Raw genomic sequence first — 56,340 nt, forward strand, 5'->3', positions numbered from 1 at the left:
CGCTATTGCAGCTTCAGTTCACCGTCGAAGCTGACGCGCAGGTCCAGCGCGGGCACCTCCAGCGTCATGGTGGCCGGCAGGGCCTCGCTGCCGGCCACCTTCCCCTGCTCGATCGCGCGGGCCACCGCCTGCTCGATCTCGCGCTGGGAGCTCACGCCGACCATCTTGAGGAACTTGCGGATGCTCATGTTGAGGGCTTCGTCGTCCATGCTGGCCTCCTGCCGTAGTAGCAGCCTGCATCCTAGCGGGCCGGCGAGCATCGCCGCAATTCCACGAAGCGGCCGGTACGGCCCGCTACGGCTTCGGGATCGACTCCATCCACAGCTGCAGGCGCTCCTGCAGCGCCTGCCCGGCCATGCCGCGCAGGACGCAGGCGCCGTCCAGGTGGAGCATCGCGCGCGTGATGTGCCGCGCCCATTCGGGCGAAGCGGTGAGCTCGCCCAGGCGGGCCGGCTCGCCGCGGATCAGGAAACAGCCGTTGAACGTGCCGCCATGCGGCTCGAGCAGGACTGCGTCGAAGGACTCGATCCGCTTGTCCTTCTGCAGCGCGGCGAGGAACTCGGAGAACTCCTGGAAATGCTGCCCGCTGAGCATTTCGCGGCCCGGCAGCGAGCGATTCCAGCCAAACACCAGCACGTTGGGACCCATGGCGATTCCTTTCCGGTGAGTGCATCAGGGATCGCCATTGGAGTGCGCCGGGGCGCCTGGCGGAATAGTCGGATGCTCCCGGCCGCCAACCCGACCGTAGCGCCGCGGCCAACTCGGCGGCGCGAACCTGGCACGGGACGTGATCGCCGTATGCACACCCGGCTTGCGCGTCTGCCGAGCCGCTGATTACTCAAGCGCAGTAATCGGTGCCCCTGAAGCGCCCGTGGCATGGTCGCCGTCGCCGGCCTTGCCGCGGCTTGCTGCCGGTCGCGCCAACAGGCCCAGCAGGAGCACGCTTCCACTTTGGATATCGGCGCGGATGCCGTCGCCCGCGCCTTGCGGATCCCCGGACCGCAGGGCCTTGAGGACCTGGTCGTGATCGGTGCTGGCCTTTGCGTACCGGTCCAGCTTGTACAGGTGGTGGAAATAGGGGGCGACCTGGAGCCAGAGCCCTTCGATGATCGTATAGGCTGACTCGGAGTTCGCGAGCTTGTAGATCGTGAAGTGGAATTCCCTGTTGTGGCGCAGGAATCGTTTCACGTGCTGGTCCGCCACGGCAGCCGTCATCTCCGCCGCCAGCTTCTCCAGCCTGTCCAGGACCGCCGGCGTGACGTGGTCGACCGCCCACTCCGCTGCAGAGCCCTCGACGACACTGCGGACACGGGTGAGATCGAGCAGCCGCTCCCGGGTCAGTGGCGGAATCCCGATCGAGCGCCCCGAAATGGTGGTCAGCGCCTGCGCCGCCACCAGGCGCTGCAAGGCTTCGCGGATCGGCATTGCGCTCACCCCGAATGCTTCCGACAGGGCCTGCACCGTGATGAGCTGCCCTGGTGCGATCTCGCCGGTCAGGATCAGGTCGCGCAGGCGCTCATAGACGTCGTCCTGCAGTCTGCTCTTGGACATCCTGACCGGAGTCAACGTCAACACACGCGAGGCCGAGGTACGCATATCAGGCAAAAAGCTCGAATTCTCGATCAGGATGGAACGCTGCCCAGGTAGGCCTCGCGCAGCGCCGGATTGCTCTGCAGCTCTGCGGCCGCGCCCGAGAAGGCGACGCCGCCAGTCTCCAGCACATAGGCCCGCGAGGCCAGCTTCAGTGCGATGTGCGCGCTTTGCTCCGACAGCAGGATCGTCATGCCGCCGGCCGCAATCCGCTCGATCAGCCGGTAGACCATCTGGACCATGATCGGGGCAAGACCCAGCGAGGGCTCATCGAGCAGCAGCAGCCTGGGCTGCCGCATCAACGCACGACCGAGCGCGAGCATCTGCTGCTCGCCGCCCGACAGGGTGGCCGCGAGCTGCAGGCGGCGTTCGCCAAGCCGGGTGAACAGCTCATAGACACCGTCGAGCCGCCTTTTCACTTCGTTGGCGTCCCGGACGATGTAGCCGCCCATGCGCAGGTTGTCCTCCACGCTCAGGTCGCCGAACACGCGGCGGCCTTCCGGCACGTACGCGAGGCCCGCCTCGACGCGCTTCGCGCTGGTTCCGGCAAGCGGCGCGCCCGCGAACTGGACCTCGCCGGTGCACGGGACCAGCCCCATCAGCGACTTGATGATCGAGCTCTTGCCGGCCCCGTTGGCACCCAATACGGCGACAACTTCCCCTTCGCGCACGTCCAGATCGACTCCATGCACGGCCTGGACATTCCGGTAGTGGACTTTCAGGCCGCGGACCTGGAGCAGCGCGGAATCGACGGCGCTCATGGGTTCGCCTCCTCTGCTGCACTGAGTTCCGCACCGAAGTACGCCTCCAGGACCTTCGGATCGTCGATCACCTCCTTCGCCGGCCCATCGGCGATCTTCTCGCCGTGATCCAGCACCGCGATGCGCGAGCACAACCCGGTCACGATCCGCATGTCATGCTCCACGAGTGCGATGGTGATGCCGCGCTCGTGGATCTTGCGAATCAGTTGAACCACCTCGGTACGCTCGGAGGGATTCAAGCCTGCCGCCGGCTCGTCAAGCAGCAGCAGCGATGGATCGAGCACCAGTGCGCGTGCAATCTCCAGCCGGTTCTGCGCACCGTAGGGCAGGTCCTTGGTCAGCACATCGGCGAGGGCCGTCAGGCCGACGATCCGCAGGCATTCACGCGCCCGGCTTTCTGCCGATTCCAGCGCTTCGCGCGAGCGCCGCAGCCCCAGCACGTCGCCCAGCGCCGAGCCCGGCTCGGCTTTCAGTGCCGCCACCATCACGTTCTCGTGGACGGTGAGGTTCACGAACAGGCGCTTGTTCTGGAACGTACGCACCAGGCCGTCGCGCACGATCTGGGCCGGCGCGACGCCGATCAGCGACTTCCCGTCGAAGACGAGGCTGCCCGAGTCGGGCCGATAGATGCCGGAGATCACGTTGAACAGCGTGCTCTTGCCCGAGCCGTTGGGCCCGATGACGCCGAGCAGCTCGCCCTTGGCAACCTGCAGGTCCACCGCGGCCAGCGCGCGCACGCCCCGAAAGCTCAGCGAAACCGCTTTCACGTCAAGCATCGCTGGTCCTTTCCTTGACCACTTGCGCTGGCTTCGGAGCGCGGCGCGGGAAAAGGGACAGGATCCCCCTGGGAAAGAACATCATCCCCAGCAGCAGCAGCATTCCATAGGCGATCATCCGGAACTCGCCGAATGGTCGCAGGTACTCGGTAGCCGACTCCAGGATGGCGGTGGCCACCAGCATGCCCTCCAGCGAACGGTAGCCTCCGAACATGCTCATGGTGAGCAGCAGGATGGAGGGTTCCAGCGTGAACATGTCGGGGTGGATGTAGCGGACGTAGTGCGCGTACAGGAAGCCGCCCGCGCCAGCCCAGCCCGAGCACAGTACCAGCGCCAGGACCTTGTTCCAGGTCACGTTGATGGCGACCGCGGAGGAAGCAAGCTCATCGTCGCTGATCGCGCGCAGCCGCAGCCCCATCCGGCTGGCGATGATGCGCTTGGCCAGGATGTACGAAGCGGTGGCCATGGCCAGCGCCAGGAAATAGAAGGAGAAGGTGGAATCGATTTCGAATCCGTTAACGCCAACTGCCGGGATCGAGCGCACCCCCTGCGGGCCGCCGGTGAATTCCACTGCATTGAGCAGGACGATCCAGACGATCTGCTGGATGCCGATGGTGGCCATGACGAAGTACAAGCCGGCGAGTCGCATGGCGGGGCCTCCGAGCGCAGTCCCCACGGTGATGGCGCCCAGCACCGCCGGGACGAACGTCGCCAGCGGCGACCACCCGAGCTTCGTGGTCAGCAAGGCCGTGACGTAAGCCCCGACCCCGAAGATGGCCCCTTGCGAGAGCGAGACCCTCCCCGTGAAGCCGGTGATGAATCCGAGGCCGATGACCGGCAGCGTCATGATCAGCACGAAGTTGGCCACGTGGACGACGTAGTTCGGGGCGACGAAGGGCAGCACCAGCAAGAGGGCCAGCACCGCGCACAAACGGCCGAATCGAATGATCGGTTGGTGCGTCATACCTTCACCGGGGTCGAGGTGCCGAGCAGGCCGTTGGGGCGGAAGATCAACATCGCGAGCAGGATCACGAACGCCACCAGGTCCTTGTACGCGGACGAGATGTAGGTGCCCGCCAGGTTCTCCAGCAGCCCGATCGCGATGCCGCCGAGGATCGTTCCCGGGACGCTGTTGATGCCGCCGAGCACGGCTGCGGCAAACGCCTTGAGGCCCACCATGTCCCCCATGTCGAAGGACACGAAGTACAGCGGGCCGATCAACACCCCGGCACCCGCGGCGACGGCGAAGGTCAGCCCGAAGATGTGTGCGATCGCGCGCGGCACGTTCACCCCCACGGTGCCGGCGATTTCCGCATCGGAAGCGACGGCCCGCATCGCGCGACCGTGCCGGGTATACGTGAAGAACGAATGGAGAAGCGCGACCAGGACGACCGTGCAGCCGATCACCCACAAGTAGGCCTCCTGGAAGCGCGCGCCACCGAACTCCACGAGGCGCTCGCCGAACACCTTGGGAAACGGGACGGGTTCCGGGAAGAAGACGCGGACCGTGTTCATCAGCACGATCCCGAGCCCGATCGCACCGACGATGAACACGTCGTGGTCATGGTACAGGCGGCGGAACACGATGCGCTCCAGGACGACACCGATCAGGAACGCAAGCACCATCACGATCAGCAGGAGCGGGATGGCCGGAAGCGCGAAGCGGTTGGCAATGATCAATCCGAGGAACGTGCCGGCCATGAAGACATGGCCCTGAGCGAAGTTCACCATCTTCATTGCGCGGTACAACAGGGTGAAGCCGAGCCCCACCACCGCATAGATGCTGCCCGTCGCGACCCCGCCGATGAGGATCTGCAGCAGCATCCCGACGCTTCCGGTCGTTTCCATTACTTGTCGCCCTTGTACGCGCGGAACTCGCCACCCCCGACCTGGACGATCACCGACTGCTGGACCAGGTGGTTGGTCTTGTCGAAGTAGGCTTCGTTCGGCAAGCCGAAGATCCGCCCCTTCCAGGTGGTCAGGCAGCTGCGGAACTTGTCCTTGTCCGTGCCGGCCTTCTTCAGGCAGGGCGCCACGATGAACTTGATCGCACGGTATTCCCAGGCCGCCAGCACCGGCCGCGGGGGCTGCGAGCCGCCCGAGAACGCCTTCACGTACCGGTCGGACCACTTGCGTGCCTCGGGGTCCACGTCCTCGTGGAACATGGTGGCGAAGATCGTCCCCTCCGAAGCCTTCGGCGCCAGGGTGATCAGGTTCTCGTTGGCGATCCCCGTGGTACCGAGGAACTGGGCCTTGATACCGATCTCGCGGGCCTGGTTCATGATGGCCGGCGCCGCCGGGATGGTCCCGAAGATCGCCAGGCCATCCGGATTGGAGGCGCGGATCCGGGTCAGCTGGGCCGTGAAGTCCTTGTCGGTGGTCTGGTAGACCTGCACCTCCACCGGATCGACGCCCAGCTTCTTCATCCGCGCGACGAAGCTCTCGCGGTTGGAGACGCCATAGTCGTTCGCGTCATGGATCACGGCGATCCGCTTCAGCCCCAAGCGCTTGAGGGCGATGTCGGCGACCTCCTCGGCTTGCAGGGTGTCCGACTGCAGCACGCGGAAGGTCCACTTGTTCTTCTCGGTCGTGATGCGCGGATTGGAGGCGCCCACCACGACGTACGGCATGCCCGCGCGCTCGGCCGGCTCCATGGCCGCCAGGACCTGCGAGCTCCCCCAGCCGCCGACGATGAGGTCGACCTTGTCATTGATCAGGCGCTGCATGGCCGTCACCGACTGACCCGGATTGCTGCCGTCATCGACGACCACCAGTTCGAGTTTCCGGCCATCGATGCCGCCCTCGGCATTGATCTCCTTGACCGCCATCTCGGCACCCTGGCGGATACCGATGCCGTAGGAGGTGCCCGGGCCGGAGAACCCCGCGATGACGCCGATCCGGATGTCTTCGGCCTGCGCCGAAGTCGCCGCGACCGCGGCGCCGAGGATCGCAATCGCTGCAAGCTTGTTTCGCATCGAATTCACCTTTCAGTTGGATGTGACGCGGGGTCACGGCTGGGTTGTGCCGCTCCGGGAGCGGCCTGTGTGACGCGGTTTCCCGCACCGATGATCTCTACCGTTCCCTCATCCCCGTTCACGCGAACCCAATCGCCCGTCGCAACCTTGGCTGCCGTTGCGCGGCCGAGTTCGACGGCCGGGATGCGCAGGACGACGGCGCCGAGCGCGACCTGGGTGTTCGACTCCTGGACGACGTACGCGGCCGGCGCGCTGCCGGTGAACTTGAGGGCCTGGTGCCAGATGGACCAGGATGACGATCCCTTTGCCCGGCGGAAGAAAACGACCTTCCCGGCGACCGATTGGCCCTTGTTCGGGCTGGCCTCGATGATTTCTCCCGTCCTGACGTTGAAGGCGCCGTAACCGCCGAGGCAGTCCTCCATGAGCAGCGCCTCGCCTTCGACGACGCCCGGGTAGATGCGGCGGCCGCAGATGATTTCGCTCATCGCAAGTCTCCGCGCCAGGTCCCGGACACGGCCGCATCGATGCACTCGTCGGTGGTGCCGAACCAGACCTGCCGCACGCCCGTGGTTCCGGGTACGTAGTGGGCCATCTTGGCTGAATCGGTCGCGACGACCGTCGAGGGATCGACCATGTTCAGGACCAGCCCGCACGAGTCTTCCATGATCACGGCCCCGGCCTGCGTGATGGCGTCGGAGTAGCCTTCCCGGTCCATGATGGCCTTGACCGACCGCATGGTGGTGACGTACAGCGCCACGTTGTCATGGAGCTTCCGGCCATCGAGCTTCTCGGCCAGCTCCTTCATGCGCTCCAGCCCGTAGTGGGGGCATCCCAGGATGATCACGTCGACCGCCCGCGTATCCGAACTGTTGAGCCGCTGGTACGCCTGGGCGCGCTCGGCTTCGCCGTAGGTCACCACGTCCTTCGGCGGCCGGCCGCCGGCAGCGGCCTCCAGCGTGGGAGCTTCGGGCGTCACGCCGACGATGTGGTACATCGCCACGCTGCCGGTGGTCATGCCGGCCGCACTGAAGGCGATCAGGCTGTAGAGGTCCCGCGGATCATCGAGGTTGGTGTAGACGGGTATGCGTTGGCCCAGGGTTGCGCCGAAGTGATATCCCATCAAGTACCAGTCCTGGGTCGACCGGGGCTGGCACTGCACTTCGACCCGGATGTCGGCACGCCGGTTTTCCTCGAGGTGCAAGCCCCACAGCGGCGTCTTGCCGGTGAGCGCCGACGCGAACGCGCTGTGCTGCCCCTCGATGTTGGTCCGTCCGCCCAGGACGGAGTTGCAGTACGCCTGGGCCGAAGACTCGTTCCAGGCGCAGTGCTCTCCCTTCCTGGGGGAGTTGCCGGACTGGTAGGGCGTGCAGGTGAGCAGGTTGACGACGCCGATCCGCTTGAGATAGCGCTCGATGCCCTGCATGAGGTCGCACGCTTCCTGCCCGCCTCGTTGCAGGGTGGGATACCGCTGGTCGCGGTGGGTGGCGTTGGCGGTCGTGAACGCCCGCACCTTGTCGACGACGATCGTTTCATCGCTGTCCAGGAAAACCTTGGAAGCGATCGCATCGGGGTCGAGGCTGGGGACGACCGAACGCAGGATGTCGATGTCGGGCAACGTTCCCGCGATCAGGGTCACGTTGTTCGTATCGACGAATGACTCGGCCCCCAGGCCTTCTGCGTACCTGGCCAGCAAGGACATCGCCACCTGCCGGGCTCGCCCTTGGCGCCCCTCGAGCATTTCCCGCTCGTCTGGCTTCAATTTCAGCATGAGTGTCTCCTGCCGGCGCCCACGTTTGCCGCCTCGGCGTAAGGTCGGTGGCGCTCAGCGCCCACCCGCGCGCCTCTGGCGCTCTTCCTTCGTCTCGCGCTGGCCGCCCACGCGCGCCAGCGGCCTGCCGCCACTGCTGAGCGCGACCACCACGACCACCTCATCGGGTCCGGGCGCATCCGGAACGCTCACTTCCATCGCGTCCAGGTAGGGCATCCACCACTCGTCGTCCTTGAAGAAGAACGGGACATCGATGCGCGTTCCAGGGCCGCCGCGCTTCTTGGTCGAGGGAATGATGGCGGTGCCGCCATCCACCGCTGCGCGAAGGGGCTTGCCCATCTTCGGGTGGATGAGCGCAGCGCAGTGCTCGATCTCTCCGGCGATGCCCACGATGGAAGCCTTTCCGTAACCCTTGACTTCGCCCGGAGCCACCTGCAGCGCCTCGACCGCGCGGCGCGTGAGCTTGTCTCCCAGCACCTCGCCGAAATCGACCAGCGGGGAGAGGTCTTCGACGTAGCGGCCCGCGAAAGGGTTCTCGACGACGGCAATGGCGGCGACCTTCCGCAAGGGGGGGTCAACGTCCCGCCCGGCCTCGCGATTCGTGTCTTCGACGATCAGAACCCATTTCCTGACATTGATAGTGCTCACTGTATAGACCTCTTGTTGCTAGGGCTGGTGCGGGGCTGCCCGCTCGGTTGGGGGCGCAGCGGACCTGCTGCGCTCCTGTTCAAGGAATTCCACTGCCGACCGCAGGATGAGGAAGCAGGACGCGGCACCCGGGTCCACGTGTCCGCGCGTGCGCTCGCCGAGTCGGCTGGCGCGCCCCTTGCGGGCAACGAGCTGGCGCGTGGACTCCATGCCCTGCTCGGCCGCTTCGAGGGCGCTTCGCAAGGCGCCGAAGGCGTCCTTGCCATCGCGCACGGCGGTCTCGGCGGCGACGGTGGCCGGGTGCAGGCAGTCCACCAGCGTCTTGTCGCCGGGTTCGGCTCCACCGAGTTTCATGACCGTGTCCAGGGCGGCCCGGAACGATCCGCTCAGCTCCTGCGGCCCGAACTGCGCCTTCCCCGTCAGCGTGTTCGCGGCGCCCCTCACGCCAGCCCCCAGCAGGGCGCCGACGGTTGCCCCCGCAGCGGCCTGGAAGGTATGGGCGGCCTGCAGCAGCAAACCCGGGACCGACGACTCGGAGGTCGTCGCCAGCGCCTTGCGGACAGCCCTGAAGCCGATGGTCATGCTGACACCATGGTCTCCATCGCCCATCGCCGCATCCAGTTCGGTCAGGTGCTCCTGCGCCGACTCGACGTCGCGCGCCACCTTCTCGAGGAGGCGCATCATCTGCTCGGTCCCGATGCTTGCTGTCATGGCGGCCGGTCAGTTGTGCAGAAGGAAGGGCGAGTGGATGGGGGCGCCCAGGAGCCGTTTGAATTCGGGGGTGAGTCGAAGCACGCTCACCGAACAGCCGGCCATCTCGAGGGAGGTTGCGTATTCGCCGACGAAGGCCTTGTGCACCGCGACCCCTTGCGCCGTCAGCAGGTCATGGACCCGCCGGAAAAGCACGTAGAGCTCGGTCGGGGGCGTTGCGCCGAGCCCGTTGACGAGGACCGAAACCTGGTCGCCCTCGCGCAACGGCAGGTCGGCGCCGATCTCGGCCAGCAGCGCCTCGGCGAGCTGGTCGGCGCTCTGGAGCTTGGTCCGCTCGAGGCCCGGCTCGCCGTGGATGCCCATGCCGATCTCCATCTCGTCGTCCGCGATCTCGAACGTGGGCCGGCCGGCCGCCGGCACGGTGCAGGGTGACAGCGCCACCCCCATCGTCCGGGTGTTGGCGATCACGGCCTCGGCGGTGCGCTTCACCTCTTCGAAGCTGGCGCCTTCGGCCGCTTTCGCGCCGGCCAGGCGAAGGGCGTAGTAGAGCCCGGCAACCCCCCGCCGGTTGTGGGCTTGCTCCCTCGGGGCGGATGCCACATCGTCATTGCCGATGACGGCGGCGACCTGTATCCCGTCGGCGCGGGCCATTTCGGCAGCGGCCTGGAAGTTCATGACGTCGCCCTGGTAGTTGCCGAAGATCTGCAGCACGCCCCGGCCGGCGTCCACCGCCTTGATGCAGTCGTACATCGGGGCCGGGCCGGGCGAGGAGAAGACGTTGCCGACGGCGGCCCCGTCGGCAAGGCCCTGGCCGACATAGCCAAGGAAGAGCGGCAGGTGCCCGGCGCCGCCGCCGGTGACGATGCCCACCTTCTGCGGCACCGGAGCCCCGGCTCGCACCAGCGCGCGGCCGGTTTCACCGGCCCGGCGCAGATGCCCCGGATGCGCCTTGAGAATGCCGTCCAGCATCTCGTCAACCGCATCAAAGGGGTCGTTGAGAATTTTCTTGGTCGCCACGGCTTGCCTTTCGCTCGCGATGGAACGATCTTTGATCAAAAATCCAAGATCAGAATCCGTGGAAGTACTGAATACTTTTGTACTGGTTCAACTTGAAACCAGCGCCGTGCAGGTCAGCCAGGATCTGTTCGGGCGTCATGCAGCGCCAACGAAACAATTCGCGCAGGTCTATTCCGCCCTGTCTCGTCCCTTGGACAGCGGGACAACTCGTCGTTTTCTTGCACCAGCGGAGGATCGCTGAATGCGTGGGCCGTGGTTTGTTGGTTGGCGGCTGGGTAGTGCTGCTGGAGGATGTGCGGCTCTACCCGGCATGAAGGTCGCGTCGTGGGGCAGTGACTGGCCGCCGATTGCCGACTGGGGCAGGCTACTGATCCCCCGCGAACATTTTTTTTCGCTTCTGCCTGCCTGCCGATATGCCCCGACTAGAGCAAATGCTCGCGGCTGGGACTCTCAGGAACCGGACTGGACAGAGGAGTCTCGCAGCGGTCCTCCCTCGGCCATGCCGATGGCGCGGACCTCGCGAGGGCTCGCACCGAACGATCGTCGCACCGTACGCGCGAAGTGGGCTGCATCATGGAAGCCGCATTCCAGCGCCACGGAGGTCACTTCCAGGTCAGTGTTGTGCAGCAGCCAGCGCGCGCGTTCGAGGCGTAGTTTCTGGCGGTAGGCGGCCGGGCTCAGGCCAACGTCGCGCTGGAAGCGTCGTTCGAGTTGTCGCCGGCCGATGCGCAGCGGCTCGCACAGTTGCGCGATTGGCAGCGACAGATGCAACTGCTGCTCCAAGAGCAGCATAGCTTTGTGGACCAGACTGTCGGTTGATCGCTCTGACAGCACTTCCTCGGGCTGCAGCGTCCGCGACGGCAGGGGCTGCTCCTCGATCATGATACGGAGCGCTTTCACCGCGCTGCCCCGTCCAATCGTCTTTTCGATCAGGTACGCGGCCAAGTGGACGACGCTCGTTCCGCCGGCGCACGTCAGGCGGTCACGATCGACGACGAACATCTGGTTCGATACGACCCGACACTCGGGGAACTCGGCGGCAAATTCCTCTCGATGGAACCAGCTCACGCATGCGAGATAACCGTCAAGCAATCCTGCACGGGCAAGCACGAACGATCCTGTGCAAAGCCCGACCAGCTTGACCCCGGCGCCGGCCGCACTTCGCAGGAAGGCATAGAATTTTTCGGGTACTTGCTGTCCCCCGTGCAGTAGACCGCCCACTACAACCAGATAGTCGTAAACGTGCGGCGGCTCCAGCGATGCAGTCGGCATCACACTCGCGCCGCAACTGGACATGATGGGGGTGCCGGCAGTGCCAAGAATCTCCCAGCGACACTCCCGAGGGCGGCTTCGATCCCCCTCATCTGCAGCCAGACGCAATACGTCGACGAACGCGGCAAAGGCGGTCAGTGTGAAGCGCGGAGTCAGCAAGAAACCGACACGCACTTTTTCCTCGATCTTGTCCACAGTTGCCGGTGGCATTTTTCGAGGGCTTCGCATCACATTGGATCGCTTTTCGTTGCACACACCATCACTGCTTTAGACGGGCTATGTATTGCGATGTTCGGACGGCGCGTCCGGAGGCTCCAATAGGGACTTTCCCACATTCGCTCCGGTCAGGCGAACAAGGGGATGCGAGCAGTGCCGGCAGTGGACGCGCCTTGGCGCTACGTTCTTTCTTCGACGGCGCCTCCAGCTCACGCATGGGACGAACGAGAAACCGGCTGTCAAGCCCGTGAATTCTTGGGCGGTTCGGCTTCGAACCAATTCTCGTTTTCGAGGAACTGCCAGATTCTCTGGCTCACCTTTCCGCCTTCGGCGACAACCCGATCCTCGTCAGCCACTACCAACTTTCCTCGTAGAACTTGAAAGCGCCCGTTGGTCATCACATGCCGGACGTTTCTTCCGCTCGAATAAAGAAGGTGGTGAAGCGGCTCGGGGGGAAGAGCACCCACACCTCCCAAGGGTCTTGTCACGTCCACCGCACAAAGGTCGGCCTTGGCGCCGACCGCTAGGCGGCCGAGGTCATCGCGACGCAGCATCTTGGCGCCTCCAATGGTCGCTGCGCGGACCGAATCCATGACTTGCGGGCGCCGCATCCTTGCACTTGACGTCGGCTCTAGCAAGGTCGTGCGCAACTGACCGTTCAGCGTCGCCAGCTTGATGTTCTCTACGTAGTCGTTCGAGATCTGGTCGATCCCGAGCGATATGTTCAATCCGCTCGCCAACGCCTCCGGATATGGCTGAGACGCCTGGTGCAGCATGCTTGCCATGCAGGCGCAGTGAACATAGTTGACGCCGTGCCGCTTCAGGATCGGAGGATCCTGCACCAGGTCCATCTTGTAGAGGTGTGCTGCGATGACGGGCTGCGAAAAGAAGCCCAGACTCTCCAGCCAGGCGACCGGCCTTTTCCCCCAGAGACGCTCGCAGGCCTCCACCTCGCGGATGCGCTGCGCGAGATGAATGTGGACGCCGTTGCCGAGTTCCTCGGCCGCATGCTGCACCGCCTTCAATGTTTCGGGGGTGTGCGTATCGGCTGCATGAATGGCCATCTGTGCGCGCAGCAAGTCACCGTCGGAGCTATTGAGCGACAAACCGAACTGCCGCGCCGCTTCGATCTCCCGCAGGGTTTCCGGCACCGAGTTGAAGAGGACTTCGTCATTGTCTCGATACCAGATGTCATGAAGACGATTGCCGTTCGGCGCGATCACGCTCACATAGGCGCGCACCCCCCATGCGCGGGCGACGCGCACGAACGATTCGGCGACACGAACCGAGGCGCTCATCTCCACGAAGGTGGTGCAGCCCGATTTCAGGATTTCTGCGATGTTGTAGGCGGTCAAGGCGTCGAGTTGCTCATCGTCAAGCGCATACGCCGCTGCGACCGGGCGATCCATGAAGCGCCCGCCTTCGATGAGACCGCGGGACGGGGTGCTGACCGTCGTATGCGTGTGCCCTGAGATGAATCCGGGCAAGACAAGGCAGTCGCTCGCGTCGACACGGACTTCCCAGCCTCGAACTCGGCCGCGCTTGATATCGGCGATCTCGTTTCCTCGAACAACGATCGACACATCCCGCTCCAGTTGCGGCTCCTCGCCTTCCTGCACGAGAGCCCAACCGGCCTCGATAACGCAGTCGGCGATCGACATCTGTTCACTTTGCATTGAAATTTCTCCTGGTCCGGTCGGCAGTGAAAATCTGGAGCCGTTCGCTGCGTTGCTCCACGCGCACGCGGTACGGCTGACGGTTGAATCGCGGGTGTGGACAAGCCGGCGGCCCGGCCCGCCTCACTCCCGCAGATGGCAGGCCGCGAAATGGCCGGGCGTGACTTCGCGCATCGCAGGCTCCTCGACGCCGCAGCGGCCAAAGGAATAGGGGCAGCGCGTATGGAATCGGCAGCCTGCCGGCGGCTCCATCGGGCTGGGGACATCCCCCTTCAGTACGATCCGGCGCCGCTCCGCCTTCGGATTCGGGAGTGGAACGGCGGATAGCAGAGCCTCGGTGTAGGGGTGCTGCGGATGACGAAAGAGGTCTCGCTTGTCGGCAAGTTCGACGATCTTGCCCAGGTACATGACGGCGACTCGGTGGCTTATATGTTCAACCACCGCGAGGTCGTGTGCGATGAAGAGGTACCCGAGATTCAGCTCGCGCTGCAGGTCCGAGAGAAGATTGATGACCTGGGCCTGGACAGAGACGTCGAGGGCGGACACTGGCTCATCGAGGACGATCAGGCTCGGATTCAGCGCGAGTGCGCGGGCGATGCCTATGCGCTGCCGCTGCCCTCCCGAGAACTCGTGCGGATATCGAGACATCGCCTCCGGCCGCAAACCCACTTTTCCGAGGATCTCGACAACACGGTCCTGCAAAGCGGCTTTGCTCGCATTGCCGTAGTTGCGCATCGGCTCGGCGACGATTGCACCGACGTTCATTCGCGGATTGAGCGAAGAGAAGGGATCCTGGAAAACGACTTGGAGCTCGCGCCGAACAGATCGCATCTCTCGCCGCGAGAGTTGATCGATCCGCCGCCCCTGCAAAGACACGGTACCGGCGGTGGGATCCACCAGCCCGAGAATGGTCCTTCCGACGGTCGATTTGCCGCAGCCCGACTCTCCCACCAGTCCAAGCGTCTCGCCTTGGCCGATCGAGAAACTCACACCGTCGACAGCGTAGACATGGGCGCCGATGCCACCCAGGAAGCCCTTGCGCACCGGGTAATGTGTCTTCAGGTCCGCGACCTCGAGGAGCGGTTTCATCAGTAGGGGTGCCAGCAGGCGACAGAATGGGTTGGAGCCTTGTGCTCGAGCGGCGGCATCTGAGTCTTGCAGAGCGAAGTGGCTCGCCCACACCGCGGGACGAACGGGCAACCGACGATCTCCTCGGCGAGCGATGGCACCGTCCCTGGAATATCGGCAAGACGCGGGATCTCCCCACGCAGCGAAGCCCCGAGCCGAGGCACCGAAGCGAGAAGTCCGACGGTATAGGGATGGCGCGGAGATTCGAAAAGAGCTGCCACCGTGGCTTCCTCGACCTTCCGGCCCGCGTAAAGCACGACAACACGCTCGGCCATCTCAGCGACGACACCCAGGTCGTGGGTGATGAGGATGACGGCGGCCCCGATCTTCGACTTGAGTCCACGCATCAGGTCAAGGATCTGCGCCTGGATCGTCACGTCCAGGGCCGTCGTCGGCTCATCCGCTACCAGAAGTTTCGGGTTGCAAGCCAATGCCATGGCGATCATCACGCGCTGGCGCATGCCGCCGGAAAGCTCATGGGGGTATTGGTCCAGGCGCCGCTCCGGTTCCGGGATCTGGACGAGCCTCAGCATTTCGAGCGCGCGCGCCCTGGTTTCCTGCTTGGACAGGCTCTGGTGGATTGCGACTGCTTCTCCGATCTGGCGGCCGATCGTCAATACGGGATTGAGCGACGTCATCGGCTCCTGGAAGATCATCGAGATCTCATTACCGCGGATCCGACGCATCTCCGGCTCGGAAAGCGCGAGCAGATCGCGGCCCTGGAAGGTGATCCGACCCGATACCGTGCGCGCCGGCGGCGTCGGCAGGAGCCGAAGCACCGAGAGAGCAGTGATGGACTTGCCGCAACCGGATTCACCTACAACGGCAAGCGTCTCTCCCTCGCAGACGTGAAGCGACACTCCGTCGACAGCGCGCACGATTCCGTCTCGCGTGTAGAACCAGGTGCGCAGATTCTCAATCTCGAGAAGCGGCCGCCGGGCTTCCGGCATGGACTCGAGCCGCGAGGCGTGCGGGCCAGGGGCGGTTGCGATCTCGCTCACATGCGCCTCGCCAGCCGCGGATCGAGCGCAGCACTTATCCCATCGCCAAACAGGTTCACGGCAAGCACGGTAAGGGACAGGAAGATTCCGGGGAAAACAATGATCCACCACGCGATCTGGAAGAAGCTTCTTGCTTCAGAAATGATGTTTCCCCAGCTCGGGATACTCGGTGGTGTGCCAGCACCGATGAACGACAGTAGCGCCTCGGCGATCATTGCCGCCCCGCAGACGTAGGTGGCCTGCACCAGGAGAGGGGCGATCGTGTTCGGCAGGATATGGCGCATCAGAATCAGCGGCGTCGTCGTGCCGACCGTGATGGCGGCTTCAACGAACGGCTGGTCCCGCAAAGTGAGAACCGTACCTCGGACCAGCCTGGCCACTCGCGGCGTTTCAATGACGGTCAGCGCGATGATGACGTTTTGGATGCTCGGCTTGGTGAGCGCGACGAGCGCAATTGCGAGCAGGATCGATGGAATGGACATCAATCCGTCCATTACCCTCATGAGCACGGCGTCCGCCCACTTCAGAAAACCGGTCAGGAGACCAATGGCCAGGCCGAACACGGTGGACAAGACAGCCACCATCAAGCCCACGATCACGCTGACTCGCGCCCCATACAGAGTCCGGCTCCAGACATCGCGGCCCAGCATGTCCGTGCCGAACCAGAACTCGCTCGATGGTGCTCGCAGGCGGTGAATCGGCGAAACCGCCTCGGGGTCGACAGTCCAGAGGACCGGCGCCAACACGCCAACTGCAATGATGGCAACCAGGAGGCTTGCTCCCAAGGACGCCGCCGGATAGCGGCGCAGCGTCTGGGTCGTCCACCTGCGAACCGGCTGACGACGCCCGCTCGAGGCTGGAAGGGTGATGTCTGTCATCAGTAGCGCACTCGCGGATCGAAGAACGTGTATGAAATGTCAACCGCAAGATTGACGAGAACGTACGCGGCCGAGAAGAGCAGGATGAGGCCTTGGATCACCGGGTAGTCACGTCGGAGGATGGCGTCGACGACAAGCCGACCCATCCCCGGAATCGCGAATACGGTTTCCGTCACGACGACGCCGCCAATCAGGAGAGCGACGCCGATCCCGATGATCGTGGCGATCGGTACTGCCGCATTCTTCAGTGCGTGTCCGACCAGGACGTCCCTTTGATTCAGCCCCTTTGCCTTTGCAGTGCGGATGTAGTCCTGACCCAGGACATCCAGCATCGCGGCCCTGGTGATTCGGGCAACAAGCGCGACGAATGTGATGGTCAACGCCAGGCTTGGCAAGACGAGGTGGCGCAGAAACGGGCCGATTCCATCGTGGAAACTTCGATAACCCTGCACCGGAAGCCATCCGAACCCGATCGAGAACACGAGAATCAGGCCGTAGCCGATGACGAAGATCGGGACGGAGAATCCTCCGACGCCGAAGGCCATGACACAGCCGTCGATCCAGCTTCCGGCCTTCCACGCTGCGACAACCCCCATCGGAATGGCAATCACCACCGTCATGAGCATCGTGCTGATCGTGAGCGCGATCGTCGGCTCGATCCGCTGCTTCACAAGTTCAAGGACTGGATGATTGCTGAAGATCGACGTGCCGAGGTCCCCATGCAGCACGGCCCACAACCATCCGCCGAACCGAACGAGGAAGGGCTGGTCGAGACCGAGTTTCTGGCGGATGACGAGGATGTCCGCCTCGGTCGCGAGATCGCCTGCGATGATCGATGCAGGATCTCCGGGACTCAAGTACAGCAGCGAGAAGACAAATAGCGCCACGAGTCCCATGACGGGGATCGTGGCGACAAGTCTGCGAATGATGTAGGCGAGCATGAGGTCGGTGTTTCGCGAAAACTCTTCAAGCGATTTCTCTACTGACGATTCCGCGGCTCTCCGCCAACGCCCACACCTTCGCCGCCGCATCCGCCGCGTCGCGCAGGATCTTCCGCTCGTCCAGGTGCGGACACTTTCCGTCGCGCACGATCACCCGTCCATCGACAACCGTAGCGGCGATGTCGGCGCTTGATCCCTTCCAGATCACGTTCTTGACCGGATCCCATACGGGCTGGAGATGCGGCTTCGCAAGATCGAACACCAGTATGTCGGCCGTGGCCCCTGGCGACAGCCGGCCGAGATCAGGGCGACGAAGCGCCGACGCGCCCGTCAGGGTCGACGCGCGCACCAGATCGTATGCGTTGGCTACATAGCCTTTCTTGTGGAACAGCTTCGAGAACCAACCCGCCGTGCGCAGTTCACTGACCATGTTCATTCCATGGGAGTCCGTTCCGATGCCCGTTCGAACACCCGCACTCGCCGACCGCCAGAACGGTGCAACTGTCCCCTCTCGTGCAAAGCTGACGGTACAGTTCGCGACCACGGTATCGGTCGTCTTCAAGAGCTGGAGGTCGCTTTCCGAGAGTTCGATGCAATGGGCCGCGATGAGATCGGACCCGAGAAGGCCCACGTCGTGCAGGTACTCGACGGGAGTCTTGCCGTACTTGCTGGCGATGAGCTTCACTTCCTCGGGCGTCTGAGCGAGATGGATCGTCACCAGGCAACCGAGATCGTCTGCCGCGGCCCGCACGGCCCGAAGGAACTTCGGCGCGCAGGTATCGGGCGCGTGTGGCCCCAGCATTGCGCGCACTCGACTTCCCTCGCGTTCGTAGCGCTTCACGAGAGCCACCATCTTGTCGACACCGGAGGTGTCGTTTGGGTCGAGTTCGTAGCGGGGCATCCCGTCGGGGCCGATGTCCGTTGGACCGGCCGAGGAACCGGAAGGCGCGCCGTAAGCACGGATGCCCAGTTCCTCCGCGACATCGAAGAACACTTCCATGTCGGCCGGGAAATTATCGACGAGCGTTGTCGTGCCACCCTTCAGAACATCCAGCATCCCCAGCGTCACGAGGCTGCGGACTTCCGCGGCCGACAGCGTCTTCAGCGCGATCTTGGCCATCGGCATGAGCACCTGGTAGATCAGGCGAGACATCCACGGGGCTTCGAAGCGCGCGTCGTCGGGTACCCCGCGGAACATCGCACCATTGACCACGTGCGAATGAAGATTGATGAAGCCCGGAAGGACGAGGCTCTCCTCCACTTCGATCGTCTCGACCCCAGCCGCCGGTCGGTCCTTCGTCACGGCCTCGATGCGATTTCCTCGAACATGGACCCAGTGGTCCTTCAGAAGCTCCGGTTGCCCGCTCTTGTCCCAGGACAGCACCCAGCTGCCGTGTATTGCGAGAGTGTTGCTCATGTCGATCAAATTTATTTGATGGAGATGTTCCAGTAGAGATTCAGCGCCGACGGCAGAACCCCACTGACGTTATTTCGGAATGCGACGGGTAGGTTGACCATGCCGAGTGGAACGTATGCCACCGTGTCGTATCCGAGCGCCTGGATCTTCTTGGCGATCTCCTTGCGCTTGGCTGTGTCCCCTTCAGCAGCGAATTGACCTTTGAGCGCCTCGATCTGCTGGTCATTGACCCAACCTGGCCAGCCCTTCTCGCCTGCGCCGGAGAGCAGCACGGAGAATGGATCGAAATAGTCGATGGCGATGCCGTTGGTGGCGAACATGCTCCAGCCACCATTGCCGATCGGATCCTTCTTGCCGCGTCGCCCCACCAGGGTCTGGTAGTCCATGGGTTGCAGTTCGACGTTCATCCCGATGCGCTTGAGCGAATCGGCAACCATCAGCCCGAGCGTGTTGTTGATGTGTGAATCGACGGCGTGCAGGATGACGACCTTCTCTTGCTTGTACCCCGCACTCTTCAACAGCGCCTTCGCTTCCGAAACGCTGTGATTCTTCGCAATCGCGTTCCCGGCATCGGTCTCCCAGGGCGAGCCGCACGGGTAGAGCGAGAAGCAAGTCTTGAAGTATCGGGGGTCGCCGACCGTAGCAAGCATGATCTGCTTCTGGTCGATCGATGCCAGGATTGCCTGCCGGATCTTCTTACTGTCGGTTGGCGCCGCAACGTGATTGATGCGAAGGAACGCGAGCAAGCCGGTCGGATCCTTGATCTGCAACTTGACCCGCGGATTTGCCTCGAGCAACTTCAACATATCGGCCGGCGGGTTGAGCCAGTAATCGACCTCCCCTGCCTGCAGCGCGTTCATCGCAGTGCCCGTATCGGGAAGGCTGAGCAATTCGACCCGATCCACCTTGACGACCTTGCCGCCCGCGGTTCCGCCGGGCGCCTCCTTGCGCGGCACGTAGTGCGGGTTCTTGACGTAAACCGCTTTCGAGCCGAGTGCCCATTCATCCTGCTTGAAGACGAACGGACCTGACCCCATCGGATCTTTGATCGGCTGGAACGGATCGGTTTCCGCGATGCGCTTGGGCATCATGAAGGTGGGAATGGCAGTCTGCTTGGCCAGGGCCTGGAGCATCATCGGAAACGGTTTGTTCAGTTCGATGACGATCGTCCTCTGGTCCTTGGCGACGACGCTTTTCCAAAGCTTGGCCAGGTCCTGTCCCTGCGTATCGCGCGCCGCCCAGCGCCGCAGCGACGCCACGCAATCGTCCGCCGTGACCGGGGTTCCATTGCTCCATTTCAGCCCTTCCCGCAGGACGAAGGTCCAAATGAGCTGATCGTCGCTCACCGTCCAGCTGTCCGCCATCTGCGGCTTCGGCGCGAAATTCTCGTCAGTGCCGAGCAGGGTGTCGTAGACCATGAAGCCATGGTCCCGGGTCGCATAGGCGGTAGTCCAGATCGGGTCGAGAATCTTGAGTTCGTTGAGCGGCACGACCCGTAGGGTCGTTTGCGCATGCGCCACACCGGCACCAAGCGCCAGCAGGAGCAGCGCGAGCAAGCTGACGATCTTTAACCTGAAATTCGTCATCAAAGTCTCCATGTTCAAGACGGGTGGTCTTGGGCGGATCTTCGTGGGTCAGTGACACTGCCGCCTGCCAAATCGCGTCATCCTATGTGCGTGTTGCGACATTCGCGTCAAGGGCTTTCCCTAGCGCGGTGGCTGCAGTCTTGCGGCACTCGCTCGGCCGTGGAGACTGCCTGCCAGGATCGGTGTTTTTCCGCGAATCTCCTCGTGCAATCGGCGAGCGCGCTATCGACCTGCAGGGGCACTTTCGGAGTGATCCGGAGCTCGCCTGCGCCTCGATGCGCGAGGCTGCGAGCCGGCTGCGCGACCAAGATGAAGCCGATGTCGTGCGGCCTGGCTGCGCCGGCCTGGCGGCTTGCGCGATCGCCTGCAGGAGGCGTGGCGACCCCCGTGGCCGATCCTCTTCCCAAGCGGTCGCACAAGCCGCTGCGGACTCCTTGGCCAACGTGGAGACGACGAACGGGCGGGTCTCAGCCCCCGCTTGGATGGCCACGTTCCGGGTGGATGACCAGGGCGGACGGCACCTCAAGTTCGAATTCCGAGCGGGTTGTCCGTCGCTCGATGCCCACGGCCGTCGCACCCTGGCTCATCCGTTGCTTGTAAAGGCCCACCCAAGCCTGCTGAATCCGGGTGTCGAGTCCGAACACGAACTCGAGCAGTTCGTTGATCCGGGTCTCGATCAGCGGCACATGCGGGGTGCTTGGCCACACCTCGGCAAGCCAGTGGCACAGCGGCTCATAGTCGATGCATTGCGCCAGCGTTTCGGGCGACGCAGCCGCAGTACCGCTCGCGCGCAAGCTGACCCACACCGGTTGCGGCTCGATCTCACAGGGATGCACGCCGACCGCCAGGCGGATCTGCATCCGATCGATCCTGATCGTCCAGCCTGCCTTCACGGGAAGCGCGTTGTCACGAGGCCGCATTCGGCCGAACATCGCTCCAACATGGTCCAGCAGTAACCCATGAAGCTGCGCCGCACCAGCAATTCGTAGCTCCGTGCATCGTCGGTTTGCCACAGCCAGACGGACGTCTTGAAGAAGTGCGAGCCGGCGCTCATGCCGGGTCCGAATGCGCGGGGGTGCAGGTCCAGCGGGCAGCCTTGCGCCAGGATTTCGCGCGCTGGAGCGCCGCCCAGCTGCAGCACGGTGTAGCCGCTGCTGACGTCGGTCACTGCGTGATGTGTCGTTGCGAGCGCCGTCCGCAGATCGGCGGCGATTCGGTTCGACTCGCCTTGAGGGCCGATGACGAACCAGTCGTCCGGTCCCGCCCAGACCACGCGCACCAGGGCGTTGGACGAAGTCGTGCACGCCTGCGTCGGCAATGCGACCCCCAGCGCTTGCGACACCCCGGCGACGAATTCGCCATCGTCCGCCGACCCCCGCAAGTTGACGATGGTCAGCCCAGTGCGCCAGCCGGCGACGAGTTCACGCCCGAAGTCTCCAGACGCCACGCGGGCCGCTCCCGACGGGGCTGCGCGTTTCGCGAGTTCAAGCATTTTGACGCTCCGCCTTGGGATCGAAGAATACCGGGCTGGAGATGGTGGCTGTAACGCAGCGGCCATCGCGCATGGCGACCTTGACACGCTCCCCCATGCGGTCCTGCCCAGCCCTGACGAGCGCCAGTGCGATCGAGCGGCCGAGGGTGGGGCTGGCGTAGCTGGAAGTGACATGGCCGTCCATCGGCACAGGCGGCGCCTGCGGCTCGCCTGCAAGCACATGCGCGCCTTCAGGCAGCACGAATTGCGGGTCATCGGTGAGCAGGCCCACCAAGTGCTTGCGCCCGGCGCGTGCAGTGTCGCTGCGCGCGAGCGATCGCTTGCCAAGACTGTCCTTGGTCTTTGCCACCAGCCCGCCCATCCCGAGGTCGAAGGGACTCACCGAGCCATCGGTGTCCTGGCCAACGATGATGTAGCCCTTCTCGGCGCGAAGCACATGCATGGTCTCGGTGCCATAGGGCGTGATGCCGAACTGCGCACCCGCCGCGTGGATGGCCTCCCACACCTTGAGTCCATCGGCCGCCGGCACGTTGACCTCGTAGCAGCGCTCGCCCGAAAAACTGATCCGCATGATCCGTGATCGCACGCCGGCCACAGTACCTTCCCGATACGACATGAAAGGAAAAGCGGCGTCGTCGAAGTCAACGTCCGTGCACAGCAGTTTCAGCAACTCGCGACTCTTCGGACCCGCCACGGCGGTGGTCGCCCAATGGTCTGTCACCGTGGTCAGGTAGACCTTCAGGTGCGGCCACTCGGTCTGCAGCCAGCGCTCCAGCCAGGCCAGCACGCGCGCTGCACCGCCGGTGGTCGTGTGCATCAGGAAGTGGTTCTCGCCCAGGCGCACCGTGACACCGTCGTCGAACACCATGCCGTTCTCGTCGAGCATCAGGCCATACCGGCATTTGCCCACTTCGAGCTTGGCCCATGCGTTGCTGTAGACCCAATTCAGGAAGGTCGACGCATCGGGACCCTGGATATCGATCTTGCCCAGGGTAGTCGCATCGAGCGTGCCGACTCCCGACCGCACCGACAGCACCTCACGCCTCACCGCGGCATGCAGATCCTCGCCGTTTCTGGGGTAGTACCAGGGGCGCTTCCACTGACCCGCGTCCTCGAACAAGGCACCGTGCTTGACATGCCACTCGTGCATGGCGGTGGTGCGTATCGGCTCGAACGCATCGCCGAGTTCCAGCCCAGCCACCGCGCCGAATGTCACCGGCGTGTAGTTGGGCCGGAAGGTCGTCGTTCCCACCTCGGGGATCGTCTTGCCCAGGCACTGCGCGGCGATACCCATGCCGTTGATGTTTCCGGTCTTGCCTTGGTCCGTGCCGAACCCCATCGCGGTATAGCGCTTGATGTGTTCGATCGATTCGAAGCCCTCCCGAATGGCCAGATGGATGTCGGACGCGGCGACGTCGTTCTGCAGGTCGACGAACTGCTTCGGTGCGCGACTGACGCCGCGCGGATGGGGCACGAGCCACAACGCGCGGATGTCGCCGGCGTCGCTCTCATCGACCTTCGGTACCGGCATACCGGCGCTCTCGAAGCCAGCCGCGGCGGCAGCGCTGATGCCCGCGGCAAGCCCGTCCCGCGCGCTGTCGCGCAGCGTTCGTGCGCCCCCGCAGGCGCCGGCCGACCGGGCGCCCAGCGCCGGTGCGCCGGGAAGGAAAGCAGATCGCTGTTCGTCCCAAGCCGCCTTGCCGCCGGCCTGGCAGTGCAGGTGAATCACCGGGCTGAAGCCGCCCGACACGGCCAGCAGATCACAGCCCAGAGTGCGCTGCTCGCCGATGAGCCGCTCTTGCGCGTCGATGCCCTGTACCACCGCGCCGCGGACACGCTTGCCGCCGAGTGCTTCCGTCACCACGTGCCCGGTGAGGATCTCGATGCCGGCACTGCGGGCTGTCGCGCTCAAGCTACCACTGATCCCAGCACGTGCATCGATGACCCGTACCCCGGCGCCCGCATCCTTGAGCGCCAGCGCCGCTTCGTAGCCGGCGTCGTTGTTCGTGAAGACCACCGCCCGGCTCCCGGGCAGGACGGCGTAGCGGCGCACATACGTCGCAACGGCGTTGGCCAGCATGATGCCTGGAAGGTCGTTGTTGGCGAACACCAGTGGTCGCTCGTGCGCACCCGTAGCCAGCACCACCTGCTTCGCGCGCACCTTCCACAATCGTTCTCGAAACGCCGGTGCCTGGTCGATCGGAAGATGATCCGATCGACGCTCGATCAGAGTCACCAGGGTGTGATCCTGATAGCCGAAGGCGGTGGTGCGCGGCAGCACCGTCACCTCCGGCATGGCAGCCAATCTGGCGAGCGCATGGGCGACCCATTCTGCGGCCGGCAGTCCGTCGATCGTTTCATGACTGGTCAACAGCCAGCCGCCCAGTTCCGGCTGCTCGTCACACAGCACGACGCGCGCGCCCGTCAGTCCGGCGGCGAGCGCGGCGGTCAGACCGGCTATGCCCGCGCCGACCACCAACACATCGCAATGCGCGAAGCGCTTGGCGTAGCGATCGGGGTCGGCACGCTCCGGCGCCGACCCGAGTCCGCTCGACGCGCGGATCCGCTTCTCGAAAAAGTGCCACGCCGCTCGCGAAGCCATGAATGTCTTGTAGTAGAAGCCAGCGGGAATCACCCGCGCGAACAGGGCTTTGACGGACCGTACGTCCAGCGCGACGCCCGGGCTGGCGTGGACGGCACTGGCGGTCAGACCTTCGACCAGGGCGACCTCTGTCATCCGGGCGTTCGGTACGGTGCGGGCTCCGTCGAACAACTGCACCAGTCCATTCGGCTCCTCCACGCCGGCGGAGAGGATGCCTCGCGGCCGGTGGTACTTCCAGCTTCGTGCGACCAACGACACCTGGTTGGCGAGGAGGGCCGAAGCGAGCGTGTCCCCAGCGAATCCCTGGTACTTCCGGCCGTTGAACGTGAAGTTGATCACGCGATCGCGCGCGATGCGACCACCCGTTGAAAGACGCGCCTTCATACGTCGTTCCCAGGAAGCTCGGGCGACCGTTCTCCGATCTTCCACGTATCGTGGATGCGGTAACTGACGGTGTCACGCAGCAGGTTGAACCAGCGGCCGCAGCCACTCGAATGGCGCCACTGCTCGTGGTGCATGCCTTTGGGGTTCTTGCGCATGAAGAGATAGTCGCCCCATTGCACATCCGTCATCGATGAGGTGTCGGTCGGGCGCACGATGCCGCCTTCCCCGCCGCAACTGAACTCAGTCTCGGCACGCGGCCCACACCAGGGGCAGTTGATCTGCAGCATGACTCAGCGTCTCAGGAGTTGGTAGTGCTCAATGGGCCACGGCTGCCGCGCCGTGCTCGTCGATCAGGCGGCCGCTGTAGAAGCGGTCGAGCGAAAAGGCCTCGTTCAGGGCATGCGGCCGGTCCTGCGCAACCGTATGCGCCATGACCCAGCCCGATCCAGGCGTCGCCTTGAAGCCGCCGGTACCCCACCCGCAGTTGATGTAAAGCCCCTTGACGGGCGTGAGGCCGATGATCGGACAGGCATCGGGCGAGGTGTCCACGATGCCGCCCCATTGCCGGTTCATGCGAACGCGCGAAAACAGCGGGAACATCTCGACGATGGCCTGCAGCGTATGCTCGATCGTTTGGTAACTGCCGCGCTGGCCGTAGCCCGTGTACTGGTCGACGCCCGCACCGATCACCAGGTCGCCCTTGTCGGACTGGCTGATGTAGGCGTGGATCGCATTGCTCATCACCACATTCGGGAAGATCGGCTTGAGCGGCTCGGAGACCAGCGCCTGCAGCGGGCGGCTTTCGATCGGCAGGCGGATGCCGGCCATGTCGGCGACGACGCTGGAGTGGCCGGCGGCGACGATCGCCACCTTCTTCGCCTTGATGAAGCCTTTGACGGTCTCGACCCCGACGACGGCGCCGCCACTGCGGCGGATGCCGGTGACCTCGCAGTTCTGGATGATGTCCACGCCACGGGCATCCGCTGCGCGCGCGTAGCCCCAGGCAACCGCGTCGTGGCGTGCCACCCCCCCGCGTCGCTGCAGGGAGGCACCGAGCACCGGATAGCGCGTGTTGAGGTTGATGAAGGGAATCATCTCCTTGATCTGCGCCGGTGAGATGACTTCGCCATCGACACCGTTGAGCCGGTTCGCGGTGACGCGGCGCTCGATGTCGCGCATCTCCTGCAGGCTGTGGCCGAGGTTCATCACGCCGCGCTGGCTGAACATGACGTTGTAGTTGATGTCCTGCGCCAGCCCCTCCCACAGCTGCATCGACTTCTCGTACAACGCCGTCGATTCGTCCCACAGGTAGTTGGAACGCACGATGGTGGTGTTGCGGGCGGTGTTGCCGCCGCCGAGGTAGCCGCGCTCGAGGACGGCCACGTTGCGTATGCCGTGTTCCTTGGCCAGGTAGTAGGCCGTGGCCAGGCCATGGCCGCCCGCGCCGATCACGACGACGTCGTATTCGCGCTTGGGTTCGGGTGAGCGCCATTGCTTTTCCCAGCCCTCGTGATAGGACATGGAATTTCGAAGCAGCGACCAGATCGAAAAGTTCTGCATATCAGCCTCCAGTCTTGCTTCGGTTCAGCACTCGACGATGTTCACGGCAAGACCTCCCCGGGCCGTTTCCTTGTACTTGGTCATCATGTCGGCACCGGTCTCACGCATCGTCTTGATGACCTTGTCGAGGCTGACGTGGTGTGTGCCGTCTCCGCGCAGTGCCATGCGCGCCGCGTTGATGGCCTTGACCGCTGCGATCGCATTGCGCTCGATGCACGGGATCTGCACCAGTCCGCCGACCGGATCGCAGGTCAGGCCCAGGTGGTGCTCCATCCCGATCTCCGCGGCGTTTTCCGTCTGCTCCGGCGTTCCGCCCATCACCGCGCACAGGGCGCCGGCCGCCATGGAGCACGCCACACCCACTTCGCCCTGGCAGCCGACTTCGGCGCCCGAGATCGACGCGTTCGTCTTGTAGAGCATGCCGATGGCCGCTGCCGTGAGCAGGAAGTCGACCACGGCCTTATCGCTGGCACCGGGGACGAATCGGGTGAAATAGTGCAGGACGGCCGGGACGATTCCCGCAGCGCCATTGGTGGGCGCGGTGACGACGCGCCCGCCCGCGGCGTTCTCCTCGTTGACCGCCAGCGCGTAGAGGTTGACCCAGTCCATGACCTGCAGCGGATCGCGCAGCGCCGCCTCGGGATGGGCTGTCAAATCGCGTGCAAGCTGCGCGGCCCGACGTCTCACCTTGAAGCCACCGGGCAAGATGCCCTCGGTACGACAGCCCCGCGACACGCAATCCTGCATGACCTGCCAGATGCGGTGCAGGCCCGCATCGATTTCGGCGTCGCTGCGCCAATGGCCCTCGTTGCGCCGCATGATCTCCGCGATCGAGCAGCGTTGCGTGCGTGTCAGCTCCAGCAGCTCGGCGCCGCTCTGGAACGGATACGGCAGGTCGGCGATTTCGGGAACGATCGCCTTCTGCTTGCTGCCGTCGGCGGCCACCTCATCGCCGACCACGAACCCGCCGCCCACCGAGTAGTAGGTTCTCGATTGCAGCTCGCCACCTTGGGCGTCGAAGCCGGTGAATCGCATGCCGTTTGCATGGAACGGCAGGGTCTCGCGCCGGTTGAAGATGAGATCGGCCTTTTCGTCGAAAGCGATGGTCGCGCCGCCTGGCAGCTGAAGGCTCTTGCTGGCGCGCACCCGCTCCAGCAGGCCGGGAATGGCTTCGATGTCGACCGTTTCCGGGTGATGCCCCATCAGCCCCAGCAGTACGGCCTTGTCGCTGCCGTGGCCCTTGCCGGTAGCGCCGAGGGAGCCATAGAGCTCGCAACGTACGCGGGTTGTGCCGCCCAGAACACCTTCGAGCGCGAGGCGCTGCGTGAACATCCGCGCCGCGTGCATGGGGCCCACGGTGTGCGAACTGCTCGGTCCGATCCCGATCTTGAAAAGGTCGAAGGTGCTGATGGTCAAGTCGTGCTTTCCGGTGTCGGCTTCGACGCCGTCACCCGTAGACCGGGAAGTCGCGGGTCATCGCTTCGACCTGCCGGCGCACGGCGGCGACGCTGGCGTCGTCTTCCGGCTTGTCCAGCAAATCAGCGATCAGATGGCCGACTTGCCGCGCCTCGCCCTCCATGAAGCCACGGGTGGTCATGGCCGGAGAGCCCAGGCGCACACCGCTGGTGACCATGGGCTTCTCCGGGTCGTTCGGAATGGCGTTCTTGTTGACCGTGATGTGTGCGCGGCCCAGCAGCGCCTCCGCCGCCTTTCCGGTCATGTTCTTGGCGCGCAGATCGACCAGCATCACATGGCTCTCCGTACGCCCGCTGACGATGCGCAGGCCACGCTGGACCAGCGCTTCGGCCAAGGCGGCGGCGTTCTTCACGACCTGCTTCTGGTAGGCCTTGAATTCCGGCGACAGGGCTTCCTTGAAGGCCACGGCCTTGGCAGCGATCACGTGCATGAGCGGCCCGCCCTGCAGCCCGGGGAAGATCGCGCTGTTGATGGCCTTCTCGTATTCAGGACGCATCAGGATGATGCCCCCACGTGGCCCGCGCAGGCTCTTGTGCGTGGTGCTGGTGACGACGTCGGCGTACGGAATCGGGTTGGGGTACTCGCCTGCCGCGATCAGGCCCGCGTAGTGGGCCATATCGACCATCAGCAGGGCGCCGACGTCCCGGGCCACTTGTGCGAAACGTTGGAAATCGATGCGCAGCGAATAGGCCGAGGCGCCAGCGATGATGATCCTGGGTCGACTTTCGTGGGCCTTGCGCTCCATCGCCTCGTAGTCGATCTCCTCCTTCTCGTTCAGCCCGTAGCTGACAACGTTGAACCACTTGCCGCTCATGTTGAGCGCCATGCCGTGGCTGAGGTGTCCGCCTTCGGCCAAGCTCATGCCCATGAATGTGTCGCCTGGCTTCATGAAAGCCATGAACACAGCCTCGTTGGCCTGGGCGCCCGAATGCGGCTGCACGTTGGCCGCCCAACCGTGGTCGTTCGCGCCGAACAGTTGCTTCACCCGGTCCAGTGCCAACTGCTCGGCGAGATCCACGTACTCGCAGCCGCCGTAATACCGGCGCCCCGGATAACCTTCGGCGTATTTGTTGGTGAGTTGGCTGCCCTGCGCGGCCATCACCGCCGGTGAAGCGTAGTTCTCGCTGGCGATCAATTCGATGTGCCGCTCCTGGCGCTGGTGCTCCTGCTGCATCACCGCCCACAGGTCGGGGTCGACGGCTTCCAGGGTTTGGCGGCTGTAGCTGAACATGGTGGTTCTTGCGGACGAAGAGTGGTCTGGGCCGGATCTTCGTAGTTCAGTGCCACTGGTGCCAGCCAAATTGCGACGTGCAATATGCGCGTTACGACATCGATGGGAAGGTTTTCCTCTGTGGGCCCGATCTCCTGGCGCGCCGGTGGTGATCGCCCCATCGAGCCCTCCGTGGCCAGCGCGGGTCGACGCCTGCGACAACGCGCTGGCGGAAAACGATCGACGGGCTCTACCAAGCCGAGCGGCTTAACGTCCTGCGTTCTGAAAGCCGAAAGGATTCAACGGACTCGCCTCAACGAGTTCCCGCAATCCCGTGGCGGTTCATGCTGGGCGGGCAGCGCTGCGCGTTCCCAGCATCGACGACGAACCACGCCGCAGGAACTGCCCCGCCCCGGCTCGACCTGTGAACGTCACGCCGTCCCAGATCACCTCCCCGCGCAGCATCGTGCAGACCGGCCATGCCTTCAAGCCCATGCCTTCGTAAGGCGTGTAGTCCGCGCCGTGATGCAGCATGTGGTTGCCGAGCAGCACCGGCTCGGTTCCCCAGACCACCAGGTCGGCGTCGCTGCCGACCGCGATGGTTCCCTTGCGCGGGTGGATCCCATAGAGCTTTGCCGGATTCGTCGCCGTCAGTTCGACGAACTTGTTCAATGTGATCCGGCCCCCCAAGACGCCCTCGGAGTAGAGGAGAGGTAACCGGGTCTCGATGCCGGGCACGCCATTCGGGATTCGAGGGAACGGAACCTCCTTCCCGTCCGGATGCTTTCCGTGTGCGCCGCCCAGGTTGAATGGCGAGTGATCCGACGAAAAGATGGTGAACAGGCCGTCGGCGAGACCATGCCAAATCGCCTCCTGGCTGTCTCGGTCGCGTGGTGGCGGGCTGCACACGCACCGTGCGCCGGTGTAGCTGTCGTCGACGCCCAAGTCTTCGGCAGTGAGCAAGAGGTATTGCGGGCAAGTCTCGGCGAAGATGTTGAGCCCCTTCCCGCGCGCCCAGCGGATTTGCTCGACGGCTTCATGCCCCGAGACGTGGACGATCAGGATGGGGACGTCCACGAGCTCGGAGAGCGCTATCGCGCGGTGCGTACCTTCGCGTTCGACCAGGAGCGGCCGAGACAGGGCGTGGTAGCGCGGCGCGATCTTTCCCGCAGACGCGAGGTTCTCCGTCATCCATGCGATGCAGTCCGTGTTTTCCGCGTGTACCAGCGCCGTGGCGCCATGGTCTCTTGCCAGAGCCAGAAGCTTCAGTATTTGATGGTCGCTCAGCTTGACCGCGTCGTAGGTCATATAGAGCTTGAACGAGCTCAAACCCTGCGCGATCTGCTCAGGCAACTCGTCTCGCAAGACAGTGGGTGTCGGGTCGCTGACGATCAGATGAAAACCGTAGTCCACGCACGACCGGCCCGCGGCACGTCGATGATAGTCGTCAACGGCCTCACGCAGCGACCCGCCCTTGCGCTGTGCCGCAAATGGAATGATCGTCGTCGTGCCGCCGCAGGCGGCCGAGCGCGATCCTGATTCGAAGTCGTCCGAAAGGCGCACAGGCGGCGCCATCGGCTGATCGATATGGCAGTGTCCGTCGACGCCTCCGGGCGTCACGATGCGGCCCAGAGCGTCTATTTCGGAACGGCCTCGCGGGAGGTGCGTTCCAAGGACGGCAACGATCCCGTCGCGAATGCCGATCTCGCACGGCGTGGTGTCGCTTGCGGTGGCGAGGACGGCGTTGCGTATGACGACATCGAGCGGCCTTGATGCTTGCCTGGAGGAGCTCATTCGTTCAGGCCCTTTCCAGAGTACGGGTGCACGCGCTTCCAGTGCCGCGCGATATCGACACGCCGGGCGACCCAGACGTCGTCGTACTTCTTCACGTGGTCGAGGAAGCGTGCGAGTCCCGCCGCACGGGAGGGATGACCGATGAGGCGCATGTGGAGTCCGACGGACATCATCTTCGGCTGCGTGGCGCCCTCCTCGTAGAGCATGTCGAAGCAATCGCGTACATGCGAAAACCACTGATCGGCGTTTCCGATCGCACCGTTGAACTGCCCATCGTTGTTCGTCAGCGAGTAGGGCACGATCAGGTGCGGCTTGCCATCCACGGTCCTCCAGAACGGCAGTTCATCCCCGTAATAGTCGGAGTCGTACTCGAACCCACCCGCCTCGACGACGAGACGGCGCGTGTTCGGTCCCGGGGAGTAGCGGCAATACCAACCGGTCGGTCTCGAACCGGTTGTCCGCTCGAGAGACTCGATGGCCATACGGATGTGCCTTCGCTCCTCGTCCTCGCTCAGCGCCGAGTGGCTGATCCAGCGCCAGCCATGGCTGCACACATCATGGCCCGCTGCGCGAATGGCCGCGGCGGCCTGCGGATTGCGCTCCAGCGCGAGTGCGCAAGCAAAGATGGTCAGCGGGAGGTCGCGGTCACGGAACAGGCGCATCAGCCGCCAGAAGCCCACGCGGCTGCCGTACTCGAACAGGCTCTCTGCCGCGAGGTCGCGCCCCACGCGATCCGGGTTGAGGCCGCGTGCGTCCGTGAGAGCAGCTTCAGAGTAGTTTTCACCATCCTGGATCGATGGCTCGGACCCCTCCTCATAGTTGAGAACGAAGTTCAGAGCCAGCCTTGCCTGCCCAGGCCACGCGGGATCGACAGGTTTGGCTCCGTATCCGACGAAATCACGCTGCAAGTGTTCCAAGGCAAGTCCCACCGGATTCAAAACACAAGGGAAACATGGAAGGCGTCCACCGGTCGAAACTCCTCGTCGGCGCTCGAGCCGTTGCGCCACATCACGACGGCATGGCAGGAGGGTGCATCGAGCACAGTCAGCGATCGGTGCCAGGTACCCGGCTTGTAAGTAACGACGTCGCCCGGCCCCGCGACGAAGGCCCGGGCGGCGGTGACGTCCGGATCGCCGGCTGCGTCGGAAGGGCAGACGACGACCATCCATCGTCCTCCGTTCATGTGAATGAACGTCTGCGAGCTGAACCGATGACGCTCCATCTCGGCGATGCGAAGGTAGGGCCCCTCGGCAGGTTCCCGAAACGTCAGATAGACGCATGGACGTGCGTCGGGTCGGCTGCTGGCGAGATCGCGGCCACAGTCCACCGGGTCGGTCGTCGCGGGCCGTTGCACATAGTCGCCGAAGGGCCTGAAGGACGCGGCGTCCATGGGCGCAGGCACAAGCGTGCGCACCGAGTTGCTAACTAGCCGAGAATTCATAGAGCACCTGCGGGGCTGTCTCCTCTGTCGGGACAGCCGTGGGAAGAAGGCTTCACGATCTTGAAACCAGCAGCCGGCCAGCGGCCGGTTCGACCAACTTCTTCTTCAGCCGAATGGTTTCGCTCGCCAGCGCTGCGACGGACGGCGTCATCCACAAGCACTGACGCCATGGATTTCGAGGGCAAGCGTGCCCTGCAGGTGCTTGCGGCGAGTGGAGCTGTACATCGTGGCGGTCTGATGCAGTCGAACGGAGGCCTCACTTTGCCGCCATTTACACCGCGTGTCGCTTGCGAAGAGGTGCGCCGTCCTTAACGGCCGGTTTAGGGCGGCCTTGCACACGCGGGTTTCCCTCGGCCGGTAGGAAAACCCGGTCCACCAATGGGCCGCCAAAGGCGCGTGTTTACAGCACGGCAGAATCGCGTCATGAACCTAAGGCAGCTCGAAGTGTTCCGCGCCGTGATGTCGACCGGCTCGGTGACCGACGCGGCGCGTGTGCTGCATGTCTCCGTTCCCGCCGTGAGCCGGCTGCTGTCGCACACCGAGAGCCGGCTTGGCTTCGCGCTTTTCGAGCGCATCAAGGGGCGATTGCACCCCACCGCCGAGGCCCGCCAGCTCTACCAGGAGACCGAGCAGGTGTACGCCGGCGTCCGGCGCATCTCCGAGCTGGCCGGCGAGCTGGCGCAGCGCCGCTACGGATCGGTCAGCGTTGTCTCCAGTCCCAGCATAGGGCAGCAGCTCGTGCCGCGGGCGATCGCGAACTTCCATTTGGAGCACCCCGAGGTGCACCTGCGATTTCATTGCCTCAGCCACGAGCTTCTGAAGGAGCGGGTGCTGGCCGGCCTGGTCGACGTGGGGATTTCGACGATGCCGATGGCGCACCCCAAGCTCTCTACTCGCACGATTGCCCGCAGCGACCTGGTGTGTATCTGCCCTTGGGACCACCCGCTCGCAGGCGCCGATGCGGTAACGCTGGATGACCTGTTGTCGCACGAGCTGATCGCCTATCCGGGCGATACGCCGCTGGCGCGCCGCATGCAGGAGCTTTTCGTCGCGCGCGGCGAGTCGCCTCGTGTAGCCATCGAAGTCGGCTCGCCCCACAATGCCTGCGCCCTGGTGCATGCGGGCGCGGGTATCGCCCTGGTGGATGAGTTCTCGTTGCAGAGCTGGCCCAAGGCGCACTTCCGCATCCTGCGCTTCGACGGAACCGCACCCATCCTGGCCGACCTCGTCCACCTGCGCAGCGCTCCGCTGACCCCGGCCGCGCAGCGTTTCATCGACTGCCTGGAGCGCGTGCTGAAGGAGAGCGGCATGCAGTCCGAAGCAGGCTGACGGCCGTTCTTTCCGGATCCTTGCATCCGGGTTAAGGCCTACGCACGAACAGTCACTCGACGCCTCGCGACCTCGATCCAAATAATCGTCGTATCCAAGGAGAGGTCACGATGACAAGCAAGAAGCGCACGCTCGGCCTGGCCGTGGCGCAGATGGGTCCGGTGCACCTGGCCGACGACCGCCTGGCGGCGGTCAGGCGCATGATCGAACTGATGCGTGACGCCAAGAGCCGTGGCGCGGAGTTTGTCGTTTTCCCCGAGCTCGCGCTCACCACTTTCTTCCCACGCTATTGGATGACCGAAGAGCAGGCGCAGGAGCGCTTCTTCGAGAAGACGATGCCAGGTCCAGCCACGCAGCCGCTGTTCGACGAGGCACGCGCGCTCGGTTTGGGTTTTTACCTGGGCTTCGCCGAACTCACGCCGCAAGGCAGACCATTCAACACGTCCATCATCGTGGGGCCGGATGGCAGCATCCTGGGCAAGTACCGCAAGATCCACCTTCCCGGCCACTCCGACCACAAGCCCGACGCCCCCTTCCAGCACCTGGAGAAGAAGTTCTTCGACGTGGGCGATCTGGGCTTCCGCGTCTTCGACACGCAGGGCGTGCGCATGGGCATGTGCCTGTGCAACGACCGCCGCTGGCCGGAAACCTACCGCGTCATGGCGCTGCAAAGCGCGGAGATCGTCGTGCTGGGTTACAACACTCCTTCAGTGAACATCCACTGGAACGAGCCGGTGCACCTGCGCACGACGACGCACTTGCTGTCACTGCAGGCGAGCGCCTACCAGAACGGCATCTGGGTGGCCGCCGCCGCCAAGTGCGGCGCCGAGGATGGCTTCCACATGATTGGCAGCTCCGCGATCGTGGCGCCCACTGGCGAGATCGTCGCGCGGTCCCTGACCGAAGAGGACGAGGTCATCGCCGTGCGCGCCGACCTGTCGCTGGGCGAATTCTTCCGCGAGCACGTGTTCAACTTCGCCAAGCACCGCCGGCCCGAGCACTACCGCCTGATCGTCGAACGCACCGGCGCCGGCGAACCGATCGCCTGAGGAAACAATGCTCGACCTCACCATTCGCCGTGGCCGCGTCGTCAGCGAAGGCCGCGTCATCGAAGGCGATGTCGGCGTGCGCGACGGCCGCATCGCCGAGATCGGCCGCAACCTGGCCGCGGGCCGGCACGAGATCGACGCGGCCGGCCGCTGGGTGCTGCCGGGTGGAATCGACAGCCACTGCCACGTGGAGCAGCGCTCGGGCATGGGGATGATGTGCGCGGACGACTTCTATTCCGCCACGGTTTCTGCCGCTTTCGGCGGCACGACCACCATCCTGCCCTTCGCTGCGCAGCACCGTGGCATGTCGGTACCCAAGGTGCTGGAGGACTACAGCCGCCGCGCAGCCGAGAAGGCCGTGATCGACTACGGATTTCACCTGATCCTGGCGAACCCCGACGATCGCACGCTACAGGAGGACCTCCCCCGGGCGATTCGCGACGGCATCACCTCGCTGAAGGTCTACATGACCTATGAGCAGATGAGGCTGGAGGATGCGCAGCTGCTGAACGTGCTGGCACTGGCCCGCCGGGAGCGGGCGCTCGTCATGGTGCACGCCGAGAACCACGACATGATCAAGTGGCTCACGCACCGACTCCTGGAGCGCGGCCACAAGGCACCGAAGTTCCACGGCATGGCGCACGACACCCTCGCGGAAACCGAGGCCGCCTTCCGGGCGATCGCGATGTCGCGGCTGATCGACGTGCCGGTGCTGCTGGTCCACGTTGCCGGCTGCGAGACGGTCGAGCTGATCCGGCAGGCCCAGCAGCTGGGCGCCAATGTGCTGGCCGAGAGCTGCCCGCAATACCTGTTCCTGACCGCCCAAGACATGGACCGGCCCGGAATGGAGGGCGCGAAGTTCTGCTGCTCTCCTCCGGCGCGCGACGGCCAATCCCAGGAAGCGGTCTGGCGGGGGCTGATCGACGGCACGCTGATGACGTACTCGTCGGACCACGCGCCCTACCGATTCGACGAAACCGGCAAGCTGCCCAAGGGCGATGCCACCACCTTCAAGGAGATGGCCAACGGCATGCCCGGCATCGAGCTGCGGCTGCCGCTGCTGTTCAGCGAAGGCTTTCTCGCCGGGCGCATGGACATCCACCAGTTCGTGGCGCTGGCGGCCACCAACCACGCACGGCTGTACGGGCTGGCGCCCCGCAAGGGCACCATCGCGGTCGGCGCCGACGCGGACCTCGCGTTATGGAACCCGGAGCGACGCGTCACGGTTACTCCTGACCTGCTGCACGACAACGCCGGCTACACGCCCTACGAGGGCCGCACCATCCAGGGCTGGCCGGAGGTGGTGATCAGCCGCGGCCGCGTGATCGTGGAGAACGGCAAACTGCACGCAGAGCGCGGGTCCGGGCAATACCTGCGGCGCGGCGCGCCCGACGTGCCGCTGCGCGAGCCGAGCGGCGAGCGGTCGCGGCGCCCCTTCGGTTCCGTCTTGAGGGCCCTGGTGGGGATCGAGGAGGCCCGATGACTCGGCGTCCCCGTATCCTGGTGCTCAATCCCAACAGCAGCGAGTCGGTCACGCGCGCCATCGATCGCGCGATGCAGTCCAGTGACGCCGCGCGCCAGTGCCAGTTCGATGTTCTGACGGCCGCGGACGGGCCGCCGGGAATCGTCACGCAGGCGGACTACGAGCGCGCGACCGCCCTGGTCGCCGGTTACCTACAGCGTCGTGCGCCCGAGGCGCGGGCCTTCGTGATCGCCTGTTTCAGCGACCCGGGCGTGGAGGCGGCCCGTACAGGATTCAGTAAGCCCGTGATCGGCCTGGGGGAGGCCGGGATCCGGGCGGCGTTGCTTCAGGGGCGTCGGGTCGGCGTTGTCGCCGTGGCCGACGCGTCGATCCCGCGCCACTTGGGCTACTGGGAGTCACTCGGGCTCGCGCAGCACGTGGCCGGCGAGCGTGCCTTGAACCTGCGGGTCGACCAATCCGGCGACCGCGAACTCGCGTTCGGGCCGATGTGCGAAGCGGCCAGGCGCCTGCGCGACGAGGACGGTGCCGACGTGCTCTTGCTCGGGTGCGCCGGAATGGCGGACCTGCGCGGGCCGCTGCAGGAGACCCTCGGCCTGGCGGTGGTCGATCCCTGCCACGCCGCGGCTGAGGCTGCCGGTGCGGTGGTCCTGGGCGGCGCGCAATGAGCCGCTCGATTCCCAGATGCCTGGGCGTGCTGGGCGGCATGGGCCCGCTCGCGGGCGCGCAGTTCGCTGCCCGCGTGGTCCAGCTCACCCCGGCAAGCTGCGACCAGGAACATATCCCGCTGCTGCTCTGCAACGACCCGCGCGTGCCCGATCGCTCCACCGCTTGGGTGGGCGGCGGCCTGAGCCCGTTGCCAGCCATGATGCGCGGTATTGCGATGCTGCAGGACGACGGCGCCGACTGCATCGCTATTCCCTGCAACACCGCTCACCTTTGGTTCGACCAGCTGCAGGCCGCCACCAGCGCGCGCCTGCTGCACATCGTCGAAGCGGTCGTCGTGGACCTGCGGCGCCAGGGCATCGACCAAGGCGCGATCGGGATCCTCGGCACGCGCGCGACCCTGGAGACAGGCCTCTACCAGCGCTACCTGGCTCAGTCGGGTTACGAGCCGGTCGTGCCGACAGCGCCGGACGCAGTGGCGGACTGCGCCGAATCCATCGCCGCGGTCAAGGGCGGCCGCGTGGACCAAGCGTTCGCGCCCCTTGCGCGGGCCATCGCCTCGCTCGAGAGGGCCGGCGCGCGCGCCGTCGCGCTCGGGTGTACCGAACTGCCGCTCGCCTTGCCGCACGTACGGCGCGCCGAGTTTGACGTGGTCCTTACTGACTCCATGGATGCACTCGCCCTCCAGGCCGTGGAAACCTTCTATCCCCGAACCGCAATCCCGCGCAAGAACTTGGGCACTCAGGCTTGAGAAGTACCTGTGCTGTCTCAACGAGGAATTGAAGATGGCAAGGTTTGCTTTCGACCGCAAAGTAGCCGCAACGTCGCATTCCGCCAGCACGGTTCGCGGAGCAGCATCGCCAGCGAGCTGGCGATGCTGCATCAGACCAATTAGGCATCAGGAGGGCGTCTGAACGCCTCCAGTTGCTGACCTGTCGTCCGCTGGAAAACGCGATACCGGCTCCCGGCGGTCGGGATACCCAGGAGCGCTTTGACGCGAGCCTTGTGTCCGCGAAGCATCTCGCCCTCATAGGGCCGGAGAACTGGCCTCCTCAGTTCATCGACCCAGGACAGGCAGCCTCTCTCCGGCGGATTTCGTTTTGACCCGCCGGACATTCTTTTCTCCCCTCACCGCAACTACGCGCCGCGCCGCTCACTCGACCGTGACCGACTTGGCGAGGTTTCTCGGCTTGTCCACATCCGTCCCCCGCGCGCAGGCCGTGTGATACGCCAGCAGCTGCAGCGGCACCACGTGCAGCAAGGGGCTGAGCGGTCCGTAGTGCTCGGGCATGCGGATGACGTGGATGCCGTCCTCGCTTTCGATGCGGGTGTCGGCATCGGCCAGCACGTAGAGCACGCCGCCGCGGGCGCGCACTTCCTGCATGTTGCTCTTGAGCTTTTCGAGCAGGGCATCATTGGGCGCCACGGTGACCACCGGCATCTGGCTGGTGACCAGCGCCAGCGGGCCGTGCTTCAACTCGCCGGCGGCATAGGCCTCGGCGTGGATGTAGGTGATCTCCTTGAGCTTGAGCGCACCTTCCAGCGCGATCGGGTAGTGCAGCCCGCGGCCGAGGAACAGCGCGTTCTCCTTGGCGGCGAAGTGCTCGGCCCAGCCGATGACCTGCGGCTCCAGCGCCAGCACCGCCGACAGGGCCGAAGGCAGGTGGCGCATCGCCTTCAGGTGCGCGGCCTCCTGCGCCTCGGTCATGCGGCCCTTCACGCCGGCAATGGCCAGCGTCAGCAGGAACAGCCCGGCCAGCTGCGTGGTGAAGGCCTTGGTCGAGGCCACGCCGATCTCGACGCCGGCGCGCGTGAGGTAGGCCAGCCTGCATTCGCGCACCATGGCCGAGGTCGGCACGTTGCACACCGTCAGTGTGTGCTGCATGCCCAGTTCGCGCGCGTGGCGCAGCGCCGCCAGCGTGTCCGCGGTCTCGCCCGACTGGCTGATCGTCACCACCAGCGTGCGCGGGTTGGGCACCGATTCGCGGTAGCGGTACTCGCTGGCGATCTCGACCTGGGTCGGGATCTTCGCGATCCCCTCCAGCCAGTACTTGGCGGTGCAGCCGCTGTAGTAGCTGGTGCCGCAGGCCAGGATCAGGACCGATTCGATCTCCCTGAAGACCGAATACGCGCCGTCGCCGAACAGCTCCGGCACCACCGCCTGCACGCCTTCCAGCGTGTCGGCGATCGCGCGCGGCTGCTCGAAGATCTCCTTCTGCATGTAGTGGCGGTAGGGGCCGAGTTCGGCCGCGCCGCTGTGCGCCTGCACCGTGCGCACCGGGCGGCTCGCGGCCCGGCCGCCTGCGTCGGCCACCCAGTACTTGCCCAGCTGCACGTCGACGATGTCGCCTTCCTCCAGGTACACGATCTGGTCGGTGACGCCGGCCAGCGCCATCGCGTCGCTGGCCAGGAAGTTCTCGCCACCCTCCTGGCCCACGCCCAGGATCAGCGGCGAGCCGGCGCGCGCACCCACCACGCGCAACGGTTCGTCCTTGCAGAACACCGCGATCGCGTAGGCGCCATGCAGGCGCGGGATGGCGGACTTCACGGCCTCGAACAGGTCGCCCTCGTACAGGCTGTCCACCAGGTGGCAGATCACCTCGGTGTCGGTCTGGCTGGCGAAGTGGTAGCCCCTGGCCTTGAGCGCCGCCCGCAGCTCGTCGTGGTTCTCGATGATGCCGTTGTGGACCAGCGCGATGCGGCCGGGGCGGTCGGTGGCGCGCTCGCCGGGTCCGTGGCTGAAATGCGGGTGGGCGTTGTGCACGGCCGGCGCGCCATGCGTGGCCCAGCGGGTGTGGGCGATGCCGGCCGTGCCCTCGATGCCTTCGCGCCCGACCTGCGCCAGCAGCTCGGCCACCCTGGCCGTGCTGCGAGCTCGGCGCAGGCCCTTGTCGTGGACGGCCACGCCGCACGAGTCGTAGCCGCGGTATTCGAGCCGCTGCAGGCCCTGGACGAGGACGGGGACGATGTTCCGGGTCGAGACGGCGCCGACGATGCCACACATGTTCTTGCTCCTGGACGGATGCGCAACTGTAGGAGCGCCGCCAAGAAATCATCTATCTAAATTACTGCAATCATGACATCATCTTCCACATCTACAATGCACTGGAACATTCTTCCACGAAGATATCAGATATATGGACGATATTTCACTCGATGCCACTGACCTGGCCCTGCTCGCCCAGCTGCAGCAGGACGCCTCCCTGACCAACCAGGCGCTGGCGGAACGGGTGCATGTGTCCCCCCCCACCTGCCTGCGGCGGGTCAAGCGACTGATGGAGGCCGGCTTCGTCGAGCGGCAGGTCGCCATCCTCGCCCGCGACCGGCTGGCCTCGCTGGCCGGCTACGGCCTGGATGCGATCGTGGAGATCACGCTGGACCGGCAGGACGACGCCGCCATGGAGGCTTTCGAAGCGAAGGTGGTGGTCGAGGCCGCAGTCCAGCAGTGCTACCGCGTCTCGCCGGGGCCGGACTTCATCCTGGTGGTGCAGGCGCCCGACATGCCCGGCTACCTGGCCCTGGCGCAGCGGCTGTTCACCGCCGACGCCAACGTGCGCAACGTGAAGGCCTTCTTCGCCGTCAAACGGGCCAAGTTCGACCCGCGGATTGCATTGCCTCGGCTCCCTCCGCCATGACGAATGACAGATGACAAATGACCATCGGCCGGCCGCGTGGGCCCTCCGCCACCGTCATCCGTCATTTCTTCTTCGGCCGCTGCCAGCCCGTGATGCTGGACTGCTTGCCGCGTGCCACCGACAGCACGCCGGGCGCGGTGTCCTTGGTGATGGTGGAGCCGCCACCCACCGTGCCGCCCCTGCCGATCGTCACCGGCGCCACCAGCACGCAGTTGCTGCCGATGTGCACGTCGTCCTCGATCACGGTGCGGTGCTTGTTGGCGCCGTCGTAGTTGGCGGTGATGGAGCCGGCCCCGTAGTTGACCCGCTCGCCCACGACGGCATCGCCCAGGTAGGCCAGGTGGTTGGCCTTGGCACCGCGCGCCAGCGTGGAGTTCTTCACCTCGACGAAGTTGCCGATGTGCACCTCGGGGCCCAGCTTCGCCCCCGGCCGCAGCCGGGCGAACGGGCCGACCAGGGCGCCTTCGCCGATGTGCACCTCGCCCTTCTCGCCGTCGATGTGGCAGAAGGGATGGATCACGGCGCCGGCGGCGATGGTGGCATTGGCGATCACGCAGTGCGCGCCGATGCGCGCGCCCTCGCCCAGCACCACCCGGCCCTCGAACACGCAGCCGACGTCGATCTCCACGTCGGCCCCGCATTCCAGCGTGCCGCGCACGTCCAGCCGCGCCGGGTCGGCCAGGCGAACGCCCTGCTCCATCAGCGCACGCGCCTGGCGCAGCTGGAACGCGCGCTCGAGTTCGGCCAGCTGCAGCGGGCTGTTCACGCCTTCGACCTGCACGCGGTCGTCGCAGTCGATCGCCACCACCTCGACGCCGTCGGCCACGGCATGCTTGACCACGTCGGTCAGGTAGTACTCGCCCTGGGCGTTGTCGTTGGTCAGGCGGGCCAGCCAGCGCTTGAGCAGTGCATTGGGCACGGCCATGAAGCCGGTGTAGACCTCGCGGATGGCACGCTGGCGCTCGTCGGCGTCCTTGTGCTCGACGATGGCGCGCACGCGCTCGCCTTCGCGCACGATGCGGCCATAGCCGCCGGGATCGGGCATGTCCACGCCCAGCAGCGCCAGCCGCGTGCCGCCGCAGGCGTCGACCAGGGGCTGCAGGGTTTCCGGCCGGATCAGGGGCACGTCGCCGTTGAGGATGAGCGCGATGCCGTCGTCCGCCAGGTGCGGCACGGCCTGCTGCACCGCATGGCCGGTGCCCAGTTGCGGTTCCTGGCGCACGAACACCGCCGCGGGTGCCGTCGGCCTCACTGCGTCCTCGACCTCCTGCGCGCCATGCCCGGTGACCAGGATGGTGCGGCGCGCGCCCAGGCGGGCGGCGCAGTCCACCACGTGGTCGACCAGCGCGCGGCCGGCCAAACGATGCAACACTTTGGGCCGGCGGCTCTTCATGCGCGTGCCCTTGCCGGCGGCCATGATGACCACGTCCACTGCTGTCATGTCTTTCATCTTGCTCCCGGCGCGCGCGGCGCCTCGAATCGCGCGAATTATCGGCTTGCTGAGTCTTGCGCTGGCGCTGGGCGGCTGCAGCGCGCTCAAGCTCGGCTACAACTCGCTGCCCGAAGTCGCGTTCTGGTGGCTGGGCCGCTACGTGGACCTGGAGGGCGAGCAGCGCCGGCTGGTGCGCGACGACCTGCACCGCCTGCTGGCCTGGCACCGCGGCGCCGAACTGCCACGCCTGGCCGCGCTGCTGCATCGCATCGAGCAGCAGGCGGCGGGCGACACGACCGCCGAGCGGGTCTGCGCCTTCGAGGGCGATCTGCGCGACCGCTACCTGGCGCTTCGTGAGCACGCCGAGCCGATGATCGCGGCGCATGCGACGACGCTGACGGTGGCGCAACTGCAGCAGCTGGAGCGCCGCTACCAGCGCAACCAGCGGGACTACGAGCGCGACTGGCTGCGGCTGTCGCGCGACGAGCAGGTCGACAAGCGCCTGAAGCAGTGGCGCGAGCGGGCCGAGCGGTTCTATGGGCATCTGGGCGAGGAGCAGGTCGCGGCGCTGCGCCGCCAGCTCGAAGCGTCGGACTTCAGCCCGGCCCTGTTCCACGCCGAGCGCCGGCGCCGCCGGCAGGACACGCTGGCCGGGCTGCGGGAACTGGCCTCGCAGCCCGCGCCGCCGGAGCAGGCGCGCGCCGCGGTGCACGGGCTGCTCGAGCGCTTCGGCCAGTCGCCCGACCCGGACTGGCGCCAGTGGCAGCAGGCCCAGGTGCAGGAAACCTGCCGCCTGGTCGCAGCCCTGCACAACGCCGCCACCCCCGAGCAGCGCGAGCGGGCCGCCCAGCGCCTGCGCGGCTGGCAGCGCGACCTGGCCGACCTGTCGGCGGATCGATGAGTTCGGTGGCCGGCGGCAGCCGCATGGGCGTGGTGTGGCGCTTCGCCGCCGCGACCACGCTGGTCATGCTGGCCTTCGCGATGAGCGCACCGGTGCTGGCCGTGAGCCTGCAGCAGGCCGGCGCCAGCCCTTCCGCGGTGGGGCTGTTCGCCATGGTTCCCTTCCTGATGATCGGCCTGCTGATCCCGCTGGTGCCGCGCGTGCTGGCACGCTGGGGCGTGGTCAGGACCTACCGGGCCGGCTGCGGCCTGGACCTGGCCGGCGTGGCCCTGTACGCACTCACGGACCACTGGTTGCCGTGGACCGTCGGCTCGGTGGTCAGTGGCATCGGCGCCGCCGCGCTGTGGAATGCCACCGAGGCGCTGCTGGCTCGCGAGGCACCGCCGCAGCAGCGCGGGCGCGTGATGGGGCTGTACCAGACCGCCCTGGGCGCCTCGCTGGCGATCGGCCCCTTCCTGCCCGGGCTGCTGGGCTGGGGCGCGAGGCCGGTGCTGTGGGCCGGGGCCGCGCTGGTGGCCCTGTGCTGCATCATCGCCGCGGCCATCCCGGCCCGCTCGACCCTGGAGCCGCCGCCGGGACAGGCGGGCACCTGGGAGGCCATGCGGAGCGTGCCGCTGCTGGTGCTGATCGCCTTCAGCGGCGGCGTGTTCGAAGCCGGGCTGGGCTCGATCGGCGCGGCCCATGCATCGGCCATGGGCCTGGGACTGAGCGCGGCCGCCACGGTGGCCGGTGCGATCGGCGTCGGCAGCTTCGCCTGCCAGTACCCGGCCGGCCTGGCGGCCGACCGCTTCGCCTTGCGCAGCGTGTTCACGGCCGCTGCCTTGCTGTTGCTCGGCTCCAGCATCGCGGCCGGCTTCATCGCGCAGGCACCGTGGCTGCTCTGGGGCGTGGGGGTGGTGTGGGGCGCGGTGGGCGGCGCACTGTACACGCTCACCATGGTGGAAGTCGCCCACGTGTTCGCGGGCCGGGCGACGGCGGGGGGCGCCGCCGCAATGATCACCGGCTACACCGCCGGCGGCACGGCCGGGCCGGTGGCCACCGGGGCCGCGCTGCAGTACGCGGGCGCGGCCGGCATGGCGACTGTGCTGGGCCTGCTGGCCGTTGCCACCCTGGTGGCAGCACGCAGCGTGCGGGATTGAAGCAAGGACCTCAGTGCTCGCCCTTGGAGTGCGAGCGCCCTTCCCGTTCCGCCTCCTTCATCTCGCGTGCTTCCTGCTCCGAGCGGGGGCGCGCCGCCTCGGCGTCGGCCTTCACGTCGTGCGACTTCAGGTACTGGTCGGTGCGCTGGTTGTAGTCGCGCGTGCCTTCGTAGCTGCCCTCGCCCATCTGCTGCCGGGGCCGGCCTCCGGAGGATGGCTGCGGGTCCTCCGGCTGGCCTTGCTGCTGCCGGGCCTGCTGGGGGTGTTGCCGGGGTTTCCTGCCTGGCTTCATGGGGTACTCCTTCGAAAGCCCCAGCCTAGGAAACCCGACGGCGATCCGCAGTCGGCGCGCTTCGCGTGATCTGTCGGTGCAAACCGACAGATCACGCATCAAGGTCGCGGCGGAGCAAGGCGCAGCGCGACCTCCCTTTGGAAGTGGAGCCGGCTTGGCCGGGCCACTCCCAACCGATCAGCCCGGTGAGGAATCGCAACGCGATTTCTCACTGAAGGAGGGCCCACATCTCCTTGTCCCGTTCGGCGGTCCAGATGCGCGGGTTCTTGATGCCGCGCGCCTCGTCGTAGGCGCGGCTCACGTCGAACGGCAGGCAGTGCTCGTAGATGAAGACGTGGCCGAACACCGGGTCCATGCTCTTGCGCGTGTGCGCCATGGCCGCCTTCAGGTCCATGTTGGCGGCAGCCGCTTCCTTGGCCGCCGCGAACAGCGTCTCGACCCAGCGCTTGGTGTAGTCCAGCGCCTTGTTCACCTGCGCGTTGCCCTTCATGGCTTCGCCGCGGCCGGGCACCAGCGCTTCGGCCTTCAGCGCACGCAGCGCCTCCAGCGTGGCCGGCCACTCCTCCAGGTGGGCGTCGCCGGTGTACACGCCGGCTTCGTACTCCACCAGGTCGCCGGAGAACAGCACCTTCTCCGAGTCGACCCAGGCAATGGTGTCGCCGCGGGTGTGGCCCGGGCCCGGGTGCCAGACCTGCACCTTCACGCCGCCGAGGTCCAGCGTCAGCTTGCCGGGCACCTCGCCCCGGGTGGGGTCGCCGCCGCCGATCACCATCGTCGGCCAGGTCAGGCCGGGCACGCTCTCGGCGTTGCGGAACAGGCGCGGGAAGCGCTCCATCTCCGACTGCATGTCTTCCTTGCCGCGCTCGACGATCAGCTCCCAGGTGCCCTGGCTGGCGATGATCTCGGTCGCGCCCTCGGCCGCATAGGCGCTGGCGCCCAGCACGCGCACCGCGTGGTAGTGCGTCAGCAGCACGTACTTGATCGGCTTGTCGCTGACGGTGCGGATGCGGGCGATCAGGTCCTGCGCCATGGCCGGGGTGGCGGTGGCGTCGCTGACCAGGATGAACTGGTCGCCGATGATCACGCCCGAGTTCGGGTCGCCTTCGGCCGTGTAGGCCCAGCAATGGGGGGACAGCTGCTCGAAGGTGATCTTCTTGTCGGCCAGGTCGGCCTGGCTGGCGAAGGCTTTGGACACGATGGGGACTCCTGCAATGCGGGGCGAAGCGGGTGATTTTACTTACCGTAATGCATTACGGAATGTTGAACGACCGGATGGCCTTCAGCCCCGCCGCAGGCCCTCCAGCGCCTGCTGCACGACGGCGTCCAGCGGCTGCGCCGCGTCGACGACCCGCACGCCGGGCTCGCCGGCGGGATCCTCCAGCGCCTCGAACTGGCTGGCGACCAGGCCTGCCGGGTAGAAGTGCCCGGTGCGCGCGGCCACGCGCTCCCGCGCCTGCGCGGGCGTGAGCGCCAGCTGCACGAATCGCAACCCCGGCGCGGCCGCGCGCAGCTGCTCGCGGTAACGGGCCTTCAACGCGGAGCAGGTGAGCACCACGCCCTCCGGACGGTTCGCCAGTTCCGCGGCCAGCGCCGCCAGCCAGCCGGCCCGGTCGGCATCGTCCAGCGGCACGCCGCGCCTCATCTTGTCGAGGCTGGACGGCGCATGGAAGGCATCGCCCTCGACCAGCGGCAGGCGCAGTGCCTCCGCCAGCCGCCGTCCGACCGCGCTCTTGCCGCAGCCGGCCACGCCCATGACAACGGCGCGCAGTCCGCGGCCAGGGTTGGGGTGCTGTCGGGAAGAATCGGTGGCCGCCATGGTTCACGCGGGCTGGCGGCCCATTGTTGCGGCTTCGCTGCCGCAGGGCTTCACATGGCGGTGCAGCGATCCGGCTGCGGGCGGGGCCGCAGGCCGCCCACCGCCAGGCCGGCGAGGGCGGACAGCAGCCGTCCACCCGAGCGGGCAGCCAGGCCCAGCCCCAGCTGCAGCTCGCCCCAGGACTGCGCCACCGCCTGCCGGCGAGGCGTGCGCGCGGCCTGGAACCGCGGGGCGAATTCCCAGCCGAAGAACGCCGGGGCGCCGCGCTCGCTGGACTCCAGCACCAGCCGCTGGCCCGCGCGCACCGGCAACTGCTCGCCGGCCCCCAGCACCCGGTCCCCCAGGTCGTTGAGCGGCCCGGCATGCGGCCCGTCGAAGGTCAGCCAGACCCGGCCGTGGGCGATACGCAGCACGCCGTCCTCGCGCGGCCGCAACGCGATGGCACGACCGGCCTCGAGCCGCCAGGTGCCCGGCAGCAGGGTGGCGGATTGTTGCGTTTGCGTCAGCGTGAGGGCGCTCATGGATCTCTCCTGGGGGGCGTTTCGGGTGAGTGATCATCGGGCGGGCGCGCTTGGCAGTCCAATGAAATGCAGCTAGGCTATTCATTCGCTTCCCGCATCAATCGCGCGCCTCCTTCCATGCTCCATTCCCAGACCCACCTGCGCAGCCGACCGATCGCGGCCGGCCACCTCCGCGCCTTCGAGGCGGTGGCCCGGCACCTGAACTTCCGGGCCGCGGCCGAGGAGATGGCCCTGACGCAGTCGGCCGTCAGCCGGCAGATCCAGTCGCTGGAGGAGGAGGTCGGCGTGCCGCTGTTCCTGCGCCACACCCGGGCGGTCGAACTCACCGGCGCCGGCGCCCAGCTGCTGTCGGCGGTGTCGCAGTCCCTGCCCCGCATCGACGCGGCCGTGCGCCAGATCCGGCAGAACGCCGGCCGCAGGAGCGTGACCATCACCACCTTCGCCTCGTTCGCCTCGATGTGGCTGATCCCGCGCCTGGAGCAGTTCCAGCGCGACAACCCGGACATGGACATCCGCATCGACGCGACCGACGCGTCGCTGGACCTGAACCTGGCCGACGTGGACCTGGCGCTGCGCTACGGCCCCGCGGCCAACATGCCGCCGCGCTCGATCCGGCTGTTCGGCGAACAGCTCACCCCGGTGGCCAGCCCCTGGCTGCTCAAGACCATGCCGGTCGACAAGCCGGCCGACCTGGCGCAGTTCGCCCTGATCGAAGCGGGCGACGCCCACCCGGGGCACATGGAATGGCTGACGTGGCGCCGCTGGTTCGACGCGCAGCAACTGCCCCGCTTCCAGCCCAAGCGCTGGCTGTACTTCAACTACGCCTACCAGATGGTGCAGGCCGCGCTCAGCGGCCAGGGCGTGGTGCTGGCGCGGCTGCCGATGGTGGCCGAGAGCCTGGCCAACGGCGACCTGATCGAGCCGCTGCCGCGGCTGCGCATCGACTCGCCGCTGTCCTACTGGCTGATCATGGGCGAGCGCAGCAGCCAGCGCCCGGAGGTGCGCGACTTCTGCGACTGGCTGCAGGCCCAGGCCCGGGCCACCCGCCAGACCATCGGCGAAGTGCCCGACCCGGACACGGTGGACAACATCGACTAGGCGCCTGGGCGGCAGGCGGAACGGGCCGGGGCGGGCAGGTAGCGGCTCGAAGGTGCGTCGGATCCAGCATTGCCGGCAGCCAGCCATTGACGGCCGACAAGGCCGGCGCAACAGCCCGCTCGACAATTGCCGGCCAGTGACGTCTCGTAGCACTCGCTTCCGCGCACCGCGCCTGGGTGCTTGCCTGGCCCTGCTGGCGCTGTTCGCCCAGCTCTGGATCGGGCAGATCAGCACCGGCCACCAGGCACGCCTGCTTGCCGTCGCCGCGGCATCGGACATCTGCTCGGTGTCCGACCCTGCGGGCAACGCCCCCGGCAGCGAAAGTGCCGGCGAAGCCGCACAGCCCGTCAACTGCCCGGTCTGCGTCGTCGCCGCGGCCGGCGTGGCCCCGGCCGCCGCCGCACCGGCGCCGCGGACGGCGCATGCGCTGGCGACCGTCCACGCATTCCGGCACCGCGAGGCGCCCCGCGCTCCCCGGCGAGCCGGGCTGCGGCCGCCGGCCCAGGCGCCACCGGCAGCCTGATTCCGCGCTTGTCTTTCCTTGCTTCAACCGACGCCCGCCGGCTGCGGTCGCCGCCGCATGGCTTCTCGCAGGCCAGAACCCCATTCACCCAGACAAATGACCTCCACATTCAAGCCCCGCGCCCCTTCGTGGCACAACATCGCGGTGCGCCGCACCCCGCTGTTCCTGGCCTTGCTGGCCGCCTTGCCGCCGGCCACCTACGCCCAACAACAGTCGCTGCGGCCCCTCACCATCACGGCGCCGCCCTTTCCGGCGCAGCCTCTGGGCAGCGTCGCCCTCGACCCCGACAGCCTGGACCGCGATCGCGCCTTCACCAGTGACAGCGCGGCCCTGCTGGGCAAGCTGCCGGGCGTCAGCTCGTACGGCGCCGGCGGCGTGTCCAGCCTGCCCAGCGTGCGCGGGCTGGCCGACGACCGCCTGCGCATCCAGGTCGACGGCATGGACCTGGTGTCCTCCTGCGGCAACCACATGAACCCGCCGTTGTCCTCTATCGATCCGACCCGCGTGGGCAGCGTGCGCGTGTTCGCCGGCATCACGCCGGTCAGCGTGGGCGGCGACAGCATCGGCGCCACCATCCAGGTGGATTCGCCGGAGCCGCAATTCGCCGCGCCCGGCCAGGCCAGCCCGGCGGGTGGCGAGCTCGGGGCCAGTTACCGCGGCAACGGCGATGGCCTGTCCGCGCACGCCTCGGCCAGCTATGCCAGCCAGCGACTGAGCCTGCGCTACGACGGCTCCGCGGCCCGGTCCGGCAACTACCGGGCGGGGCGCGACTTCAAGCCGGCCGGACCGTCCGCCAGCGACAGGCCTGACCGCCTGCTGGCGGGCGACGAGGTGGGCTCGTCCTCCTACCGCAGCCGCAACCACGCGCTGGCGCTGGCGACGCAGGGCGAGCGCCATCGGGTCGAACTCCGGCTCGGGCTGCAGGACATCCCCTACCAGGGCTTTGCGAACCAGCGCATGGACATGACGGGCAACGACAGCCGGCAGCTCAACCTGGGCTACCGCGGCCGCTACGACTGGGGCACGCTGCAGGCGCGCGCGTACCGCGAGGAGACGCGCCACGCGATGCAGTTCGGCGACGACAAGCAGTTCTGGTACGGTCCCGCGAACGACGTGCCCGGCATGCCGATGGACACCGAAGGCGTGACCACCGGCGTGCAGGTCAAGGCGGAGCTGCCCCTCTCCGTGCGCGACACGCTGCGCGTGGGTGCCGAGGCGCAACGCTACCGCCTGGACGACTGGTGGCTGCCCTCGGGCGGCGGCATGGCGCCCAACACGTTCTGGAGCATCCGCGATGGCCAGCGCGACCGGCTCGACGCGTTCGCGGAATGGGAAGCGCGCTGGAGTCCCCGATGGCTGTCGCAGTTCGGCGTGCGCAGCGCGAACGTGCGCACCGACAGCGGGCCGGTGCAGGGCTACAACGGCAACTATGCGGCGGAGGCCGCCGCCTTCAACGCGCGCGAGCGCAGGCGCTCGGACCCCAACATCGACGTCACCGCGCTGGCGCGCTACGTGCCCCATGCCTCGGCCACCTACGAGTTCGGCTTTGCGCACAAGACCCGCTCGCCCAACCTGTACGAGCGCTACACCTGGTCGACCGGCGGCATGGCCATGCGCATGGTCAACATGGCGGGCGACGGCAACGGCTATGTCGGCGACATGGACCTGCGCCCCGAGGTGGCCAACACGGTGAGCGCCACGGCGGACTGGCACGACCCGGGCGGCGATGCCTGGGGTGTTCGCGTGACGCCCTACCTGACCTACGTGGATGATTTCATCGACGCCGGGCGCTGCGCCGGCGTGGGCGGCATGACCGCCTGCACCGCAGCGAACCTGGCGGCGACGCAGGGCTTCGTCTACCTGCGCTTCGCCAACCAGGACGCGCGCCTGTACGGTGTCGACCTGTCGGGCTTCACCGAGCTGGCCCGCACGCAGGACTGGGGCGGCCTGGTGCTATCGGGCTCGGTTGGCTACGCACGGGGCAGGAACCGCACCACTGGCGACAACCTCTACAACATCATGCCGCTCAATGGGCGCGTGGCCCTGAACCATCGCCGGGGCGGCTGGAGCGGCACCGCCGAGCTCGAGCTGGTGTCGGGCAAGTCGCGGGTGTCGCGCGTGCGCAATGAAGTGCGCACCGGCGGCTACGCGCTGTTCAACCTGCGTGGCAGCTACGAGTGGCAGGACGTGCGCCTCGACGCAGGCATCGACAACGTGTTCGACCGCTTCCACATCCACCCGCTGGGCGGTGCGTACCTGGGCCAGGGGCGCACCATGGCCGCCACCGCCGTGCCGTGGGGAGTGCCGGTTCCCGGCAAGGGGCGCTCGCTCAACGTGGGCGTGACCGTCAAGTTCTGACGAGCGAGGGCCGGGCAGGCGGCCCGGCCCGGGACCTCCGCCCGGCGGCGCACCGGATCAGTCGGGCCGCACCATCGCCAGCGCCTCTTCCACGTACAGGTAGACCTCTTCCGGGATCGACGGATGGCGCTTGCGCTCCTTGGTGCGCCACTGGCCCAGGCGCACGATCACCAGCTCGCGCGAGGGCACCACGATCGCGTACTGGCCCAGGTGCCCCTGCATGAAATAGAAGGGCGGGTCGTGGCCGGGGTCCATCCAGAGCCCGTGCCCGTAGTGGGACACGTGGCCATTGGGGCTGGTCATGCGCTTGACGAAGCCCGCGGGCAGCACGGGCTGGCCGTTCCAGCGGCCGTCCTGCAGCAGCAGTTGCGCCAGCCGCGCCATGTTGCGCGCGGACGTGTGGATGCAGCAATAGGCCAGTTCCATGCCGCCGTCCGCGCGCGGGCGGTCCAGGCTCCAGCTCGCCTCGGCCAGCCCGAGCGGCTGCCACAGGCGCCGGGAGGCATACGCGGCCAGCGTCAGGCCCGGCTCGCGCGCCTGCAGCGCCCGCTGCAGCGCGATGCCCAGCAGCTGCGTGGTCGCGCTGCTGTACTCGTAGCCGCTGCCCGGGTCGCGCTCGAAACCATGGCGCAGCACCGTGCCCCGGGCATTGCCGCCGAAGTACAGCTCGGTGGTCGGGTTGAGCGGGAGGTAGTAGTTCTCGTCCCATTCGTGGCCGGCGGTCATGCCCGACAGCTGCGCCAGGGTGGCGCTGCGGCCCTGGGGATGGTTCGCATATTCGGTGACCCAGGTGGACAGCGGCGCATCGAAGGACGGCACGATGCCCTCGGCCACCGCGGCGCCGGTGAGCATCGTCATCACCGTCTTGGCCATGGAGAACACGTTGGTGCGGCTGTCCGGGCCGTAGGGCGGGAAATAGGTCTCGTGCACCGGCACGCCGCGGTGCAGCACCAGGAAGGCGGCGCTGCGGTGCCGGCGCAGGTAGTCGGCCATGCCGGCCGACAGCGGCCGCGAAGCGGCGGCCGGCCAGGGCTGCGGCGCGCCGCCGGCGATGGGCGCCTGCGCGAAATTGCGCGCGTCGTCGATGTGCGCCGTGTTGTGGCCCTGCAGGTAGGTGTAGCGCAGGGCATTCCAGATGTAGCCGTGGCCGGCCAGCTGCAGCCCTGCCGCGGCCAGCACCAGCAGGACCAGCAGCCCGAGCACGCCGCGCTTGACGTATTTCATGGCATCTCCCCCTTCATGTCCGTTCTTTATCGCACGACACACAAAGCCGCATGGCCCAGTCCAGTGCCACCGCGGAACCGGCTCTGCCGGGCCGCTGGTGGCGCCCCTTGAGGGGAGAGGGCGAAGCCCGAGGGGTCATCGCCGAAGGCGCTTCGGGGTGGTCTTTTACACCGGCCAGACCACGCCGTTGTCGTTCAGGATCGCATCCAGCGGGACATCGTGCGGCTCCGGCTCCAGCTCGTCCAGGTAGCCGGTCGTGAAGCCCAGGCCCACCGTGAACGGCCGCGGCTGCAGCGCCGCCAGCGTGCGGTCGTAGAAGCCGCCGCCATAGCCCAGCCGATAGCCGCCGGGCCCGTAGCCCACGCAGGGCACGAACAGCAGGGTGGGCACGACCACCTCGGTGTCCTTGGGCTTGGGGATGCCGTAGGCGTCGTCCTCCATCGGGCAGCCCGGGTGCCAGGCGTGAAATCTGAGCGTCCGGTGCAGCTTGTCGACCACGGGCAGTGCGATGCGGCGCAACTGCGGTTCGTCGAGCAATTCGCCGTCCTCCTTCCAGCGATGCAGCGCGGGCAGGGGGTCGAACTCGCCCTTGATCGGCCAATAGGCGCCGATCACCGTGTCGGGGCGGCCCACCAGCCAGATGCGCATCACCTGCTGCAGCAAGGCGGAGCGCCGCAGCCGGTCCGGCAGGTTCAACCGATCCTCGACCAGGCGCCGGCGCAGGGCTTTTTTCTCCTCCGGCGTGCTCATAATCTCCCGATGAAGTTCCGGCCGATTCTGACATCCCTCCTGCTGGCGCTGGCCGGCGCCGCCCTCGCACAAACCCCCGGCGACGACCTCGTGCTGGAAATGGCGCAGGCCTGGCGCAAGGGGGACAAGGCCCGGCTCACGCAGCTGCTGCCCGCGGTGCGCGGCCATGCGCTGGAGCCCTGGGCGGCCTACTGGGAGTTGCGCGCGCGGCTGGACACCGCCACGCCGGCCGAAGTGCAGGATTTCCTGGCCCGCTACGCCGGCACCTACCAGGAAGACCGGCTGCGCAACGACTGGCTGCTGCTGCTCGGCGAGCGCCGCGACTGGGCCGCGTTCGCCGATGCCCGCGCCGGTTTCCGGATGCGCGACGACCCGCAGGTCAAGTGCTATGCCCTGCTGGTGCAGCACCTGACCGAGGGCGCGGCCGCGCCGGCCACCCTGGGCGAGGAAGTCCGGCGCCTCTGGCTCGCCCAGCGCAACGACGACGACGCCTGCACGCACGCGGCCAGCCGGCTGATGGGCGAGGCCGGCGGCGGCAACCGCCTCACGCCGGCCGATGCCTGGCGCAAGGCGCGCCTGGCGATGGAGGCCAACCGCCCGCAAGCCGTGGCCGCCGCGGTGGAGATGGTGGCGCCGGACGCGCTGCCGCTGCTGGCGCAGATCCAGGCCAGCCCGACGAAATTCCTCACCGGCCGCGTGACAGCGACCTCGCGCGTGCGCCGCGAGATGATCGGCCTGGCGCTGCTCAAGCTGGCCACCGGCGACACCGACAGCGCCGCGCGGATGCTGGAGGACAAGTGGGGCCCGCAACTCCCGGCCGAGGAGCGCAACTGGATCTGGGGCACGATTGCCAGGCAGTCGGCGCAGCGCCTGTCGCCGGACGCGCTCGGCTACTACGCGCGCGTGACCCGCGACAGCGACCTGAGCGACGGCATGCTGGCCTGGAAAGCCCGCGCCGCGCTGCGGGCGGGCAGCACGCCACTGTGGGAGGGCGTGCTGTCGGCGATCGACGCCATGAGCGAGGACGCGCAACAGGATCCCGCCTGGCGGTACTGGAAGGCGCAGGCGCTGCTGGCCACCGGGGGCGAGGCCCGGCGCGGCGAGGCCACCCGCCTGCTGCAGGCGCTGGCCTCGCCGCGCGGCTTCTACGAGCAACTGGCGCTGGAGGCGCTGGGGCGGAAGGTGGCGCCGCCGGCCCGACCGGCACCGCCCACGCCGCAGGAGCGCGAGGCGGCGCGGCTGAACCCCTCCCTCAACCGCGCCCTGCACGCCATCCTGATCGGGCTGCGCGCGGAGGGCAACCGCGAGTGGGTGTACGCCACCGCCCTGGCACAGCCCGGCGGCATGGGCGAGCGCGAGCTGCTGGCGGCCGCGCAGATGGCCTGCGAGCGCGAGGTCTGGGACCGTTGCATCAACACCAGCGAGCGCACGCGCGAGGCCTTCGACGTCGAGCAGCGCTTCCCGATGCCGCACCGCGAGGCGGTGGTCCGCCGCAGCCAGGCGATCGGGCTGGACCCGGCCTACGTGTACGGCCTGATCCGGCAGGAGAGCCGCTTCATCATGGACGCCCGCTCGCACGTGGGCGCCTCCGGCCTGATGCAGGTGATGCCGGCGACCGCGCGCTGGACCGCGCGCAAGCTGGGCCTGGGCGGGTTCCGGCCCGAGCAGCTGAACGACCGCGAGACCAACATCACCATCGGCACCGCCTACCTCAAGCTGGCGCTGGACGATCTCGACGGCTCCATGGCACTGGCCGCCGCGGCCTACAACGCCGGGCCGCGCCGGCCGCGCGCCTGGCGCAACGGTCCGGTGGTCGATGCGGCCATCTGGGCCGAGAACATCCCCTTCGGCGAGACCCGCGACTACGTCAAGAAGGTGCTGGCCAACACCACGATGTACGCGGCCATCCTGACCGGCGCGCCGCAATCGCTCAAGGCGCGGCTGGGGCGGGTCGGCCCGCGCGACGCGGCCCTTCCCGAGCCGAACCCCGATCTGCCTTGAGGCATGGACGTCGTCCTGCTCACCATCGCGGACGAGTTTTCGGACCTGCCCGACGTCGAGACCTTCACGCGCATCGTGGTGCGGCTGCTGCTGGCCGCGCTGCTGGGCGCGCTGGTGGGGCTGGAGCGCGAACTGGCCGGCAAGCCGGCCGGGCTGCGCACCCACATGCTGGTGGCGCTGGGCGCGGCGCTGTTCGTGCTGGTTCCCCTGCAGGCCGGCATCCACCTGGACGACCTCACCCGCGTGATCCAGGGGCTGCTGGCCGGTGTCGGCTTCCTGTGCGCCGGCGCCATCCTGAAGGGCGACACCCAGGACGAGGTGCACGGCCTGACCACCGCCGCCAGCCTGTGGATGACGTCCGCCATCGGCATGGGCGTGGGCCTGGGGCGCGACACGACCGCGCTCGCCAGCACGCTGCTGGTGCTGGGGATCCTGCGGCTGGAAGGGCCGCTGCGGCGCTGGATCGGGGAGCGCCGCCGCGGGCGGCTGGTGGCCAAGTCCGATCCGGAGGACGACCGCGGCTGACGCACCAATCCGCATCGAGGGTGCGGGAATCCGGAACCGGTGCCGCGCACGGGGGCGCTAGCATCGGTGGCCCATCAGCACCGGAGGCCCCATGCTCAAGCTCTACATCGGCAGCAAGAACTACTCGTCCTGGTCCATGCGTCCCTGGGTGCTGATGCGCCAGGCCGGCATCCCGTTCGAGGAGGTGAAGCTGCGCTTCGACTCGTTCGCGCCCGACTCGCAGCTCAAGCGGTCCATCGCCGAGGTCAGCCCGGCGGGCAAGGTGCCGGTCCTGGTGGACGACGGCTTCGCCATCTGGGACACGATGGCCATCGCGGAATACCTCGCGGAGCAGTTCCCGGACAAGTCGCTGTGGCCGGGCGACAAGCGGGCACGGGCCCGCGCACGCAGCGTCTGCGCCGAGATGCATTCGGGCTTTGCCGCGCTGCGCGGCCACTGCCCGATGAACGTGGAGGCCTCGCTGCCGCAGGTCGGCCCGCTGGGTTACCGCGACAAGCCGGCGGTGCGGGCCGACGTGGATCGCATCGTGGCGATGTGGGCGGAACTGCTGCGGCAGCACGGCGGCCCGATGCTGTTCGGCGAATTCAGCATCGCCGATGCCTTCTACGCACCGATCTGCATGCGCTTTCGCACCTACGGCATGCCGGTGCCGCCACACGCCGCCGACTACATCGGCCGGGTCTGCGCGCTGCCGGGCGTCAAGGCGTGGATCGACGACGCGCTGGCCGAGCGGGACTTCCGCGAATTCGAGGAGCCCTACCGCCTCGCGCGCTGAACCGCCGCGCCCGCCACAGCCCCGCGCAGCGCCGTCTTACACTTTCGCCATGCAGACGTACATGGTGGGTGGAGCGGTTCGCGATGCGCTGCTGGGCCTGCCGGTGAACGACCACGACTGGGTGGTCGTCGGCGCCACGCCCGAAGACATGGTGCAGGCCGGCTACCTGCCGGTCGGCCGCGATTTCCCGGTGTTCCTGCACCCGCAGACGCGCGAGGAATACGCACTGGCGCGCACCGAGCGCAAGACCGGGCGCGGCTACCGCGGCTTCAGCTTCCATGCCGACCGCGCCGTGACGCTGGAAGAGGACCTGGGCCGGCGCGACCTCACGATCAATGCGATGGCGCGCGATGCGCAGGGCCGCCTGGTCGATCCCTTCGGCGGCCAGACGGATCTGCGCGGGCGCGTGCTGCGACACGTGACCGACGCCTTCCGCGAGGACCCGGTGCGCATCCTGCGCGTGGCGCGCTTCGCCGCGCGCTTCGCCGACTTCAGCCTGGCGCCCG

At 66.9% G+C, this 56,340-nt stretch carries 55 protein-coding genes (1 of these 55 only partly in view); 16 read left to right on the forward strand and 39 right to left on the reverse strand.

The window, feature by feature from the left end:
- Positions 1 to 2: 2 nt before the first annotated feature.
- The 13 genes from V6M57_RS05860 to V6M57_RS05920 form a co-directional block, all read right to left on the reverse strand.
- Complete coding sequence (locus V6M57_RS05860) at positions 3 to 209, reverse strand: DUF6494 family protein (protein ID WP_332814054.1); 207 nt, start codon at positions 207 to 209, stop codon at positions 3 to 5.
- 85 nt (positions 210 to 294) lie between these two features.
- Positions 295 to 648, reverse strand: a complete 354-nt coding sequence (locus V6M57_RS05865) for a hypothetical protein (RefSeq protein WP_332814055.1) — start codon at positions 646 to 648, stop codon at positions 295 to 297.
- A gap of 186 nt (positions 649 to 834) precedes the next feature.
- On the reverse strand, positions 835 to 1,551 hold the full coding sequence (locus V6M57_RS05870) for a GntR family transcriptional regulator (protein ID WP_332814056.1): 717 nt from the start codon (positions 1,549 to 1,551) through the stop codon (positions 835 to 837).
- A 71-nt stretch (positions 1,552 to 1,622) separates the two neighbouring features.
- Positions 1,623 to 2,351 (reverse strand): ABC transporter ATP-binding protein, encoded by a 729-nt coding sequence (locus tag V6M57_RS05875; protein WP_332814057.1) that lies wholly within the window; start codon positions 2,349 to 2,351, stop codon positions 1,623 to 1,625.
- Entirely contained in the window at positions 2,348 to 3,127 is a 780-nt protein-coding gene (locus V6M57_RS05880) for an ABC transporter ATP-binding protein (RefSeq protein WP_332814058.1), read from the reverse strand. Before V6M57_RS05880 ends, V6M57_RS05875 begins: the two co-directional genes overlap by 4 nt.
- The gene (locus tag V6M57_RS05885) at positions 3,120 to 4,091 is read right to left on the reverse strand and encodes a branched-chain amino acid ABC transporter permease (protein ID WP_332814059.1); all 972 of its coding nucleotides are present in this window, start codon (positions 4,089 to 4,091) and stop codon (positions 3,120 to 3,122) included. The genes V6M57_RS05880 and V6M57_RS05885 overlap by 8 nt, the downstream gene beginning before the upstream one ends.
- A complete protein-coding gene (locus V6M57_RS05890; RefSeq protein WP_332814060.1) occupies positions 4,088 to 4,951 on the reverse strand; it encodes a branched-chain amino acid ABC transporter permease in 864 nt (287 codons plus the stop codon). Before V6M57_RS05890 ends, V6M57_RS05885 begins: the two co-directional genes overlap by 4 nt.
- 23 nt (positions 4,952 to 4,974) lie before the next feature.
- The gene (locus V6M57_RS05895) at positions 4,975 to 6,102 is read right to left on the reverse strand and encodes an ABC transporter substrate-binding protein (RefSeq protein WP_332814061.1); all 1,128 of its coding nucleotides are present in this window, start codon (positions 6,100 to 6,102) and stop codon (positions 4,975 to 4,977) included.
- 5 nt (positions 6,103 to 6,107) lie between these two features.
- Positions 6,108 to 6,587, reverse strand: a complete 480-nt coding sequence (locus V6M57_RS05900) for an aconitase X swivel domain-containing protein (RefSeq protein ID WP_332814062.1) — start codon at positions 6,585 to 6,587, stop codon at positions 6,108 to 6,110.
- A complete protein-coding gene (locus V6M57_RS05905) occupies positions 6,584 to 7,870 on the reverse strand; it encodes an aconitase X catalytic domain-containing protein (protein WP_332814063.1) in 1,287 nt (428 codons plus the stop codon). The genes V6M57_RS05900 and V6M57_RS05905 overlap by 4 nt, the downstream gene beginning before the upstream one ends.
- Before the next feature lie 54 nt (positions 7,871 to 7,924).
- Entirely contained in the window at positions 7,925 to 8,518 is a 594-nt protein-coding gene (locus V6M57_RS05910; RefSeq protein WP_332814064.1) for an amino acid synthesis family protein, read from the reverse strand.
- A gap of 18 nt (positions 8,519 to 8,536) precedes the next feature.
- Positions 8,537 to 9,229 carry a dihydroxyacetone kinase subunit DhaL gene (gene dhaL / locus V6M57_RS05915; RefSeq protein ID WP_332814065.1) on the reverse strand — a complete coding sequence of 231 codons (693 nt, stop codon included), beginning with the start codon at positions 9,227 to 9,229 and terminating at the stop codon, positions 8,537 to 8,539.
- A 9-nt stretch (positions 9,230 to 9,238) separates the two neighbouring features.
- Entirely contained in the window at positions 9,239 to 10,246 is a 1,008-nt protein-coding gene (locus V6M57_RS05920; protein WP_332814066.1) for a dihydroxyacetone kinase subunit DhaK, read from the reverse strand.
- Between the two features lie 58 nt (positions 10,247 to 10,304).
- Between V6M57_RS05920 and V6M57_RS05925 the strand changes: the two genes are divergently transcribed.
- Positions 10,305 to 10,487 (forward strand): hypothetical protein, encoded by a 183-nt coding sequence (locus V6M57_RS05925; RefSeq protein ID WP_332814067.1) that lies wholly within the window; start codon positions 10,305 to 10,307, stop codon positions 10,485 to 10,487.
- Positions 10,488 to 10,696: 209 nt separating this feature from the next.
- Here V6M57_RS05925 and V6M57_RS05930 read toward each other — a convergent pair whose 3' ends face one another.
- From V6M57_RS05930 to V6M57_RS06015, 18 genes are all read right to left on the reverse strand, one after another.
- Positions 10,697 to 11,713 carry a GlxA family transcriptional regulator gene (locus V6M57_RS05930; RefSeq protein WP_332814068.1) on the reverse strand — a complete coding sequence of 339 codons (1,017 nt, stop codon included), beginning with the start codon at positions 11,711 to 11,713 and terminating at the stop codon, positions 10,697 to 10,699.
- A 260-nt stretch (positions 11,714 to 11,973) separates the two neighbouring features.
- Positions 11,974 to 13,395, reverse strand: coding sequence for an amidohydrolase family protein (locus V6M57_RS05935; RefSeq protein WP_332814069.1), 1,422 nt, complete (start codon positions 13,393 to 13,395; stop codon positions 11,974 to 11,976).
- 138 nt (positions 13,396 to 13,533) lie between these two features.
- Positions 13,534 to 14,499 (reverse strand): ABC transporter ATP-binding protein, encoded by a 966-nt coding sequence (locus tag V6M57_RS05940; protein ID WP_332814070.1) that lies wholly within the window; start codon positions 14,497 to 14,499, stop codon positions 13,534 to 13,536.
- A complete protein-coding gene (locus V6M57_RS05945) occupies positions 14,499 to 15,488 on the reverse strand; it encodes an ABC transporter ATP-binding protein (protein WP_332814168.1) in 990 nt (329 codons plus the stop codon). Before V6M57_RS05945 ends, V6M57_RS05940 begins: the two co-directional genes overlap by 1 nt.
- Positions 15,489 to 15,535: 47 nt before the next feature.
- Entirely contained in the window at positions 15,536 to 16,417 is an 882-nt protein-coding gene (locus V6M57_RS05950; protein WP_332814071.1) for an ABC transporter permease, read from the reverse strand.
- Positions 16,417 to 17,358 carry an ABC transporter permease gene (locus V6M57_RS05955; protein WP_332814072.1) on the reverse strand — a complete coding sequence of 314 codons (942 nt, stop codon included), beginning with the start codon at positions 17,356 to 17,358 and terminating at the stop codon, positions 16,417 to 16,419. The genes V6M57_RS05950 and V6M57_RS05955 overlap by 1 nt, the downstream gene beginning before the upstream one ends.
- A 25-nt stretch (positions 17,359 to 17,383) precedes the next feature.
- Positions 17,384 to 18,775, reverse strand: a complete 1,392-nt coding sequence (locus V6M57_RS05960) for an amidohydrolase family protein (RefSeq protein ID WP_332814073.1) — start codon at positions 18,773 to 18,775, stop codon at positions 17,384 to 17,386.
- An 11-nt stretch (positions 18,776 to 18,786) separates the two neighbouring features.
- Positions 18,787 to 20,361 carry an ABC transporter substrate-binding protein gene (locus tag V6M57_RS05965; protein ID WP_332814074.1) on the reverse strand — a complete coding sequence of 525 codons (1,575 nt, stop codon included), beginning with the start codon at positions 20,359 to 20,361 and terminating at the stop codon, positions 18,787 to 18,789.
- 467 nt (positions 20,362 to 20,828) lie between these two features.
- Positions 20,829 to 21,221: a hypothetical protein gene (locus V6M57_RS05970; protein WP_332814075.1), complete on the reverse strand. Its 393-nt coding sequence runs from the start codon at positions 21,219 to 21,221 to the stop codon at positions 20,829 to 20,831.
- Between the two features lie 29 nt (positions 21,222 to 21,250).
- Positions 21,251 to 21,853, reverse strand: coding sequence for a sarcosine oxidase subunit gamma (locus tag V6M57_RS05975; protein WP_332814076.1), 603 nt, complete (start codon positions 21,851 to 21,853; stop codon positions 21,251 to 21,253).
- Positions 21,846 to 24,839 carry a sarcosine oxidase subunit alpha family protein gene (locus V6M57_RS05980; RefSeq protein WP_332814077.1) on the reverse strand — a complete coding sequence of 998 codons (2,994 nt, stop codon included), beginning with the start codon at positions 24,837 to 24,839 and terminating at the stop codon, positions 21,846 to 21,848. Before V6M57_RS05980 ends, V6M57_RS05975 begins: the two co-directional genes overlap by 8 nt.
- On the reverse strand, positions 24,836 to 25,126 hold the full coding sequence (locus tag V6M57_RS05985; RefSeq protein ID WP_332814078.1) for a sarcosine oxidase subunit delta: 291 nt from the start codon (positions 25,124 to 25,126) through the stop codon (positions 24,836 to 24,838). The genes V6M57_RS05980 and V6M57_RS05985 overlap by 4 nt, the downstream gene beginning before the upstream one ends.
- 28 nt (positions 25,127 to 25,154) lie before the next feature.
- On the reverse strand, positions 25,155 to 26,399 hold the full coding sequence (locus tag V6M57_RS05990) for a sarcosine oxidase subunit beta family protein (RefSeq protein WP_332814079.1): 1,245 nt from the start codon (positions 26,397 to 26,399) through the stop codon (positions 25,155 to 25,157).
- A gap of 24 nt (positions 26,400 to 26,423) precedes the next feature.
- Positions 26,424 to 27,815: an L-serine ammonia-lyase gene (locus tag V6M57_RS05995; RefSeq protein WP_332814080.1), complete on the reverse strand. Its 1,392-nt coding sequence runs from the start codon at positions 27,813 to 27,815 to the stop codon at positions 26,424 to 26,426.
- A gap of 31 nt (positions 27,816 to 27,846) precedes the next feature.
- A complete protein-coding gene (glyA, locus tag V6M57_RS06000; RefSeq protein WP_332814081.1) occupies positions 27,847 to 29,106 on the reverse strand; it encodes a serine hydroxymethyltransferase in 1,260 nt (419 codons plus the stop codon).
- Between the two features lie 321 nt (positions 29,107 to 29,427).
- Positions 29,428 to 30,879: a dihydropyrimidinase gene (hydA, locus tag V6M57_RS06005; RefSeq protein WP_332814082.1), complete on the reverse strand. Its 1,452-nt coding sequence runs from the start codon at positions 30,877 to 30,879 to the stop codon at positions 29,428 to 29,430.
- Positions 30,876 to 31,796: an allantoinase PuuE gene (locus V6M57_RS06010; protein ID WP_332814083.1), complete on the reverse strand. Its 921-nt coding sequence runs from the start codon at positions 31,794 to 31,796 to the stop codon at positions 30,876 to 30,878. The genes hydA (V6M57_RS06005) and V6M57_RS06010 overlap by 4 nt, the downstream gene beginning before the upstream one ends.
- A gap of 17 nt (positions 31,797 to 31,813) precedes the next feature.
- Positions 31,814 to 32,320 (reverse strand): ureidoglycolate lyase, encoded by a 507-nt coding sequence (locus tag V6M57_RS06015; protein WP_332814084.1) that lies wholly within the window; start codon positions 32,318 to 32,320, stop codon positions 31,814 to 31,816.
- 423 nt (positions 32,321 to 32,743) lie between these two features.
- Here V6M57_RS06015 and V6M57_RS06020 point away from each other — a divergent pair, with 423 nt between their 5' ends.
- The 5 genes from V6M57_RS06020 to V6M57_RS06040 all read left to right on the forward strand — a co-directional run bounded on the left by V6M57_RS06020 (position 32,744) and on the right by V6M57_RS06040 (position 37,595).
- Positions 32,744 to 33,649 (forward strand): LysR substrate-binding domain-containing protein, encoded by a 906-nt coding sequence (locus V6M57_RS06020; RefSeq protein ID WP_332814169.1) that lies wholly within the window; start codon positions 32,744 to 32,746, stop codon positions 33,647 to 33,649.
- A gap of 110 nt (positions 33,650 to 33,759) precedes the next feature.
- A complete protein-coding gene (locus V6M57_RS06025) occupies positions 33,760 to 34,698 on the forward strand; it encodes an N-carbamoyl-D-amino-acid hydrolase (protein ID WP_332814085.1) in 939 nt (312 codons plus the stop codon).
- 7 nt (positions 34,699 to 34,705) lie between these two features.
- On the forward strand, positions 34,706 to 36,181 hold the full coding sequence (gene hydA, locus V6M57_RS06030) for a dihydropyrimidinase (protein ID WP_332814086.1): 1,476 nt from the start codon (positions 34,706 to 34,708) through the stop codon (positions 36,179 to 36,181).
- Between the two features lie 20 nt (positions 36,182 to 36,201).
- Positions 36,202 to 36,846 carry an aspartate/glutamate racemase family protein gene (locus V6M57_RS06035; protein ID WP_332814087.1) on the forward strand — a complete coding sequence of 215 codons (645 nt, stop codon included), beginning with the start codon at positions 36,202 to 36,204 and terminating at the stop codon, positions 36,844 to 36,846.
- On the forward strand, positions 36,843 to 37,595 hold the full coding sequence (locus tag V6M57_RS06040; RefSeq protein ID WP_332814088.1) for an aspartate/glutamate racemase family protein: 753 nt from the start codon (positions 36,843 to 36,845) through the stop codon (positions 37,593 to 37,595). The genes V6M57_RS06035 and V6M57_RS06040 overlap by 4 nt, the downstream gene beginning before the upstream one ends.
- A gap of 402 nt (positions 37,596 to 37,997) precedes the next feature.
- Here V6M57_RS06040 and glmS read toward each other — a convergent pair whose 3' ends face one another.
- On the reverse strand, positions 37,998 to 39,848 hold the full coding sequence (gene glmS / locus V6M57_RS06045; protein WP_332814089.1) for a glutamine--fructose-6-phosphate transaminase (isomerizing): 1,851 nt from the start codon (positions 39,846 to 39,848) through the stop codon (positions 37,998 to 38,000).
- Between the two features lie 133 nt (positions 39,849 to 39,981).
- Between glmS and V6M57_RS06050 the strand changes: the two genes are divergently transcribed.
- Positions 39,982 to 40,479: an Lrp/AsnC family transcriptional regulator gene (locus tag V6M57_RS06050; RefSeq protein ID WP_332814090.1), complete on the forward strand. Its 498-nt coding sequence runs from the start codon at positions 39,982 to 39,984 to the stop codon at positions 40,477 to 40,479.
- Between the two features lie 61 nt (positions 40,480 to 40,540).
- Here V6M57_RS06050 and glmU read toward each other — a convergent pair whose 3' ends face one another.
- On the reverse strand, positions 40,541 to 41,920 hold the full coding sequence (glmU, locus tag V6M57_RS06055; protein ID WP_332814091.1) for a bifunctional UDP-N-acetylglucosamine diphosphorylase/glucosamine-1-phosphate N-acetyltransferase GlmU: 1,380 nt from the start codon (positions 41,918 to 41,920) through the stop codon (positions 40,541 to 40,543).
- Between the two features lie 55 nt (positions 41,921 to 41,975).
- Between glmU and V6M57_RS06060 the strand changes: the two genes are divergently transcribed.
- Together V6M57_RS06060 and V6M57_RS06065 are read left to right on the forward strand one after the other, a co-directional pair.
- Positions 41,976 to 42,812 (forward strand): DUF6279 family lipoprotein, encoded by an 837-nt coding sequence (locus V6M57_RS06060; RefSeq protein WP_332814092.1) that lies wholly within the window; start codon positions 41,976 to 41,978, stop codon positions 42,810 to 42,812.
- Positions 42,809 to 43,951 carry an MFS transporter gene (locus V6M57_RS06065; protein ID WP_332814093.1) on the forward strand — a complete coding sequence of 381 codons (1,143 nt, stop codon included), beginning with the start codon at positions 42,809 to 42,811 and terminating at the stop codon, positions 43,949 to 43,951. The genes V6M57_RS06060 and V6M57_RS06065 overlap by 4 nt, the downstream gene beginning before the upstream one ends.
- 10 nt (positions 43,952 to 43,961) lie before the next feature.
- On the opposite strand, the gene V6M57_RS06070 is transcribed toward V6M57_RS06065, so the two are convergent.
- The 4 genes from V6M57_RS06070 to V6M57_RS06085 form a co-directional block, all read right to left on the reverse strand.
- Entirely contained in the window at positions 43,962 to 44,243 is a 282-nt protein-coding gene (locus tag V6M57_RS06070) for a hypothetical protein (protein ID WP_332814094.1), read from the reverse strand.
- A gap of 208 nt (positions 44,244 to 44,451) precedes the next feature.
- Entirely contained in the window at positions 44,452 to 45,438 is a 987-nt protein-coding gene (locus V6M57_RS06075; RefSeq protein WP_332814095.1) for an MBL fold metallo-hydrolase, read from the reverse strand.
- Positions 45,439 to 45,522: 84 nt separating this feature from the next.
- Positions 45,523 to 46,059: a gluconokinase gene (locus V6M57_RS06080; RefSeq protein WP_332814096.1), complete on the reverse strand. Its 537-nt coding sequence runs from the start codon at positions 46,057 to 46,059 to the stop codon at positions 45,523 to 45,525.
- Positions 46,060 to 46,109: 50 nt separating this feature from the next.
- Positions 46,110 to 46,580, reverse strand: a complete 471-nt coding sequence (locus tag V6M57_RS06085; protein ID WP_332814097.1) for a DUF2917 domain-containing protein — start codon at positions 46,578 to 46,580, stop codon at positions 46,110 to 46,112.
- 117 nt (positions 46,581 to 46,697) lie between these two features.
- Here V6M57_RS06085 and V6M57_RS06090 point away from each other — a divergent pair, with 117 nt between their 5' ends.
- The 3 genes from V6M57_RS06090 to V6M57_RS06100 all read left to right on the forward strand — a co-directional run bounded on the left by V6M57_RS06090 (position 46,698) and on the right by V6M57_RS06100 (position 50,559).
- Positions 46,698 to 47,678: a LysR substrate-binding domain-containing protein gene (locus tag V6M57_RS06090; protein ID WP_332814098.1), complete on the forward strand. Its 981-nt coding sequence runs from the start codon at positions 46,698 to 46,700 to the stop codon at positions 47,676 to 47,678.
- Positions 47,679 to 47,814: 136 nt separating this feature from the next.
- The gene (locus V6M57_RS06095; RefSeq protein WP_332814099.1) at positions 47,815 to 48,201 is read left to right on the forward strand and encodes a DUF2946 family protein; all 387 of its coding nucleotides are present in this window, start codon (positions 47,815 to 47,817) and stop codon (positions 48,199 to 48,201) included.
- 96 nt (positions 48,202 to 48,297) lie between these two features.
- Complete coding sequence (locus V6M57_RS06100) at positions 48,298 to 50,559, forward strand: TonB-dependent receptor (protein ID WP_332814100.1); 2,262 nt, start codon at positions 48,298 to 48,300, stop codon at positions 50,557 to 50,559.
- Between the two features lie 57 nt (positions 50,560 to 50,616).
- On the opposite strand, the gene V6M57_RS06105 is transcribed toward V6M57_RS06100, so the two are convergent.
- Positions 50,617 to 51,783 (reverse strand): serine hydrolase domain-containing protein, encoded by a 1,167-nt coding sequence (locus tag V6M57_RS06105; protein ID WP_332814101.1) that lies wholly within the window; start codon positions 51,781 to 51,783, stop codon positions 50,617 to 50,619.
- 165 nt (positions 51,784 to 51,948) lie between these two features.
- Entirely contained in the window at positions 51,949 to 52,533 is a 585-nt protein-coding gene (locus tag V6M57_RS06110) for a 5-formyltetrahydrofolate cyclo-ligase (RefSeq protein ID WP_332814102.1), read from the reverse strand.
- A 9-nt stretch (positions 52,534 to 52,542) separates the two neighbouring features.
- Here V6M57_RS06110 and V6M57_RS06115 point away from each other — a divergent pair, with 9 nt between their 5' ends.
- The 4 genes from V6M57_RS06115 to V6M57_RS06130 all read left to right on the forward strand — a co-directional run.
- Positions 52,543 to 54,534 carry a lytic transglycosylase domain-containing protein gene (locus V6M57_RS06115; RefSeq protein WP_332814103.1) on the forward strand — a complete coding sequence of 664 codons (1,992 nt, stop codon included), beginning with the start codon at positions 52,543 to 52,545 and terminating at the stop codon, positions 54,532 to 54,534.
- Positions 54,535 to 54,537: 3 nt separating this feature from the next.
- Positions 54,538 to 55,059: an MgtC/SapB family protein gene (locus V6M57_RS06120; RefSeq protein ID WP_332814104.1), complete on the forward strand. Its 522-nt coding sequence runs from the start codon at positions 54,538 to 54,540 to the stop codon at positions 55,057 to 55,059.
- Positions 55,060 to 55,150: 91 nt separating this feature from the next.
- Positions 55,151 to 55,834 carry a glutathione S-transferase family protein gene (locus V6M57_RS06125; RefSeq protein ID WP_332814105.1) on the forward strand — a complete coding sequence of 228 codons (684 nt, stop codon included), beginning with the start codon at positions 55,151 to 55,153 and terminating at the stop codon, positions 55,832 to 55,834.
- Between the two features lie 49 nt (positions 55,835 to 55,883).
- On the forward strand, positions 55,884 to 56,340 hold the start of the coding sequence (locus V6M57_RS06130) for a multifunctional CCA addition/repair protein (protein WP_332814106.1). Its footprint extends 797 nt past the window's final position; the window shows 457 of its 1,254 coding nt (coding positions 1–457); the start codon lies at positions 55,884 to 55,886; its stop codon lies beyond the right edge, outside the window.

Source organism: Ramlibacter sp., from assembly GCF_036676645.1.
Lineage (GTDB): Bacteria > Pseudomonadota > Gammaproteobacteria > Burkholderiales > Burkholderiaceae_C > Ramlibacter.

Coding starts and splice junctions, on each gene's coding strand:
- V6M57_RS05860 (WP_332814054.1), bottom strand. CDS start 209: ATGGACGACGAAGCCCTCAACATGAGCATCCGCAAGTTCCTCAAGATG.
- V6M57_RS05865 (WP_332814055.1), bottom strand. CDS start 648: ATGGGTCCCAACGTGCTGGTGTTTGGCTGGAATCGCTCGCTGCCGGGC.
- V6M57_RS05870 (WP_332814056.1), bottom strand. CDS start 1,551: ATGTCCAAGAGCAGACTGCAGGACGACGTCTATGAGCGCCTGCGCGAC.
- V6M57_RS05875 (WP_332814057.1), bottom strand. CDS start 2,351: ATGAGCGCCGTCGATTCCGCGCTGCTCCAGGTCCGCGGCCTGAAAGTC.
- V6M57_RS05880 (WP_332814058.1), bottom strand. CDS start 3,127: ATGCTTGACGTGAAAGCGGTTTCGCTGAGCTTTCGGGGCGTGCGCGCG.
- V6M57_RS05885 (WP_332814059.1), bottom strand. CDS start 4,091: ATGACGCACCAACCGATCATTCGATTCGGCCGTTTGTGCGCGGTGCTG.
- V6M57_RS05890 (WP_332814060.1), bottom strand. CDS start 4,951: ATGCTGCTGCAGATCCTCATCGGCGGGGTCGCGACGGGCAGCATCTAT.
- V6M57_RS05895 (WP_332814061.1), bottom strand. CDS start 6,102: ATGCGAAACAAGCTTGCAGCGATTGCGATCCTCGGCGCCGCGGTCGCG.
- V6M57_RS05900 (WP_332814062.1), bottom strand. CDS start 6,587: ATGAGCGAAATCATCTGCGGCCGCCGCATCTACCCGGGCGTCGTCGAA.
- V6M57_RS05905 (WP_332814063.1), bottom strand. CDS start 7,870: ATGCTGAAATTGAAGCCAGACGAGCGGGAAATGCTCGAGGGGCGCCAA.
- dhaL (WP_332814065.1), bottom strand. CDS start 9,229: ATGACAGCAAGCATCGGGACCGAGCAGATGATGCGCCTCCTCGAGAAG.
- V6M57_RS05935 (WP_332814069.1), bottom strand. CDS start 13,395: ATGTCGATCGCCGACTGCGTTATCGAGGCCGGTTGGGCTCTCGTGCAG.
- V6M57_RS05940 (WP_332814070.1), bottom strand. CDS start 14,499: ATGAAACCGCTCCTCGAGGTCGCGGACCTGAAGACACATTACCCGGTG.
- V6M57_RS05945 (WP_332814168.1), bottom strand. CDS start 15,488: ATGCCGGAAGCCCGGCGGCCGCTTCTCGAGATTGAGAATCTGCGCACC.
- V6M57_RS05950 (WP_332814071.1), bottom strand. CDS start 16,417: ATGACAGACATCACCCTTCCAGCCTCGAGCGGGCGTCGTCAGCCGGTT.
- V6M57_RS05955 (WP_332814072.1), bottom strand. CDS start 17,358: ATGCTCGCCTACATCATTCGCAGACTTGTCGCCACGATCCCCGTCATG.
- V6M57_RS05960 (WP_332814073.1), bottom strand. CDS start 18,775: ATGAGCAACACTCTCGCAATACACGGCAGCTGGGTGCTGTCCTGGGAC.
- V6M57_RS05965 (WP_332814074.1), bottom strand. CDS start 20,361: ATGACGAATTTCAGGTTAAAGATCGTCAGCTTGCTCGCGCTGCTCCTG.
- V6M57_RS05970 (WP_332814075.1), bottom strand. CDS start 21,221: ATGCAGATCCGCCTGGCGGTCGGCGTGCATCCCTGTGAGATCGAGCCG.
- V6M57_RS05975 (WP_332814076.1), bottom strand. CDS start 21,853: ATGCTTGAACTCGCGAAACGCGCAGCCCCGTCGGGAGCGGCCCGCGTG.
- V6M57_RS05980 (WP_332814077.1), bottom strand. CDS start 24,839: ATGAAGGCGCGTCTTTCAACGGGTGGTCGCATCGCGCGCGATCGCGTG.
- V6M57_RS05985 (WP_332814078.1), bottom strand. CDS start 25,126: ATGCTGCAGATCAACTGCCCCTGGTGTGGGCCGCGTGCCGAGACTGAG.
- V6M57_RS05990 (WP_332814079.1), bottom strand. CDS start 26,399: ATGCAGAACTTTTCGATCTGGTCGCTGCTTCGAAATTCCATGTCCTAT.
- glyA (WP_332814081.1), bottom strand. CDS start 29,106: ATGTTCAGCTACAGCCGCCAAACCCTGGAAGCCGTCGACCCCGACCTG.
- hydA (WP_332814082.1), bottom strand. CDS start 30,879: ATGAGCTCCTCCAGGCAAGCATCAAGGCCGCTCGATGTCGTCATACGC.
- V6M57_RS06015 (WP_332814084.1), bottom strand. CDS start 32,320: ATGAATTCTCGGCTAGTTAGCAACTCGGTGCGCACGCTTGTGCCTGCG.
- V6M57_RS06020 (WP_332814169.1), top strand. CDS start 32,744: ATGAACCTAAGGCAGCTCGAAGTGTTCCGCGCCGTGATGTCGACCGGC.
- V6M57_RS06025 (WP_332814085.1), top strand. CDS start 33,760: ATGACAAGCAAGAAGCGCACGCTCGGCCTGGCCGTGGCGCAGATGGGT.
- hydA (WP_332814086.1), top strand. CDS start 34,706: ATGCTCGACCTCACCATTCGCCGTGGCCGCGTCGTCAGCGAAGGCCGC.
- V6M57_RS06040 (WP_332814088.1), top strand. CDS start 36,843: ATGAGCCGCTCGATTCCCAGATGCCTGGGCGTGCTGGGCGGCATGGGC.
- glmS (WP_332814089.1), bottom strand. CDS start 39,848: ATGTGTGGCATCGTCGGCGCCGTCTCGACCCGGAACATCGTCCCCGTC.
- V6M57_RS06050 (WP_332814090.1), top strand. CDS start 39,982: ATGGACGATATTTCACTCGATGCCACTGACCTGGCCCTGCTCGCCCAG.
- glmU (WP_332814091.1), bottom strand. CDS start 41,920: ATGACAGCAGTGGACGTGGTCATCATGGCCGCCGGCAAGGGCACGCGC.
- V6M57_RS06065 (WP_332814093.1), top strand. CDS start 42,809: ATGAGTTCGGTGGCCGGCGGCAGCCGCATGGGCGTGGTGTGGCGCTTC.
- V6M57_RS06070 (WP_332814094.1), bottom strand. CDS start 44,243: ATGAAGCCAGGCAGGAAACCCCGGCAACACCCCCAGCAGGCCCGGCAG.
- V6M57_RS06080 (WP_332814096.1), bottom strand. CDS start 46,059: ATGGCGGCCACCGATTCTTCCCGACAGCACCCCAACCCTGGCCGCGGA.
- V6M57_RS06085 (WP_332814097.1), bottom strand. CDS start 46,580: ATGAGCGCCCTCACGCTGACGCAAACGCAACAATCCGCCACCCTGCTG.
- V6M57_RS06090 (WP_332814098.1), top strand. CDS start 46,698: ATGCTCCATTCCCAGACCCACCTGCGCAGCCGACCGATCGCGGCCGGC.
- V6M57_RS06100 (WP_332814100.1), top strand. CDS start 48,298: ATGACCTCCACATTCAAGCCCCGCGCCCCTTCGTGGCACAACATCGCG.
- V6M57_RS06105 (WP_332814101.1), bottom strand. CDS start 51,783: ATGAAATACGTCAAGCGCGGCGTGCTCGGGCTGCTGGTCCTGCTGGTG.
- V6M57_RS06110 (WP_332814102.1), bottom strand. CDS start 52,533: ATGAGCACGCCGGAGGAGAAAAAAGCCCTGCGCCGGCGCCTGGTCGAG.
- V6M57_RS06115 (WP_332814103.1), top strand. CDS start 52,543: ATGAAGTTCCGGCCGATTCTGACATCCCTCCTGCTGGCGCTGGCCGGC.
- V6M57_RS06120 (WP_332814104.1), top strand. CDS start 54,538: ATGGACGTCGTCCTGCTCACCATCGCGGACGAGTTTTCGGACCTGCCC.
- V6M57_RS06125 (WP_332814105.1), top strand. CDS start 55,151: ATGCTCAAGCTCTACATCGGCAGCAAGAACTACTCGTCCTGGTCCATG.